This is a genomic window from Kitasatospora sp. NPDC114501, from assembly GCF_055633695.1.
In genome coordinates, this window is the sequence record NZ_JBVKDS010000007.1 from 1 (window position 1) to 56,172 (window position 56,172).

Genomic DNA, 56,172 nt, shown 5'->3' on the forward strand with positions numbered 1-56,172 from the left:
GTTGCCTACGCGTCACAGACACAGTCGTACCGGGTTTCACCCTCGGACGAAGGCAGAACCCGAAGACTGATCACAACCTCACACAGGCCCTAGCGCCAACCCAAGCACTCGTCCTCAAGTCGCAGATCTTCGTAACGAGTTAATGTCTTCCGTACTGTCGTCCGTGAGTAACGAAGCAGCGGATGCCGCGCTTCACACGCGATTTCCCCAGCGGGCGGCGATGGCGTCGCGGGCGTTGTGGCCGCGCTTGGTGTCTTCGCCTTCACCACGGATCTTGGCGAGGTGGCCGGCGGCCTGCGTCCGGTTGAGCTGGGCCTGAGCGATACCGGGGTGCAGCACCATCATGTCCTTGCGGTTCCCGCCTTCGATCATCTGACCTTCGCGGCGCACCACGGCGTCGAGCTGGGCGGCGCGGGCGAGCATCGGCGCGGCGATGTCGATCAGCGCGAGGTCGGTCGGTTCAAGGTCGAGTTCGGTCTCGTACAGCTCGATCAGCGCGGCGCGGATCTTCGCCGCGTCCTTCTCGGTCGGGTCGACGTTCAACGGACCTCCCCGGGGTGGCGTCGGCGGCTTCGGGCGGGCTGCCAGCGGTCCGCGGCGGCTCTCCTGCGGGCCCGGCCGGCGTCGGCCGCGTCCTTGCGCAGGACGTGCCAGTCGCACAGGGCGCGGAGATTGGAGGGGGCGTCGGAGCCGCCTTCGGAGGCGGCGACGATGTGGTCGCAGTGGCGCGCCGGCTCAGCGCACGGCTCGCCGGTGTCGTAGCGGACGTGCTAGCACATCCAGCCGTCGCGGTTCATCACCGTGCGGCGAAGGCGGGCCCAGTGCGGGGGAAGCGGGGCAGTACGGCGCGAACTCGGCGACACAGAAGCCTCCTTGAGAGCAGGGACCCGCCAGGTGCTCGACCACGGCCGGGGAGAGAGGGCCGGTCGGGGAGCGTTGCCCTGGCGGGGCTGCGAAGGAGGCCGGCCGGGGTGCCGCAGCAACAGGTGCGCGCACGCGCGCGAAGCCACCTCCACATGTTGCTCACACCTCACCCCCGACATGGCAGAGGCCGTACTGCGGGCCCTCACCGCTTCACTGCCAGCCACCGCCCAGGCCGCGTAGGCACCAGGCCTTCGCCCCCGAGCAACACCAGAGAGCAAGAAGCATGCCGAAGTACATCGTCGCCGTCGACGTCATCACCGTGCACGTGGTGCCCGTCCTCGCCCCCACCCTCGAAGCCGCCCAGGCCGAAGCCGAACGCATCGTCACCAGCGACTGGGAGACCTGGTACGACCACACCGAGCCGCTGTGCGTCGGTGACGCCCTCACCGAAGCCGAGTGGGACGCCGAGCAGGAGTCGCTGGCCCGCATGAGCACCACCGGCCAGCCAGGCCCTCTCTCGGCCAGCCGGCCGAAGCAGGACGCCCCCGCGGCCACGTTCAAGGTGCCCCGAACCGACCACCACGCCGACGGCACCAAGTGCCCGCCCAGCCACAAGCACACCAGCTCGGGCAAGCCGCTAACTGAAGGGTGCTCCGGCCGGGCCTACTCCACCGCCACCTGCACCTGCGGCTGGACCACCCGCAACACCGCCAGGGGCTACACCGAGGAGACCCGCAGGCGACACCTCGCCACCGAACACCGCTGAGCCCCACTGACACCAGGCCCCACCCCCCGGGGCGGGGCCTGGTGTCGAAGTGCCGGGTGCCGGAGCCCGGTTGGCATTGAGTCCCACCGTAAGAGTGCTGTTTATGGATCTTTTTAAGAGTGTCAAAAAAATGACACTAACGACATGGCCCTTACGCCGTACTACGCCCTCCACCGCCCAGCGTGACCACAGGCCCCACCCCCTTGGAGACCCCAGTGACCACCCCCGCCCGCGCCCCCTGGATACCCGGAGGCGGCACCGCCCTGGAGTGGGGCCTGCGCAACCCCTGCCTCGTCGGCGTTGGCCCCGGCGGCTACCGGGGCGAGGGCGGGAGGGTGTGGTGCCTGGACTGCGGTGACCGGTACACCGGGCGCCCCGCCCAGGTCGGCGACGACCACCTTCACCGCGTCGATGCCCACCACGCCGCCCGCCTCCACGCCGACGACCACGAAGCCGACTTCCACCGGTTCATCGCCGCCCGGCGAACCGAGGAGGCCCGCGAGAAGTCCGGGTGGACGACCCAGGTGTACGCCCTCGTCGCGGCAGCCACCGGCGAAGACCCCGACGGGGGTGTGGTGGGACGGCACCGGCTACCGGCTCGTTCCGGCCGGGGCCCGCCTCGGAGCCAAGGGTCGCCGGGTGCGCCGGAAGGTGGTCGAGCTGGTCATCGCCGCCGGGTTCCTCCAGCTGGACGAGTGCGGCGACGTGGTGGCCACCGCCGACGGCCGCGCCATGCTCCGCATCTGGCAGCACCACCGCGCCGACCTCGCCGAGCCGTGGCCGGCCCGCCACGAACCCCAGGCCCTACCCCCGCTACCTAGCGGCCAGGAAGCTGCCCGCCGCCGGGAGGTGGCCCGCCAGCAGGCCGATCGCCAGCGTGCCGAGCGGGCCCCCACCGGGGCCGACATCAACCTTGCGTGGTCCGCGGTGGGTACCGGCCGCTGGACCGTCACCGGCTCAGGCCACGACCGCCGCCTGGACGTCACCCTCAATACCACCGCCTTCGCCCACGACTCCTACGAGGCGCGGGAGAACGGCCACTTCCACTCCCGCCACCGCTACCAGCACCAGGCTGAGGCCGCTGTCCAACAACTGCTCGCCAACGGGGTCGAGATCGGGCAACGGACACCAGGCCCCACCCCCGCGGCCTCCGCCCCGTCGTGCTCCGGCAGTCCGTCCGGGCGAAAGGGCGGAGTCAGCCAACTCACGAGATCACGCGCTCGATCGCCTCGAAAATGTCCGCATCGGTCTCCTGCTGCCAGGTGGGCAGGTCGTTCCAATCAGCCACGTAGCCCGGCTTCGGGTTCTCGATGTGCTTGTGGATCTGAGCGATCCAGCACGTTGCGACGAAGCGCCCCTTCTGCTCCCGCGTGAGCTTCGACGTGTTGCCACCACTCACCCTGATGAAGTCGTGGACTTGGCCGTACACGGCGGCGGCGCACGCTCGCTCCCAATCCGGTGTCTCATCCCATGGGGCGACGTAGCCGGCCTTCGGTTCGCCCGGGTAGTGCTTGGACACGCCCGCGATCCACGCTTCGCGGAAGATCCGCCCGTCAGACGACATATGTCATTCCTTCGTCAGGCAGCGCTGTCGAGCGCTGAGATCTGCTGGTGCAATGCTGAAGCCCGGCCATCGGTCATCAGCGGGACGAGGCGACGCTTGACGCCCTCCAGCTTCCTCCCGATATAACCCGAGCCGGTCTGGCTCGCCAGCTCCAGAGCGGCGTGAGTGTAGTGACTCGCTTGGTCGAGATCACGTCGGTCGGCACCGAGTGCCGCCAACTCTGCGAGCACCGCACCCCGACGACGCAGTGACAGTTGCTGCGAGAGTGCGGCTGTCAGCGCCTCCTCGGCCAAATCCGGGCGGCCGAGCGCGAGGTAGCAGGTGCCTCGCTCCTCGGCAAGCCGTGAACCGTCGAACCGAAGCCAGCCTCCGTTGTTCAACGGTCCGGCCAACGTGTGCACCTTCTCCGCGTCATCGAGTGCGCGCCTGGTCGCATCAAGGTCGCCGAGGCCGGCATGAACCTCCGCCTGGACCGCGGCCACCCAGTACCGGGTCGAGAGCTGGCTGTCTCCGCGTTCTGCCACCTGGGACGCCGCTGACAGAATGGGAGCCGCGACGGCAAAGCGACGCTCGTAGAGTTCGACGAAGGCGTGCCTCGTCAACGCACAAGCCCACAGATCGAATGCCCGCGCTTCCTTGCTGGCGGTGGCAGCAAGTGTGTAGCAGTGTGCGGCATCGGTATACCTGTTGGCGTCGAAGAAGATCTCACCAGCGAGCTGGTAGAGGTCTCCTACCAGCGCACAGAGCTGCTGGCGCGAACTCTCCCGTTGGCTCTCCCCGAGTCCCTTGGCCAGGAGAGCCAATTGGTGCCGAACCATCGGGTACACGGCCTGTTTCGAGTCGGAAAGGCCGAAGACCTTCCAGAGATGGGCGTTCAACTCGGGGCCGGTTTCAGCCAAGGACGCAGCCACTCCGGGACGAGTCGGAGCATTTTCGGAGCCCGGCAGGGCAATGAGAGCCCCGGTCACGGCGAGCACGCTCAATACATCGCGGCGCTTCATGTCGTCAGTATCACCAGTAGGAGCAGCGGTGTAGACCACCGATCGGTCAGGGACTGTCACCTCTGGTGCGAGGAGGTCCGCCAGCCCTTCACGGGTGACCTTGAGGACCTTTGCCATCTTGGGGTGTACGTACCCCTGAGGATCAGTCGCGCCGGCTTCCCAACGGGTGACCGTGGATACCGCGACCCCCAACTCGTTGGCGAACGCCTCCTGACTGTAGCCCAGTGCCTTGCGACGCTGGGCTAGATGCTTCCTTCTCGGAGCCACAGGAGCCTCCGCTCAGATCGAGAAGCCCGAGGTCAGGCCGGACAGTGCGTTGATTATGCCTGATAGGTGCTCACCTTCTGCTCTGGTTCTCGGCAACTCCTCGGTCGTTCACTGAATGCAGCTTGCTTCGAGCGGCAGAGGAGGACAGATCGATGGCAAGACGCACCACCCCAGGCGTGTACCGCGAGGTCGTTACCGGCCTCTCGAAGCACGAACTCGCCCAGCTCGCCGCCAGCTGGAACCCGCTGGACGACTACCGGGCCGCCCGGGCGGCTGACCGCGCCCCCTCCGTGGGAACGCTGATCCAGATCGCCGCCGTGCGGTCCACCTGCGCCTGTCGGGACTGCACGGCTCGGCGTACCAGTCAGCCGGCCCAGTCGGTCTCACGGGCACCGGCTCAACCACCCCCGCACCCGCGACCCGATGGAGAAGCGCAACTTGAACAGTGTGATCCAGGGAGACCCGGTCCGGCATCGCACGGACGGCGGGACGGGCACCGAGGCCGAGACGCCGAGCAGGCTCGCCAACCACGCCTGGGTGAACCGGGACAGCTCCGGCGACCCCTACCCGGAGATGGTGCTGCTGACCGACTTGGAGTCCGCGGATTGAGTACCCCGCCGCCGCTGCCCGTCCGGCTCACGGATGAGGGGTTCGTCGTGGACCGGCCCGACGGCTACCGCGAGGGGACCTGCTGGGTATGCCGCCGCGAGACGCTGGTCTGCGCGGGCACCACACTTCAGGCCCCCGGCGAGGCCGAGGGTACCTGTCACCCGATCTGCGAGGACTGCATCGACCGCGCCCGTCGGCCCCAGCGCCGCGCCGCGATGCGAGCCGCGCTCGACAAGCGCCCGGCGTAGGCTGCCGTGGACGACGGCCAGGAGGAGTACCGCGAGGCCGCCGACCGGACCTCGCGCGGAATCCCGACGCCACTTCCGGTCGCCATCGCACAGACGGTCGCCATGGTCCTGCTGGTGCTCGTGGCCACCGCGCTCATCGCGTCCGGCCGCTTCTGACCGTCACGCCACGCCCCCCAGGGCGCCCCATGAACTCCCGGCTCGTCGGAACGTTGACGACGGGCCGGGGTACCCCGCACGACTGCCCGTCCACCCCGGCCGGCAGAGCCAACCCGATTGGAGATGCACATGAGCACCGCCACCACCCCCAACCCCACCGTGGAGCTGGACGAGCTGGGCAAGTTCTTCAGCATCACCGCGCGGCGGACCGACGCGGGCGACCCCGCCCCGCAGATGTTCTCCGGCGCGATCGACGCGGCGTGGCACACCCTCGTCGCGGACCCGGCCGCGCACGACGCGTTCACCCTCCGGCACGCCGGCCGCACGCTGACCCACGTCGAGAGCACGGGCAACGGCTACATCTCGTGGGTGGCCGCGTACGAGGAGGCGTACGGCCCCCTGCCCGAGGTCTGGTTCACCAGCGCCGACGGCACGCTCGACACCGAAGCCCTGGCCCGCTACCGGGACACCGGCGAGGTCTGGGCGGAGTGGGACTGCTCGCCCGCCGGTGGCGACGGCGACGACGTGGCCCCGGCGGCGTCCTACCTGTGATCACCGCACCATCCGACGGGGTGCCCCGGCCGACCGCCGGGGCGCTCCGCCTCACCGAGGCCCGGACGGAGACCCCGGCCAGCATCGACGTGGACGTGCACGGCTACCTCGCCGGGCTGACCGAGCACTGCCTGTTCCTCGGGCCGTCCATCCGACGCGGCATGACCGGGTGGACCGTCTACGAGATCACACCGGGCAGCCACCGGTACGCCGTGGAAGCGGAGTTGTTCTACGCCGGGGTCCAGGCCGCGGAATGGGTCCGCCCACTGATGCCCCGCCCGTACGGCGTTCTCGCCTGCGAGAACATCGTGTTGACAGGGCATTGCATGGGGGCCGATCACCGTGAGCTGATGGCCTGGCCGCACTGGGCGCTGAAGCACCTGTACGCCCCGGTCGGAGTCATGTTCGGCAAGTTCCCCCAGGGCACTGCCGAGCGCGGCCGGCGCGGGCAGGACATCCCGTCACCGCCGTTCTCGTTCCTTCCGGTCCGGGCGGGCGTACGGCCGCTGGACCCGAAGTTCCTCACGGGGACGCCCGACCTTGCCGCCGCGCTCGCCGTCGCGGCGGACGACGGCCGGGACGTCTTCGAGCACATCCCTTGTGAATGGAAGGCAGTCAGACAATGGGCGAGTTCCTTGCCGAGGCCGCAGAAGCACTGAAGGCCGCGGAAGCCCTCTGCGGGCCGCTGGAGCTGACGGAGATCAGCAACCGGCGCGGCTCGGCGGTGTGGAAGGCCACTGGCCCGCACGGCGCGGCGAGCATCAAGCTCGGCACCGGCGAGGCCGCCGAGGTCACCACCCGCGAAGCCTCCGTCCTCGACCAACTCCCCGGCTACACCGTGACCGCCGGCCGCTTCGTCGACGGCATCTGGTATGTCACGCCGTGGCTGGACGGACCCTCCACCTGGCAGGTCTTCCGTCCCGTGCGCAAGGACGAAGGCGGGAGAGAGGAAGCCCTCGCCGCCGCCGTGGCCCTGTGCCGCGCCGTGGCCGACCTCCACGCCGATGGGTGGGTGCACGGCAACCTCCAGCCCGCACACGGCATGCACGGCGAGGACGGAGCGGTCCGCCTGCTCGACTTCGCCTGGACACGGCGGATCGGCAGCACCCCGTGGACCGTGTTCGAAGGCACGATGATGCACCTCACCGCCCCCGAACTGGCCGCCCGGATCATCAACGGTCCTCAACCCGTCGAGACGACCCGTGCCGCCGACGTCTACGCCCTCGCCGGCACCCTGTGGACCTGCGTCACCGGCAAGTGGCCCCTGGATTACGCGACCGCCGGCCTCGAAACGGGCACGCCGGTGGAGGAGATCCGCAAGGCCATCGCCCACCGGGCCGTCCCGATGTCCACCGCGATGCTTTGGCCCGCCCTCCAGGCCCGGCTGCGCTACGTTCTGCTGGCTTCCCCGGACGACCGGCCCGCCGCCGCCGAACTGGCAAAGCTGATCGAAGCGGTGGACGGGTGATCGAACTTCGGGAACTGGAGCCTGGCGATGCCGGAGCCCTGGTGAGAATCTACAGCGCTGAGTCGACCAAGTACCTGGGCCGGAAGCCGATGGACGCCGACGAGGCTCGCCATTGCCTCCGCGCCATCGTCGCGGCTGCGGAACTGGTGCCGCGCACGCTGTACGTGCTCGGCCTCGTCGTGGACGGTGACCTCCTCGGGGTCGTCAAGCTACACCCGGACCGACCCGTCGCCGCCGTCAGCTACATCCTGCGCGCGGATGCCTGGGGCCGGGGCTACGCCACCGACGGAGTCCGCAAGATCCTCGACCTTGCCTTCGGCCCCCTCGCCCTCCCGAAGGTCCGTGCCAAGCACCACACGGACAACCCCGCCTCCGGCCGCGTCCTCCTCAAGGCCGGGTTCGTCCCGACCGGTGAGCACAACGGGTTCAGCACCTACGCCGTCCGTGCCCCCAACATGACGGCGGGCCCGTAGACCACCGCCTGCATGAACTCCGGCCGAAGAGAGCAGCCAGCCCTCTGATCTCCCGGGGCGTCAACACGCTCGACACCACGGGCTCACCCGCCGGTCCCACCTGGCGGAAGGGTGCGCGAGGGGCGCGCGCACCGGTCGCTCCGGCCCGGCTCCCCGATTCAGGGCCGGGGCGACCACCCACAACTCCCCGCCTGGCCAGTGGCCAAGACCCAACTGCCAGGGCGGGGCACCACGCCCGGCCACGCTGCCGGGGCGCGCACCGCGGACCGTGCTCCCCGCATCGCGCGCGCCGGTCCCCCAGGATGTTCTGACAAACACGGGGGACCGGCCCAAATCCCTGTGCCCCTTGATTGGACCGCCCTCCATGTACGCCAACAACCGGCGTGACCGCCAAGCCGTGATCCATCGCCTCGTCACGGCCGCGATTCCGGCAGTGGCAAGGCGATACCGCGCGGGGCTGGGGGTCCAAGTCCTCGGCGAGATGTACGGATGTGACCCGAGGTGGCTGAGCAAGCAGCTCATCGACTCGGGGGAATCCCCACACCGCGACGGCCACCCCGGCCCGCCACTGCCGTGGGAGCCGATCCCGCTGCCGAGCCACACGAGGATGCCCTGATCTTGCAAGAATCCACTGTTCGGGAATAGTCCGGTAGACGAACTGCTTCTTGTGTTCGCCCAGGTCAGGGCAAAGGTGTAAGGGTGTACTCTGTCCCTTCAGCCAGTAGAACTCGTCCAGCACGGACGCGCCGTCGACCTCCAGCGAGGGCACCGAGCGGAAGAGGTCCCACAGGCACTCCATGTGGTCCTCCAGCTCACGCCCGCCGCGGACCACGAAGCCCTTCTCGGGCACCTCGATCCCGTCCAGCGCGCCGCCGGCCAGCTTCAGCCGCTCCAGGACCGTGATCCGCTCGCCGGGCACCTGGCCGTCCCGGACCAGGAAGGCCGCCCCGGCCAAGGCCGCGAGCCCCGACCCCACGAACCACGCCCGCTTGCGGTCCGCCCCCTCCGGCTTCCTCGGCCGGGCGAACGCCTCGTAGTTGCCGCTGCTGTAGTACAAGCCCGTGCTCCCTAGAAAGTTCGACATCGAACCGCCCGTCGGGCATGCCGCACCCCGGCGGGCCGTCTCCATCCACCCATCCGTGGGTGATCTTCGCCTGCTGAGTAGGCCGAACGGGGGACACGCGGGGGGTGCGGACGCCCGGCGGGCCGCGTACGGAGGGCGTTGGGAACACCGCCCGGAACGTCAGGAAGCCGTCAAGGAACGCAGGTCAGCGCCACTGGGGCGGTTGGCTGGGGAGCGACGGGGAACACGACCACACGAGGACGGATCATGCACGGCAACGGGCGGCGCACGGACGAGCACGCGGACGGGCGGCACGGAGACGGGCGGCACGGTGACGGCGCGGCGCCCCGGGTGGTGGTCGGGGTCAGCGGGTCGCCGGGGAACCTGGCGGCCCTGCACCGCGGCCTCGCCGAGGCCAGCGACCGCGGCGCCGAGCTGGTGCCGGTGCTCGCCTGGGAGCCGCCCGGTGGCGAACACGGCTACCGGCGCTCGCCATGCCCGCCGCTGCTCGCCGCCGTCCGGGAGGCCGCCGAACAGCGCCTGCGGGACGCCCTCGACGCGGCCTTCGGCGGCGCCGACCCCGGCGTCCCGCTGCGCCCGGTGGTGATCCGCGGCGAGGCCGGCCCGGCCCTGCTGCACGTCGCCGACCGGCCGGACGACCTGCTGGTCCTCGGCCGCAGCGGCGGCCCGCTGCACCGCGGGCTGCGGCGCGCGGTCCCCGGCTACTGCGCCCGACGGGCGGGCTGCCTGGTGCTGATCGTGCCGGTGCCCGAACTGCTGCACGACCTGCATCGGTGGGAGTCGGCGCAGCGGCGGGCCCGCCGGCACCTGCCGGTCGGCCCGCTGACCGGACTCCTCACGGTGAAGCGGTGGTCCGCGGGCTGAGGCGCCGCCCGTGGACGGTCCGCCCGTACGGACGGACCTCGCCGAGGACCCCGGGCTCCGGCCGGTGTCCGGAGCCCCCGGCGAACCGGTGGAGACAGGTGGCCGGGCGCGCGGGGTGGTCGCCGGTTCGGACAGCGGGCCCGCCCGTACGGACGGGCCCGCCGCGACCACCCCGCGTGCGCCGGTCCCGTCGACCGGGGCGCGCGGGTCGAGCGGGTTACAGCGTGAGCATGGTGCGGTGGGCCAGGGTGGTGTCCCGCAGCGGTTTGAGGGCCAGCCGGACCAGGGCCAGGGCGTTGTCGTCCCCGGCGATCCGGTTGGCGCTCAACTCACCGCAGGACAGGCACTGGTGGATGATCATCCACTCGCCGTCGGCACGGACCGACAGGCTCAGCACCGCCATCCGGCCGCCGCAGCCGGCCGCCCGGTCGCCGGGGATCCGGCCGTCGACATGACGGCTGGCCAGGCAGTTCGGGCAGTGGTTGCGATGGGCCGTACCGGGGGCGTCCAGGGGGACGTCCAGTCGGCACTCCACGCAGCGGAAGGCGTTCCCCCGGTGGCCGCCCTGCTCGTGCAGGACGTCCTTGTGCCGCTGCGGGCGGTGCTCCCGCCGGCCCCGGCCGTCGGTGTTCTTGCGTCGTGGCACGGTTCGCCGCTCCCTCCTCTCCGTGCGCGGTTCAGAGCGAGCCGAACGCTTCGAGCGGGAACGGCGGTTGGGCGAGCGGCCGGACGGCCATCCGCATCAGGATGAGCTGGTTGTCGTCCGTGCAGACCGGAGTGGACGTCAGCTCGTCGCACCGCACGCACCGGTGGACGACCGTCCAGTCGCCGGTGCGCAGCACGGCGATGGCGATCGGCGACATCCGGCCGTGGCAGTCGCTCGGACCGCCCTCGACCTGGTCGACGACGTGCCGGGAGTGCAGGCAGGACGGGCAGTGGTTGCGCCGCGTGCCGTCGGCGGCGTAGGTGGAGACGGTCAGACCGCACCAGGTGCAGGCGAAGGTGGAGGTCTTCAGGACGGGGGGAGTGCTGGAGGTGCTGGACACCCGGGGTGCTCCTTGCTGAGGGGTTCGTGCGATGGCAGCAAGAGCAGGCCGAGTGGCCTCGACGGTTCGTCAGGCAGTGGCCGTCAGGCGGCGTGGCGAGGCGCACTCGGCGCAAGGCGGGACATCAAGACACCCTCTCGGCGGGCACACGGCCCAGGTCGTCGATCGGTACGGAACGGCGTCAGGGTAACCACGTCGATCGCGCGGGCGCCAACGATTATTCGTCGCCCGGTCGCCCGGCCCGGTCGGTGCACCGCGCTCGTCAACCGGCCCTCGCCGCCGGGCCGGAGATAAAGGGCGCGCAGGATGTCCGTATGCAGATGACCAACGTGCCGCAGACCGCCACGCTCGATGACGCACCGTCAGTCAGCCGATCCCTGGCCCTCGCCTTCGCCGACGACCCGGCGATGTGCTGGCTCTTCCCCGACCCGGCCACCCGGCAGGAGGGGATGGGCGGTTACTTCACCACGCTGTTCACCCGGCAGTACGTCCGGCACGGGGTGTGCGAGCGGACCGCGAACGCCGCCGCCTTATGGATGCCGCCGCAGGCGCAGGACAAGGCCGTCCCGGACGCGGACACGCTCCGGGAGCTGGCCGAGCCCCTCGGTGACCGGGCCGAGCCGTTCCGGCGCTCCATCGAGGCGGCCGCCGCCAACGTGCCGCAGGAGCCGCACTGGTACCTGGCGGTCATCGGCGCCGACCCGGTCGCCCAGGGTCGGGGGCAGGGCGCCGCACTGCTGCGCTCCGGGCTGGCCAAGGCCGACGCGGACGGGCTGCCGGTCTACCTGGAGTCCTCCAAGGAGGCGAACCTGGCGGTCTACCGGCACTTCGGCTTCGAGGTGCTGGAGGAGGTCCGGCTGCCGGAGGACGGGCCGGCGCTCTGGGTGATGCGGCGCGGGGCGCGCGGCTAGGACGCGCCCCGGCGCGGTCCTGATGTGCGGAAAACTCCAAAGAGAAGGAAAAGCGGGCTTATAGTCCGAGTAAAGCCGCAGTCGTGGGAGGGGCCGATGGAAACGACCATGCTGGAGCCGGACTGGCACGCGCTCGGCGCGCCGGGGGGCGGGCGGCTCGGGACGGAACACCTCCTGCTCACCGTGGCCGGGGACGCGGGCCCCGCCGGCGCCGCCCTGGCCGCCGCCGGGGCGGGCGCGGACACCCTGCGCGCCCTGCTCCGGGAGCGCGAGGGACGCTGGACGGCCGACGACGGGCCCGCCGCCGTCCCCGCCCGGGAGGTGCTCGGCACCGCCGGCGAGGACGGGCGGCTGCTGAGCGCGGCCGCCGCCCGGGCGCTCACCGCCGCGACCGGGCACGCCCGGCGAGACGGCCGACCGGCCTGCACCGCCGCCCATCTGCTGCGCGCCCTGCTCGCCGACGACGGCGACCAGCCGACCCGTGCCGCCGAACTGCTGCGCGCGGCCGGCGTCGCCCCGCAGGCCGTCCTGGACCGGCTCGACGGTGCCGGGCAGCCGGGCGGCGGGCAGCCGGGTGCCAGGCGGCCGGGTGGCGGGCTCGACCCGCTGCTGCTCCCCACCCGGGAGGCACTGCTGGCCCGCCGCGCCCGGCGGGCCCCGCGCTGGAAGCGCCTGCTGCGGTCGGGCCCGTCCGGTCCGGCGGCCTGGATCCGGCTGGAGGCCGACGCCCAGGCGGAGCGCCTCGGGCGCCGTACGCCCGGCACCGAGCACGTCCTGCTCGCCCTGCTGGCGGTGCGCGAAGTCGGCTGCCACGAGCCGCGGTTGGCGGAGGAGGACATCGCCGGCGAACTGCTCGCCGGGCTCGGCCTCGACTACGCCCGGGCGCACGCCGCGCTCGATTCCGGCGAGGTGACGCTGCCCGCCGACCCGCGCGCGGTCGAGGCCTACCTGGCCGAGGTCGCGGGTCGGGACTGTGACCGGTTGGTCCGGGCGCTGCTGGAGGAGGACACCCGGGCCCGGCGCCTGGTCGAAGCCCTGCGCGACTGAGGCGCCGCAGGCGTGGCGACCGTCGCGGACCGTGGCGCGGGGGACCGTGGGGCCGGGGGGGGGTACCTGATGCACGTCACTGCCCCGCCGGCGGTCCGTTTCGCCGTCCTGACCGCCGCGGTCGCTCAGAGCACCGCGGCGCCGAGGGTGATCGCGCCGAGGACCGCCAGCAGCCCGAGCGCGAGGAACCCGTACTCCAGCCCCGCGCGCTCCCGCCCGTCCACCAGCACCTGTCGAGGGTCCGCCGGGTCGTAGTGGACCGGGACGAAGCCGCCGTCCGGCAGTGGGTGGCGGGCGGTGGAGGGGACGGGGGAGAAGACCTCGACCACCCGGCCGTCCTCGGTCTCGAACTGGAGCAGTGGCCGGGGCGGCAGGGCGCGGTCCTCCGGCGCCAGGGCACGCTCGCGCACCAGCGCCCGCACCGGGACGCCGACCCGGCGCAGCCGCCGCAGGTCGCGCAGGCCGACCACCCAGGCGAGGTAGGCGACCACGCCGCCCAGCGCACCGAACACCACCACGGCGAACCCGGCCGTACCGCCCATCGCCGCCTCCCTGTCCGCGACCCGTCCCGGGCCTGCCCTCGAACTCGCGTCTGCGGGGCGGCGACAGGCCCACGGCTCCAGTATCACGCGGGCAAGGCGCTCTTGACGCCCCGGAATGGTCCAGTCCACCCTGGGCGACGGCATGTTCCTGTCACCACCGGCCCCCGTCGCCCCGGCCGGCCCCGACCACCGCAAGGAGCACCGTCCGTGACCAAGCGCCCCGCCGCCCCCGCCGTCCTCGCCGCGCTCTCCGTCCTAGCCCTCGGCGGTGCCGCCCCCGCGGCCGTGGCCGCCGACTCCGCCAGGCCGGCGGCGGTCGTCAAGGTCAGCACGGCCAAACAGCTCCAGAGCGCCCTCGCCGCCGCCGTGCCCGGCCAGACCATCCAACTCGCCGACGGCACCTACTCCGGCAACTTCAAGGCCACCGCCGCCGGCACCGCCAGCGCCCGGATCACCCTCGTAGGCTCCGCGAAGGCCGTCCTCACCACCCCCACCGGCGGCGGCTACGGCCTGCACCTCGACGGCGCGAGCTACTGGACCGTCCAGGGGCTGACCGTCACCGGCGCCCAGAAGGGCATCATGGCCGACGCCGCGAACCACGTGGTGCTGGCCGACGTGACGGTCCACCACACCACCATGGAGGGCGTGCACTTCCGCAACTCAAGCGCCTACGGCACGCTGCGCGACTCGCGCGTCCACGACACCGGCCTGAGCCGGGACGGCAAGGGCGAGGGCGTCTACGTCGGCACCGCCAACACCCTCTCCGACCACAGCGACCACGTGCTGATCACCGGCAACACCTTCGGCCCGAACATCGGCGGAGAGAACGTCGACCTCAAGGAGGGCACCACCGGCGGCCTGGTCTCCGGCAACACCTTCGACGGCGACGGCCTCACCGGGCGCAACTACGACGACTCCTGGGTCGACGTGAAGGGCAACGACTACGTCATCGAGAACAACACCGGCCGCCGCACCACCGACGACGGCTTCCAGACCCACAGCGTCCAGCCCGGCTGGGGCTGCGGCACCGTCTTCCGGGGCAACCGCTCCGACCTCACCGGCGCCACCGGCCCGGACCGGTACGCGATCGACGTGACCGACTACGACGCGGCGAAGTGCAAGGTCACGATCGGCGCGGGCAACACCGTCACCGGGGGCCGGGGCCTGGTGAACCCCGGCGTCCCGGTGGGCTGAGCCCGCCGCGGCGCGCCGGCACGCTGCGCCGACCGCGGCCCGCCGACTACAGCGCGTCGAGCGGCACGTCCGGGTCGGCCAGCGCCCCGGCGTCCACCACCCGGCCCGAGCGCACCAGTTCGCGGATCGGGTCGGTGACGTCCCAGACGTTGACGTTCATCCCCGCGAGCACCCGGCCGCCGGACAGCCAGAACGCGATGAACTCGCGGGTGGCCGGGTCGCCGCGGAACACCACCCGGTCGTAGCCGTCCGGCTCGACGTAGCCGACGTACTCCATCCCGAGGTCGTACTGGTCGGTGAAGAAGTACGGGATCCGGTCGTACACCGCGTCCGGCTGTCCGAGCAGGGCGCGGGCGGCGGTCTGCGGCTGGTTGAGCGCGTTGGCCCAGTGCTCGACCCGGACGTGGGTGCCGAACAGCGGGTGGAAGGCGTTGGCGACGTCGCCGGCCGCGTAGACGTCCGGGTCCGAGGTGCGCAGGTGCTGGTCGGTCCTGACGCCGTTGTCGACCTCCAGCCCGGCTGCCTCGGCGAGGCCGGTGGCCGGGGTGATGCCGATGCCGACCACCACCGCGTCGGCCGCCACTGTCGTGCCGTCGGCCAGCCGCACGCCGCTCACCGTGCCGCCCTCACCGGTCAGTTCGGCCACCTTGACGCCGAGGCGCAGGTCCACGCCGTGGTCCCGGTGCAGGTCGGCGAAGACCTGGGCGACCTCCCGGCCGAGCACCCGCAGCAGTGGCAGTTCGAGCGCTTCCAGCACCGTCACCTCGGCGCCCGCCTCCCGGGCCGCGGCCGCCACCTCCAGCCCGATCCAGCCCGCGCCGATCACCGCGATCCGGGCCCCGGGCCGCAGCGCCGCCCTGATCCGGTCGCTGTCCTCCACCCGGCGCAGGTAGAGCACCCCGTCCTGGTCGGCGCCGGGCACCGGCAGCCGACGCGGCACCGAGCCGGTGGTCAGCAGCAGCTTGGCGTACTCCACCTGACCGTCGTCGGCGAGCGTCACGGTGTGCCCGGCCGGGTCGATCGCGGCCACCGCCGTGCCCAGCCGCAGCGTGACGTCGTGCTCCGCGTACCACTGCGGCGGGTGGACGTAGATCTTCTCCCGGGACGTCTTGCCCTGGAGGTAGCCCTTGGACAGCGGCGGCCGCTCGTACGGGCGCTCGTGCTCCTCGCCGATCAGGACGATGCCGCCCCGGTACCCGGCCTCGCGCAGCGCCTCGGCGGCCTTCGCGCCGCCCAGGGACGCCCCGACGACGACGATCGGGCGCTCCCGCCCGCCGTCCGCCGCGGTGGTCCCGGTGTCCGTGCCCGCCATGCTCGACTCCTCGTTCTCCGGCCGTGGTCGGGGTCAGCCTGCCGCCGTCCGGGTGGTCTGTCGAGGCCGCGCCTGGCGCGCCGCGCCGCGCTCGCCCGTACGAGTGAACGCGGCGCCTTCGCGCACGGCCGCGCAGGTCTGCTGCGCGGTCCTCACGCGGCTCCGCGCGCCGGCCTCGCGGCGGTCTCACGCGGTCATCGCGTCCCTGACCAGCGCGGTGTCGGTGAACTGTTCGAAGCGCACGATGCGGCCGCCGCGCACGGTGAAGCGGTGGGCGACCCGGACCGCGAGCGGCTTCCCGGTGGCCCGGTGCACGGCGGTGTAGCGGCCCAGCACCACCACGGTCTCGCCGTCCACCACGTAGGTGTCGTCGTGCGCGGTCCAGTCGTCCCACTCGGCGGCCAGCCGCTCCATCACGTTGGCGGTGACGCCCTTCGGGGTGCGGTAGGTGCCGGCCAGCGGGAAGCCGGCCATCTCGGTCCACTCCACGTCCTCGGCCAAAGTGGTGCGCAGCGCGGCCAGGTCGCCCCGGGCGGAGGCCAGGTACTGGCGGCGCACCACGTCGGCGGGGGCGGGCGACTCGGCGAAGGACGCGACGTCCCGGGGGATCTCGATCACCGTCCGCTCACCCCCACGCCATCTCGCCCATGGCGACCTTGGTGCCGATGTCCACCGCGATCCGCAGCCCCAGCTCCGGGAAGCGCCGCTCCAGCGCCTCCTTGGCGGCCGCCGCGTCCGGGGCCCGGCCGATCTCGGTCTCGAAGGCGCGCAGGTAGGCACGGGTGTGGTCGACGGCGGTGTGGTCGGTGGGTGCGCCGGCGACCCGGTGGCCGGCCGCCACCCAGGTCGGATGGAGCGCCTCGATGCCGTCCACCAGGTCGATCCAGGCGGCCCGTTGGGCGGAGGTGGGGGTGTCGGCGGTCCACACGTGCAGGCCCTCGAAGAGCAGCACCCCGCCCAGCACCGCGCGGTGGTGGTGCTGCCAGAGGTAGTGCCGGTCCGGCAGGTGGAAGTCGGCGCCGCGCAGCTCGAATCGGTGGCCCTCGAAGACCAGCTCGTCCCCGTGCAGCACCTCGGGCCGCACCAGCCGGGTGGGCAGTTCCGGGCCCAGGTGCGCCCAGGCCCGCAGCTTGGCCTCGTAGGTCTCCTGGATGTGCTCGACGGTCGAGGCGGTGGCCAGGAAGCGGGCCTGCGGGAAGGCGTCCTGGACCTCCTGGGCGCCGAAGTAGAAGTCCGGGTCGCCGTGGCTGATGAAGACGGTGGTCAGCCGCTTGCCGCCGGCCTGGATCCGTTCCACCAGGCGGCGCCCGTCGGAGCGGGTGAACCCGGCGTCCACCAGCAGCGCGTCGTGCGGGCCGGTGACCAGGACCGAGGTCTTGTTGAGCGAGCTGTCCGGGCTGTCGATGATCTCGAAGTCGAGTGCGCTCATGCGCCCGCCTCGCTTCCCTCGGCAGGCGCTTCGCGCAACGCACGCCTGCTGATGGTTCGCTCACTTCGTCCGCTCACGCCTGAGTTCCTTCCTCCTGCCGGGGCACGCCTCGCCGCCAGGATCGGGGGTCCGCGGCCCGTCCGCATCCGGAAGGGCCAGGGCCTGTCTTCGAACTCCCGGCGTCGCCCCGCAGACGCGAGTTCGAAGACAGGCCCGAGAACACGAGCGAGGCGCTAGCCGCGGGTCCAGAGGGTGAGGTCGCTGCTGGTGGCCACCGCGAGGGTGCGGCCGGTCGGGGAGAAGCCGGCCGCGCGGAGGGTGGACCAGTCGGAGTCGAGGACCGGCCACCAGCTCTCACCGGGCTCGCCCTGCCACGGTCCGCGGCCGGTGGCGAGCAGCACCCGGTGGTGCGGCCACTCCGGGGCGACCACCTCGACGTGCCAGCCGCCCTCGGCGGAGGTGTGCAGCCCGCCGCCCCACATCCCCGCCACCGGGATGCGCACGTCCGCGACCTGGCCGAGGCCGGGGCAGGCGAGGTCCGGGCCGTCCGGGTCCTCGGCGGGCTCGTAGTCGCGGGCCAGCTTGAGGCCGGTCACCGCGTCGAACAGGCCGTGGCCGCTGGACGAGACCGTCAGCACCAGGTCGTGGCCGCTCTCCGGGTGGACGGCGAAACCGATGCCGAGCAGCCCGCCGACGGCGATCAGCCCCCGGCCGACCGGCCGCCACGGCTGCGGCGGGGCGGTCACCCCGGCGGCCGTGAGCCGGTCGCGAAGGTGCTGCTGGTACGGGGTCAGGGCCATGGGGACGATCATCCCACCGGCGAGCCTGCCGTGTCGGGCCGCCCGTGCGTCGGCCCGTCAGCAGGCAGGGCGTCAGCGCTGCGCCCCGTCAGCGCTCCGGCCCCAGCCGCAGCACCGCCAGTGCCCCCAGTGCGGTGGCCGCAGCCAGCGGCACCCACAGTGCGCCCGGCCCGGCCGCCAGCAACGCCGTCAGCACGGCCGGCGCGGCCGCCCGGCCCACCCCCGACGACAGTTCCCAGCGCGCCAGCGCCCGTCCCAGCAGGTGCGGCGGGGCGACGGCCGCCACCAGGGCCGTCCCCGAACCGGTGTAGAGGATCTCGCCCAGCGTGTACAGCACCGAGACCGCCGCGATGCCCGCCGCCCCCGGCCCGCCGCCCAGCGAGCCGACCGCCCAGAAGCCCAGGTACGACACCGCCAGCAGCGCCCCCGAGGCGGCCAGCACGGCGCGCCGGGAACGGTCCGCCAGCCGCAGCACCAGCGCCAGTTGCAGGGCGATCACCAGCACCGTGTTGCCGACGAAGACGCCCGAGGACCAGGCCGGGGAGGCGTGCAGGTGCAGCACCAGCAGCGCGGGCAGCGCCACCTCCAGCACGTCGAAGCAGAACGCGTAGGGCACGTTGGCGACGCTCAGCAGGGTGATCCGGCGCAGCGGCTCGGCCCGCTCCCGCGCGACCGTCCGCCGCTCAGCCCGCTCAGCCCGCTCCCGCTGCTCCCGCCGCGGAGCCGGCACCCGCACCCGCAGTGAGCCCACCAGGGCGGCCGCGACCAGCCAGGCCGCGCCCGTCACCCCGGCCAGCAGCCGGATCGTGCCCGCCCCGCCGCTCACCGCCACGGTGGCCAGCAGCGCGCCCGCGCCCAGCCCGGCGTTGCGCAGCGACCGCCCGGCGGCCAGCGCCGCGTCCCGCAGCCGGCCCTCGGTCAGCGTGCTCACCACCGCCGCGTGGGTGGTCGGCCAGGACTGGCTCCCCACCCCGAACAGCACCGCCGCCGCGGTGAACCCCGGCAGGCCGTCCGCGAACAGCAGCGTCAGCGCACCCGCCGCCCGCAGCAGCAGGGCCGTGGCGGCCGGCAGGGTCCGGGCGCCACGGTCGATCCAGTGGCCGGTCAGCGGCACCGCCAGCAGGCCCGCCACCATCCCGGCCGACAGCGCCAGCCCGGCCGCACCCGCGCTCAGCCCCAGCACGCCGACGCCGTACAGCAGCAGGAACGGCCGCAGCATCCCGCCGCCCACCGCGTCCACCGCCAGCGCGACGGCGTACCGGGGCCCGCCCGCGGCGGTCAGCAGGCCCAGCAACGCGGACGGACCTCGGCGGCCCGGGCCGAGGGGCGGGGCGCCCGGCGCAGCGGGTGGGGCGGGCGGCTCGCCGTCGCGGACGGCGGCGCGGTCGTGGACGGGCTTCTCCTGGATCGGGCTCATGGCCGGTACCGTCCGCCCGAGGCGCGCCGCCCGGCACGCGGATTGACGCTTCCCGTCAATCCGAGGGAGGTCCCGCCAGGAGGGGTGACAGGATCACGGACGTGAGCGGGCGGAGCGAGAGAACCACCAGGAACAGCGGGGCGGACGCATGAGCGTGACCATCGACATCACCGGCCTGCCCGACGAGCGACTGCTCTTCACGCCCTCCCCGCTCGCCGAGCTGAACGCCATGCTGCACGTCCTCGCCGAGCCCGCGCACCACCCCGCGCTGCACGGCTGGGCGAGCAGCACCACCGCCGCGATCCCGCCGCAGCTGGCCGAGCGGTTGCTGGAGGCCGACTTCCTCTGGCGCTCCTCGCGCGCCGACTTCCTGGTCCCCGGACTGCCCGGCGCCACCCTCGCCGAGGAACTGGACGCCGTCGACCGGATCGACGACGAGCTGTACGTCGCCGGCGCCCTCGTCACCACCTGCGGCTCCTCCCGGCTCCACCCCCGGACGGCGTCCCCGCTCACCGACCCCGCCGCCAACGAACGTGCCCGCGAACTCGCCCTCGCGCGCGGCCCCCGGCAGGCCGCCTTCGCCGACCGGCTGCTCGCCGACCCGCCCGCCGTACGGGCCCTGGTGCGCCGGATGCTGGAGGAGTGCGAGTCCGCGTTCTTCGCCGACGCCTGGCAGCGCGTCCTGCCCGGCCTGGCCGCCGACGCCCGGCACAAGGCCGACCTGCTCACCCGCCGGGGCCCCGGCGCCGCGCTCGCCGCCGTCTCGCCGTCCGTCACGCTCGACCAGGACACCGGCGGACGGCGGCGGATCGTCATCGACAAGCTCCAGGACAGCACCACCAGCGCCGTCGAGAACGGCGGCGTCACCTTCATCCCCACCGCCTACGGCCGCCCCCACCTGCTGGTGGTGCACGCCCACGGCTGGCGGCCCGTCCTCCAGTACCCGGTCGCCGAGGCCGGCCTGCCCGAGCCCGTCTCGCTCGCCCTCGTCCAGCAGCGTCTGGAGGCGCTCGCCCACCCCGTCCGGCTGCGCCTCGCCCGCACCATGGCCCGCGGCCCGCACACCACCGGCGAACTGGCCTCCGCCTGGCAGCTCAGCGCGCCCGAGGTCTCCCGGCACCTGGCCGTGCTGCGCAGGGCCGGCCTGCTCACGACCCGGCGGCGCGGGCGGTACATGCTCTACGAACTCGACCTGGCGGGCAGCGCCCGGCTCGGCTCGGACCTCCTGGAGGCGGTGCTGCGGTGAGCGGGGAACAGTGATCGCCGCGCGCGCGTTCGTCCGGTCATGACCGATGACGCCGCTCCTGAGATCCTCCGCTACGCCGCCTTCGCCACCGGCCCCGAGGGCGGCAACCCGGCCGGCGTGGTGCTCGACGCCACCGGGCTGACCGACGAGCGGATGCTCGCCGTCGCCGCCGAGGTCGGGTACTCCGAGACCGCCTTCCTCACCGCAGGCCCGGCCGAAGGTGCCTACCGCGTACGGTACTTCAGCCCGCTCGCCGAGGTGCCGTTCTGCGGCCACGCGACGGTCGGCTCCGCCGTCGCCCTGGCCGAGCGCACCGGCCCCGGGCAGTACGTCTTCGCGACCGCGGCCGGGGACGTCCCGGTCGAGGTCGAGCGAGGCGCCGACGGGCTGCTGCGCGCCACCCTCACCAGCGTCGAGCCGAAGGTCGAGGAGGTGCCGGCGGCCGACGTGGCGGAGGCGCTCGCCCTGCTCGGCTGGTCCGCCGCGGACCTCGACCCGGCCCTGCCGCCCCGGCTCGCGTACGCCGGCGCCCGGCACCTCGTCCTGGCGGTCGCCACCCGCGAGCGGCTGGCCCGGCTCGACTACGACTTCGACGGTCTCGCCGACCACATGCGCGCCCGCGACCTGACCACCCTGCAACTCGCCTGGCGGGAGGCCCCCGAGGTCTTCCACGTCCGTGACCCGTTCCCGGTCGGCGGCGTGGTCGAGGACCCGGCCACCGGCGCCGCCGCGGCCGCCTTCGGCGCCTACCTGCGGGACCTCGGCGCGGTGACGGCCCCGGCGGTGCTGACGCTCCACCAGGGCGACGACCTGGGCCGCCCGGGCCTGCTCCGGGTCGAACTGCGGGCCGACGACACCCGGGTACGGGTCTCGGGGACGGCGGTGGCCATCGGCTGACGCCGCCTCCGGGCCTCGGCACGGGGCTGCCGCAGGACCGCTCCCGCCGGCAGCCGTGCCTCGCCACCAGCGCCTTGCGGCCGTCCCGGGCGGCGGGCGCGGAAAATCGTTCGCGCCCGCCCGCCCTGGTGCGTGAAGCTACTCCGATGCAGCGAGCGAGCAACCGGACCGTGACGGTCGATCTCACGTACGGCGAGGAGTACTTCGGGCAGCTGGGCCCCTTCGAGGTGGAACTCGGCTGGTGGTCCTCGGTGGACGAGGTGGTCGCGCGGGCGACGGAAGCGGCCGGGGTTCCGGTGCTGGTGGCGCGGCTGGTCGACGGGCGGAGCGGGGAACCGGGCCACGGTGGGCGGGTCCGGTACCACGCCGAGGCGCTGGGCCGGCCGACCGGGATCGAGCCCGCGGCCTCGGACGAGGGGACGGCCGCGCTGCTCGGCCCCGCGGAGCACCGTGCCGCCTGGGCCACGCCCGACGGTCTGCGGGAGGCGCTGACCTGGGCGGAGGCGGAGCTGGCCGCCGTCGGCCGGCCGGTGGCCGCGCCCGCGCGGCAGATCCGGACCTGGAACCTCTCCGGCCTCTTCCGCCTGCCCACCTCCACCGGGGCCGACGCCTGGCTGAAGACCACGACGCCCGCGTTCAACGCCCACGAGGGCGAGATCATCGCGCTGCTCGGCAGCGTCGACCGCAGGCTCGTCCCGACCGTCCTCGCCGCCGACGCCCCGACGGGGCGGCTGCTGCTCGACCACGTACCCGGCGAGGACTGCTGGAGCCCGTCCGCCGGGACCGTCGCCGAGGTCGTCCCCCGGCTCGTCGCCGCCCAGGCGGCGCTCGCCGACCGCCCGGCCGACCTGGCCGGCCTGCGCGACCGCACGCCCCGTGCCCTGGCGGCCCGGCTGACGGACCGGCTGGACCGGCTCGCCGAGGAGACCGACCTGACGCCGGAGGAGCTGGAGCGCCTGGCCGGACTCGTCGCCGAGCTGCCCGGGCTGCTGGACCAACTCGCCGCCTGCGGCCTGCCGGAGACCCTGCTGCACGGCGACTTCCACCCCGGCAACTGGCGCTCCGACGGGGCGGGCACGGTGGTCGTCGACTACGCCGACTCCTGCCTCGGCCACCCGGCCCTGGACGGGCTGCGCCCCCGCGCCTACCTCGGCGAGGAGGCCTGGCGGCACCACGCCCGGGTCTGGACGGAGGCCTGGCTGCGGCACGCCCCCGGCTCCGACCCGGGGCGCGCCCTCGAACTCGCCGAGCCGTTCTACCACCTGTCCTACGCCCTGCGGTACCAGGAGTTCCTGGACCACATCGAGCCGAGCGAACGCCCGTACCACGAGGGCGACCCGGCCGCCGAGCTGCGCGCCCTGCTGGCCTGCCGGCCCGCGGACCGGCCGGGCGGCCCGGCGTAGACTGCCGGGGTGGAACGACCGACGCCGGCCCCCGGAGCCTCCGGGACTCCCGTCCTGCCCGAGCTGCCGTTGCAGGAGCTGGAGTGCTTCTCGGTCCTCGTCCACCAGTTGCACTTCGGGCGGACGGCGGAGCGCCTCGGGGTCTCGCAGGGGCGGGTGTCCCAGCTGATCAAGCGGCTGGAGAGCCGGGTCGGCGCCCAGGTGTTCCAACGGACCAGCCGCCGGGTCGAGTTGACCGCGCTGGGGCGGGCGCTGGCCGAGCAGGTGGTGCCCGCCTTCGACCGGCTGCGCGAGGGGTACGAGGCCGCCCGGGCCGGAGCCGCCACCGCCCGGCCGCTGCGGCTGGGCTTCCAGTGCGCGGTGTACGAGCCGGTGGCCCGGGTGATCGCGAGCCTGCCGGAGGGGACGGCGCGGCTGGTCGAACTGCCGTGGGCGGACCCGTTCTCGCACCTCGCCCGGGGTGAGGTCGACCTGGCCATCGTGCTCGCCCCGTGCCGGGAGCCGGGGCTGGAGGTGCTGCTGGAGTTCTCCCGGCAGCCGGTGTACGTGGCGTTCTCCGCGGCGCGCCGCCTCGGCGGGCCGGACGGGGTGAGCGCCGAGGAACTGGCCGCGCTGCCGCTGATCGAGCCGCGCGGCCCGGCGCCCGAGTACTGGCGGCGGGTGAACGCGCCCCGGCGGACGCCGGATGGGCGGGAGCTGAGCTACCCGGCGGGTGCGGCCACCGTCCAGGAGGGGTTGTCGATGGCAGCCAGCACCGGCCGGGGGCTGCTGTTGTGCGAGCGCAGCACGACGTACGTGCAGCGGCCGGACATCCGCTTCCTGCCGGTGCCCGAATTGCGGCCGACCACGCTGGAGGTGGTCGGGAACGAGCGGCGGCCGCACCGGCTGGCGGCGGAGTTCGTCGAGCTGCTGGCCCGGCACGTCGACTGAGCCCGGGGCTACACCGGCCGGTCGAGCCGCCGGTCGGGCTGCTGGCCGTGCTCGCCGTGCTGCCGGCCGGACGGCTGGTCGAGCCGCCGGTCGCGCGGCCGGGTGAGCAGGGTGAGCAGCAGCCCGACGGCCGCCAGCCCGGCCGCGGTGAACAGGACCGCGTGGGTCCCGGCCCGGTCGACGACCAGGCCGCCCGCGAAGGAGCCGAGCGCGATGCTCGCGTTGAACACGCCCGCCCAGACCGCCGCCGAGGCCTCGAACCGGGCGGGGTCGGCGGTGCGGACCCACGTCTGGGTGGAGACCGACACCCCGCCGTACGAGGCGCCCCAGACGACCAGGACGAGCAGCACGGCGACGACGCCGGTGGCGTACGCGAGCAGGGCGGCGGCCAGGGCGACGCCGCTGAGGGCGAGGGCGACGGCGGTCTTCGGGCGGCGCCCGGACAGCGGGCCGAGGGTGAAGTTCCCGGCGACGCCCGCGAGTCCGTACGCCAGTAGGCAGGCGGCGATCACACCGCTGCCGAGGCCCGCGCCGGCTTCGAGGACCGGGCGGACGTAGGTGTAGCCGGCGAACTGGCCGAGCACGACGAAGCCGGTGATCACGATCCCGGCGGCGACGCCCCGGTGGCGCAGGGCGTCGGCCAACCCTCCCAGCCGTCCGCGCTCGTGCGCGGGCAGCGCGGGCAGGGTGGCGGCGAGGACGGCGGCGGACCCGGCGCCGAGCAGGGCGAGCGCCCAGAACGCGGCGCGCCAGTCGAGCAGTGCGGCCAGGTAGGTGCCCAGCGGGACGCCGAGGACGGAGGCGATGGAGATGCCGGAGAAGATCAGCGTCATGGCGAGCGCGGTCCGCGGACCGTCGGCGAGGCGCGGGCCGATGCTCGCGGCGAGGCCCCAGACGATGCCCATGGCGACGCCGAGCAGGACGCGTCCGGCGGCCAGCGCGGCGAAGTTCGGCGCCAGCGCGGTCACCGCGTCGGCCAGGGCGAGCAGCAGCATGAAGGCGACCAGGACGGTCCGGCGGTCGCGCGGTCCGACGAGCAGCGGGGCGAAGGGGGAGAGGGCGGCGGCGATCAGGCCGGTGACGGTGAGGGAGAGGCCGGTGACCCCGTCGGTGACCCCGAGGCTGTGGGACATCGGGGTGAGCAGGCCGACCGGCATCATCTCGGAGGACACCACGGTGAAGGTGGCGAGCGCGACGGCGAGGACCGGGGACCAGCGGTGGCCGGCGGGTGAACCGGCGGGTGGGGCAAGGGTTTCGGCGTTCGTCATGCGGCCAGCTCACCAGCCGGCGAAAGGGCCGAACAAGATCGATGGGCTCATCGACCCATGAGCAGGGCTCATCGATCAGCCGACGTGCCGGGAGTTCCCGGTGGCGCCCACCGCCGTTGTCGCCGTCGTCGTCGGAGCGGGCTGGCGGGAGGACGGGAGGGCGGGCGGGCGCCACCGGGACGGACTCACTCCGCGGGGTCGATCCGGTAGCCGCCGCGGGCCGAGTGGAGGCTGAGCGCCTCCACCGGGCAGAAGTCCACCGCCTCGCTCAGCCCGTCCGTCAACTCCGCGCCGCCGTCCGCGTACTCGGCCAGCGGTGCGGCCAGCCCGTCGGCGCCCAGGACCAGCGAGTCGGGGGCGCTGCGGGCGCACATCCCGGAGCCGATGCAGCGGTCCCGGTCGACCCGGACGACCACCGGCTCGGTGTCCGCGCGGCCCGTCACCAGACCACCCGCAGGGCGTTCGGGCTGCGGGTGAGCAGGCCGCGCCGCCAGTCGATCAGCTCGACCGGGTCGGCCAGCCGCAGGGCGGGCAGCCGGCGGGCCAGCCGGTGCAGGGCGAGCTCCAGCTCCATCCGGGCCAGCCAGGCGCCCAGGCAGTGGTGCGGCCCGGCGCCGAAGGTGAGCGTGGGCGCGGCCAGCGGGGAGAACAGCTCGGTGCGCAGGTCCTGGGTGAAGACCGACGGGTCGTGGTTGGCGGCGGCGGCGTCGGCGGCGACCACGCTGCCGGCCGGGATGACCACGCCGCCGATCTCCACGTCCTCGACGGTGCGGCGCATCAGTCCGGGCATGTGCTCCTGGGCGTCGCCGAGCGGGACGGCGCGCAGCAGCTGCTCGGTCGCGGCGGCGGCGCCGGCCTCGTCGGAGGCGAGCCGCTGCCAGGCCTCGCGGCCGTCCTGGAGCAGGTAGACCAGGGCGTTGCCGAGGCTGGTCATGGTGGTCTCGTGGCCGGCCACGACCAGGCCGATGACCAGCAGGACGAGCTGGCCCTCGGTGATCGAGCCGTCCTCGTCGGCCGCCGCGAGCAGGCCGCTGACCAGGTCGTCGCCGGGGGCGGCCCGGCGTTCGGCGATCACCTCGGCGCCGAAGGCGGCGAACTCGGTCATCGCGGCGACGATCGCGTCGGCGCTGTGGGCGGTGGTGGAGAGCGCGTGGTCGCTCCAGTGCGCGAGCCGCTTGCCGTCCAGGTTGTCCAGGCCCATCAGGCGGCTGATCACCGCGACCGGCAGCGGGCGGGTGTAGCCGGCGACGACGTCGGCGGGGGAGCCGTGGTCGATCAGCTCGTCGATCAGCGCCTCGACCACGGAGGCCACCCAGGGCCGCCAGCGTTCGATCGCGCGCGGGGTGAAGGCCCGCTGCACGGTGCGGCGCAGCCGCTGGTGCTCGACGCCGTCGATGTTCAGCATGCTCTGCGGGTCGTCCAGGATGTTGGGCGTGACCGTGATCGGCGGGGCGTCCGGCGCGTAGAGCGGGGCGCGGCCCAGCCGCGGGTCGGTCAGCACCTGGCGCACGTCGGCGTGCCGGCTGACCAGCCAGACCGGCGTGCCGGTGGGCAGCGCGGCCAGGCGGGGCGGGCCGGGTTCGAGCTGGCGCATGCAGTGCAGCGGGGGGAGCGGGGCGGTGCCGGCGCTGGTCGCACTGTTCTCGGTGGACATCCGTACTCCAGACTCCAGGACGGTGGGCCGCGGGGCGCGGCCCGACGGGGGGTGGATCCGGGGATGGTGCGGGGGACGGGTGGTGCGGCCGGCTGGCGGCTCGACACGGGCCGGGGTTCGGTCGGGCTCCTACGGGGGTGTGGCGCGAAATGTGCGGGGGCGCACGGTCGGTACGCATCCGGCGCGGCCGGCGCACGGTCGCGCGCCGACGGGTGGGGCGGGTGTGCTGAGCGTGGTCGCGTGGACCGTCTCAGCTACGACCGTACGTGGGCGGCGGGCCGCCCGTCTGCGGCACTTTGAGCCAACGCCGGTGCTTTCCGGGCACTTCGAGGCGCGCTGACAGGCGCTCAACGCGACCCGCGCGCCCCCGCCCGTACGGCCGCGCCGGACCCTCGGCGGGTACGCCCCGCCGGAGCCCGGCCCGGACGGGCGATACGCTTCGTGGGCAGTACGTCTCGCAGTCTTTTGTCGCAGGTCACGCCGGTGCAGAGCCGCACCGGCCGACGGAGGTGGAATCGGATGCCCCAGCAGGTCAAGGCAGTCATCGCGCGCGCCAAGGGCGCGCCCGTGGAGGTGACCACGATCGTGGTGCCGGACCCTGGCCCGGGCGAGGCGGTGGTCCGGATCCAGGCGTGCGGCGTCTGCCACACCGACCTCCACTACCGGGAGGGCGGCATCAACGACGAGTTCCCGTTCCTGCTCGGCCACGAGGCCGCGGGCATCGTGGAGTCGGTCGGCGAGGGCGTCACCGAGGTCGGGCCCGGTGACTTCGTGGTCCTCAACTGGCGCGCGGTGTGCGGCCAGTGCCGCGCGTGCGAGCGGGGCCGCCCGCAGTACTGCTTCGACACCCACAACGCGAAGCAGCGGATGACGCTGCTGGACGGCACCGAGCTGTCCCCGGCGCTGGGCATCGGCGCGTTCGCCGAGAAGACCCTGGTCGCGGCCGGCCAGTGCACCAAGGTCGACCCGGCCGCCGAGCCGGCCGTCGCCGGCCTGCTCGGCTGCGGCGTGATGGCCGGCCTCGGCGCCGCGATCAACACCGGCAACGTCGGCCGGGGCGACTCGGTCGCGGTGATCGGCTGCGGCGGCGTCGGCGGCGCGGCCGTGATGGGCTCCCGGCTGGCCGGCGCCGCGAAGATCATCGCGGTGGACATCGACGACCGCAAGCTGGAGACCGCCCGCCGGCTTGGCGCCACCCACACCGTCAACTCCCGCACCACCGACCCGGTCGAGGCGATCCGCGAGCTGACCGGCGGCAACGGCGCGGACGTGGTGGTCGAGGCGGTCGGCCGGCCGGAGACCTACAAGCAGGCCTTCTACGCCCGTGACCTGGCCGGCACCGTCGTCCTGGTCGGCGTACCGACCCCGGAGATGACGCTGGAGCTGCCGCTGCTCGACGTCTTCGGGCGCGGCGGCGCGCTGAAGTCCTCCTGGTACGGCGACTGCCTGCCCTCGCGGGACTTCCCGATGCTGATCGACCTCCACCTCCAGGGCCGCCTGGACCTCGGCGCCTTCGTCACCGAGACCATCGAGCTCGACCAGGTGGAGCAGGCCTTCGAGCGGATGCACCAGGGCGACGTGCTGCGTTCGGTGGTGGTCCTGTGAGCGAGGGGACGCGCATCGACCGGCTGGTGACCGCTGGGACCTTCGAACTCGACGGCGGCAGCTGGGAGGTGGAGAACAACGTCTGGATCGTCGGGAACGACGAGGAGGCGGTGGTGATCGACGCCGCGCACGACGCCGAGGCCATCGAGGCCGCGCTCGGCGGGCGCAGGCTGCTGGCGATCGTCTCCACCCACGCGCACAACGACCACATCGACGCGGCCCCGGCGCTCGCCGCCCGCACCGGTGCGCCGATCCTGCTGCACCCGGACGACCTGCCGCTGTGGAAGCTCACCCACCCCGAGCGGCTGCCGGACGGCGAACTGGCCGACGGCCAGCGGATCGAGGTGGCCGGCACCGAGCTGACCGTGCTGCACACCCCGGGCCACGCGCCGGGCGCGGTCTGCCTGTACGCGCCCGCGCTGGGCACCGTCTTCACCGGCGACACCCTCTTCCAGGGCGGCCCGGGCGCCACCGGCCGGTCCTTCTCGCACTTCCCGACGATCGTCGACTCGATCCGCGAGCGGCTGCTGACGCTCCCGGCCGAGACCGTGGTGCGCACCGGCCACGGCGACCCGACGACCATCGGCGCCGAGGCCCCGGCCCTGCCGGAGTGGATCGCGCGCGGGCACTGACGCCGTACCGCCACGGCCCCCGGGGAACGGTGGTTCCCCGGGGGCCGTACCATCCGATCATGGCCCACGACCCGCGCGACCTCGACGAATCGTTCCTCGCCTTCTGGCGGGAGCGGCACATCTCCACGCTGACCACCACCCGCCCGGACGGTACGCCGCACGTGGTGCCGGTCGGTGTGACGTACCAGCCGGAGACGGGGACCGCCCGGGTGATCACCAGCCGCACCAGCCGCAAGGCCCGCAACGTCGCCGAGGCCGGGCCCGCGGGCCTGCGGGTCGCGGTCTGCCAGGTGGACCGGGCCCGCTGGTCGACCCTGGAGGGCGTGGCCGTCGTCCGTGACGAGCCCGAGCAGGTCGCCGAGGCGGAGCGCCGCTACGCCGAGCGCTACCGCGAGCCGCGGGTCAACCCGGACCGGGTGGTCATCGAGATCACCGTCGACCGCGTCCTCGGCCGGGCCTGAGCGTCAGTACCGGGCGTCGGTGGGGTCGATGGTGAGCTCGGTGACCCGGGCGTGCCCGGGCCGGCTCATCGCCCAATCGACGGCGGCCGCCACGTCCTCGGCGAGCAGCGGGTGGTACGGCCAGTCGGTGACCTCGTGGACGCGCGGGGTCGCGGCCCCGGCGAGCACCGAGGCGAACTCGGTGTTGGTGGCGCCGGGGGAGATCAGGCAGATCCGGCAGCCGCCGGCCGGCCGTTCCTCCTCGGCGAGCGAGCGGACGAAGCCGGCCAGTCCGTGCTTGGTCGCGGCATAGGCCGCGTAGCCGGGCGAGGGCCGGGTGCCGAACAGGGAGCCGATCAGGACTAGGTCCCCGCCGGTGGCGTCCAGTTCGGGCAGCAGCCGACGCGTGACGACCATCGGGGCGAGCAGGTTGACCCGCAGCTGGGACTCCCACGGCGCGCAGTCCGCCTCCCGCACCGGGCCGTGGCCGCGGCCGTGCCCGGCCGCCAGGACCGCGCCGGACAGCGGACCCGGCAGGGCCGCGAGGACGTCCGTCAGCGCGTCGGACAGCTCGTCGGTGCGCTCCAGGTCGAGCGGCACCGCCACGGCGGCGGTGCCGTGCCCGGCGGACAGCTCCGCGGCCAGCGCCTTCAGGCGGTCCTCGCGCCGGGCGATCAGCACCAGGTCGTGTCCGCGGGCGGCGAGCCGGCGCGCGGTGGCCGCTCCGATGCCGCTGCTCGCTCCGGTGACGAGCACGGTTCCCGTTGTGCCGGGCATGCGTCCTCCTGCTTCCTCGGTGACGGGCTCGGGGGTCTTCTTCCGCTCGGGCCTCAGGACTTCTTCGCCTCGGCCGCCCGCTCGATCCCGGCGAGCATGTCGCGCGGGAACCAGAGGCTGCTCGCGCCCGCCAGGGCGACGGCCGCGGCCCCGACCAGCACCGGCACGATGCCGACCCGGGAGGCGAGCCAGCCGCCGACGAAGGCGCCGACCGGCAGGGTGGCGGTCAGCACGGCCCCCAGGAAGGCGTTGACCCGGCCCAGCAGGTGGGCGGGGGTGACGAGTTGACGTCCGGTGGTCATGGCGATCGACCAGACGGTGGCCAGCAGCCCGAACAGCAGCTGGTACAGGACCAGCACCGGGAAGGGCAGGCCGAGGGAGGCCGCCGGGATGAGGAACAGGGCGGCCCCGGCGCCGACGGCGCACAGCCGGATGGCCCGGGCCATGCCCAGCGCCCGGGTGACGGAGATCGCGGCCAGCACCCCGGTGCCCATGCCGACGGCGTACGCGGCGTAGACCGTGCCGAGCTGCCACGGGGGCAGTTGCAGCTCCTGGTCGGCGTACAGGACGAACAGCCCGCCGCCGGCCCCGCCGCCGAGGTTGAGCCCGGCCGCGGCCAGCGCCTGGCGGCGCAGCAGGGTCTCGCGCCGGATGACCGCGAGGCCCTCCTTCAGCGCCTCGACGCGGGAGCGCGCACCGCTGCCCGACTCCTGCGAGGACCGGTTCAGCGCGGCGGGCAGCGCGAGGAACAGGGCCCCGCCGACGAGGTAGGCGGCGCACTCGACCAGCAGCGCCGGGGCCGGGTCGATCACGCCGATCAGGACGCCGCCGAGCGCCGGACCGCCGATCAGGCCGATGGTCCGGGCCCCGGTGAGCGAGGAGTTGGCCGGCAGCAGGCGTTCCGTGGGCACCACGCGGGGCAGACAGGACTGCAGCGCGACGCTCTGGGCGGAGCTCAGCGCCCCGGAGGCGGCGGCCGCGGCGAACAGGTGTGGCCAGGTCAGGCCGTCCAGCGCCGCCGCGAGCGGCACGCTGCCGATGGCGGGTACCTGCAACCAAGAGACCGAGACCAGCATCCGCCGCAGCCGGGCCCGGTCGACGGCGACGCCGATCAGCGGGCTGAGCAGGACGCCGGGCAGGTAGGTCATCGCCATCAGCGCCGAGGAGCCCAGCGGGCCGGCGTGCAGGTGGGCGATGGCCAGCAGCGGCAGCGCCAGCGCGGTGACCTGCCGTCCCACCGAGCTGGTCATCTGCTCGGTGACCAGCAGCAGCAACGGCCGGTGCCGGCGCAGCGGTACGGCTTCCGGGGCCGGGGGCGGCGTCGCGGGAGGGCCGGACTCCGCGGGTACGGACGACTCCTCGGCCGTGGAAGATCCCATGTATCAGACTCCTGTGTCGGGCACGGTCCAGTGGCGGATGCGTGGAGGCAGTGTCACCGCCCAGCCCCGGGTGACGAGCACCAGTCCCTCGGACGCCAGGACGGACACCGCCTCACGGCCCGTACCGCTGAGGTCGTCCAGGGCGGTGGGGGTCAGGCAGGTCCGGAAGGTGGCCACCAGGTCGGGGTGGTCCAGGGCGAAGCGGGCCGAGGCGTCCGGGTCCCGGCGGTCCCTGACCTGGAGGAAGCCAGGGCCCTGCCGGTAGTAGAACCGCCCGTACGCGTACGCGGCACGCCAGTCGGCCAGGGCCCGTTCGGCCGCCGCGTTCTCCGAGTCCCCGGACGAGCCCCCGGACGCGCCGGCGGGCGGCGGCAGGTGGTGCAGGTGGTGGAGGGCGAAGTCGGCGGCCGCCGGCTCGTGCAGCACCGGGTCGTCCGGCGCCAGGGACCAGTGCACCGGCAGGACGTGGCTCTGGCACTCGCGCAGCAGCCGGACGGCCTCGGCGGCGGTCCGCCCGCCCGCGCCGAGCGGGACCGGCTCGGTGAGGACGACCAGCCGGCCGTCCAGCCGGTACGGCAGCACGTCCGGCAGCTCCGGCCGGTCCGGCGCGGCCAGGGAGGGCTTGGCGATCGGCATCACGCCACCTCCTCGGGGGTGGGCACGGCGGCGAGGAGCGGGGCGTCCAGGCCGGGGGCGCGGACCGGCACCGCCCGGGTGGGCAGCGCGACCAGGGTGTCGCCGTCCTTGAACACCAGTCCGTGCGCCAGGAGTTCACGTCCCCAGGCGGTGAGTTCGGCCAGAGGGACCTGGTGCCCGGCCTCGGCCAGGCGGCGGTGCAGGGCGGGGATCGTCCGGCCGTGGTCCAGTTCGCGGAACGCGGCGGCCCGCCAGTGGGTCAGCCGGTGGGTGCGCCGCGGCCAGCCCTCGCGTTCGTCGTGGACGAGCAGGTCGCCGTCCTCGCCGCCGTCGCCGTCCGCGGCCGGTTCGAGCAGGAGCCGGGAGGACGGGTAGGCCTCCGTCCAGCGGTCGATCTCCTCCACCAGCCGCCGTTCCAGCTCGCCCTGGATGCCGGTGGCCGGGGCGTCGAACAGGTAGACCAGGTCCTCCAGTTCCTCCCGCGGCAGCTGGTAGACGTGCTGGTAGATGTCGGCGGGGCGGCGCTCGGTGAATCCCAGCGCGGGGTTGGTGAAGTGCGGGCTGAACCGCTCCAGGGCGATGCGGGTGGCACCGCCCGGGGGCTGGAGGTGGCGCAGGGCCGGCATCTGGTCGATGATCTCCGTGTAGTCCTCGTCGTGCTCGCCCGGGAACCCGTAGAGGTAGTTCCAGACGCAGGTGAGCGCGTGGTTCTCGCACTCCCGCATGGTACGGACGTTGCGGGCGCCGGTGACCCCCTTGTCCATCAGGCCGAGCACCCGGCTGTTCAGGCTCTCGATGCCGGGCTGGACGTGGGTGACCCGGGCGCGGCCCAGCAGGGCGATCTGCTCCTGGCTGAGGTTCGACTTCACCTCGTAGTGGATGCGCAGGTCCCACTCGCTCTCGGCGGCCCGTGGCAGGAAGTCACGGAAGTAGTCCATGCTGATGATGTTGTCGACCGTGATGACGTCGAGCAACTTGTGCCGGTGGACGAGCCGTTCGATCTCGGACCAGAGCTGCTCGCCGCTCTTGGAGCGGAACTCCATCAGGCTGCCGTTGAGCCCGCAGAAGGTGCAGTGGTGCTTCTCGCCCCACCAGCAGCCCCGGGCGCCCTCCACCACGAGCTTGGGTTCGACGAACTCGGCCACCGGGGAGGCGTCGAAGGACTCCTGCCAGGCGTCGAAGTCGGGGCTGGGCAGCAGCCCGATCGGCACGGTGCCCTTGGCCTCCCGGTTGGCGCGCGAGGTGTCGCCGTCCCACCAGCAGACCCCGGGGACGTCCGCGGGGGCGGTGCCGCGCTCGAGGTGGGCGAGCAGCGCCGGGAAGGCCCGCTCGGCCTCGCCGCGCACGACGTGGTCCAGGAAGCGGTGGTTGCGGTGCAGGGCGTGGCCCATGACGCTGTCGCAGTTGCTGCCGCCCAGCACGGTGACGACCTCGGGCCGCAGCCGCTTGATCTCCCGGGCGAGGGCCAGCGACGGCACGTTCTGCAGGAAGGTGGTGGTCATGCCGACCACGTCGGGGTTCCCGGCGAGCACCTCGCGGGCGGCCTCGGCGATGAACCCGGCGGCGTGCGGCCGCATCCGCAGCAGGCTGTCGATCGACGACCCGGTGCGCTCCGCGTACGCGGTCAGCTGCTCGGTGCCCCAGTGCTCGTCGTCGTACAGGCAGCCCGAGAAGACCCAGTCGCCGAAGCCGTCGAACACCTGGTCGTCGGCGACGGTCATGTACTCCGTCGGGGTCAGTTCGCCGTCGCTGTGCTCCAGCAGGTACTCGGCCCAGCGCAGCCACCCGTGGTACTCGGTGACCTCGTCGGCCGGCCGTTCCCGGGTGACGAGCGCGTGCAGGAGACCGACCTGGAGCGACGGCATCTCCAGGGCCTGCCACGGCATGGAGACGAGCGCGATACGCATTCCCTGGCCTTTCGGACTCTCTCGGACAGTGGAGAGGCGGCCGTACCACCGGGGGTACGGCCGCCTCGGTACGGAACTCGCGCTTACTTGGCGGCGCGGCGTGTGCTCACGCTGTACTTGTTGGCCGCCTTGGTCTCAGCGCGGACGGCAACCTTCTTGATCTCCATCACACCTCCATGTGTTCTCGCGGGGATTTGCGGCGCCGGGACAGTTCTTGCCGGTCGTCCCGGACGTTCAGGAGCACCCGCATGCGGGTGGCGTGCCGTGCCCGGAGCCAGGCGGCGACACGGGGCGCCGGCGTACCGGGCAGCAGCCGGTGCACCAGCGCGGACAGCTTGTCCACGTCGTTGTGCTTCAGCACCACCTGTTCGGCGGCGAGCAGCGACTCGGCGGGCAGGCGGCGCAGTCGGTCCGCGCCGGGTCCGTGGGTGAGGTAGGCCATGCCGAGCGCGACGTGGCGGGACTCGTCCCGGCGCACCAGCCGGTACACCTCGCCCAGGCCGTCCCCGCGCAGGCCCTCGTCGAACCAGCGGAACTCGTCGGCGGCGAAGCCCTCGGCCAGGGTGTGGGCCAGGAAGCGGGCGGTGTAGTCGTCCAGCGACCACAGGTCGTGCGACAGCTCCTCGACGGCGTCCCCCGGGTCCTTGACCGACCCGGCGACGGCGTGCGCGTAGCGGTGGAAGACGGCCGAGTGCTTGGCCTCGTCGGCCACCGCGGTGGCGAGCACCAGCTTCATGTCGCCCTCGGGGCAGGCGTGCAGCAGACCGGCCGCCACGTCCATGCCGACCTGTTCGGCGTAGGTGCTGCCGCTGGCGATCAGCCAGGAGAGCTCGGAGGGCGGGGCTTGGTCGGTGCGGTCCCGCAGGGCCCGGTGGACCACCTCGGCCGGCTCCCAGTCGTGCGAGCGGGCGTCGCGGATGAAGCGGTGGTGCAGGTCGGGGACGCCGCGGGCGCGGTAGCGGGCGACGCCCGGCGGGCGCGGTCCGCCCGGAGCACCTTCGGTCCCTGCCATCCCTCACCCCGTTGCCGCCGAGCCGACCGCTGTCATGTCCGGGGAAGCAAAACACGGCGGCTCCGATTGTTCGAACGTTTTCGTCGCTCCGTCCCCGCAAACGCGCCAAGATCCCGGGCGCGGACGCTCCTTCCGCGGCGCGCCGGATGATCCACGGATGACCAGCGCGGATCACCGGCGGACGGGCCGACGGAACGGTCGGTCCCGGTGGGTTCAGGTCGGCCCGGAGGATGGCCGAAACCTGACCCGTGATCAGCTGTTCACCAGCACACCGCCGGTGGGCCACCTATCGTGTCTGCGCCATGCATCGGTCAGGGGGGCGCACCGGCTGACGGGGCCCCTCACCCGGCCGTGACACCGTGAGGGAGAGGGGCCGCCACCATGCCGCAGGACATGCCGGAGGACGTCGCACCGCGGACGGCACCGCCCGGGCACTGGCTGAGCCCCGGCGACGCCGGGTACGACGAGGCCCGCACGGTGTGGAACGGCATGCACGACCGCCGCCCCGCCCACATCGCCCGCTGCCGCACCGCGGCGGACGTCGGCGAGGCGCTGCGCCACGCGGCGGCCCACGGCCTCGACGTCACCGTCCGCGGCGGCGGCCACAACGTCGGCGGCAGCGCCGTCGCCGACGGGGCGCTGATGATCGACCTGTCGCCGATGCGCGCCGTCACCGTCGACCCGCAGGCCCGCACCGCCGAGGCCCAGGGCGGCTGCCTGCTGCGCGACCTCGACCGGGCCACGGCGCCGTACGGACTGGCCTGTCCCGCGGGCGTCATCTCCCACACCGGCCTGGGCGGGCTCGCCCTCGGCGGCGGGTACGGCTGGCTCGCCCGCCGCTGGGGCCTGACCTGCGACCACATCCTCGCCGCCGAGGTCGTCCTCGCCGACGGATCGGTCGTCGAGGCCACCGAGGACAGCCACCCCGAACTGCTGTGGGCGCTGCGCGGCGGCGGCGGGAACTTCGGCGTGGTCACCCGCTTCACCCTGCGGCTGCGCCCGGTCGGACCGGCCCTGTTCAGCATGGGTGTCTACGCCCTGGACGACGTCCCGGACGCCCTGGCCGCCTACCGGAAGTACACCGAGCGGCAGCCTGCCGGCCTGCACACCGTCGGCGGGCTGAAGCGCGCGGGCGAGCAGGAGTGGATACCGGAGCACCTGCGGGGGCGGCCCGCGCTGCTGCTCCTGGCGGTGTGGACCGGCGACGAGGAGGAGGGCCGGGCGCAGACCGAGGCCCTCTACCGGGAGGTCGTGCCCGCGGCCCGGATCAGCATCCCGATGTCGTACCCGCAGCTCCAGGCGCTCGGCGACAGCAGCGAGCCCAAGGGCGACCGCTACTTCGTCAAGTCCTGCTACGTCGAGGACCTCTCGCCGGAGGCCGTCGCCCGGCTCGTCGAGGCGACCAGGGCCAACCCGTCCGCGCTCTGCTCGATCGACTTCGAGTTCCTGCGCGGGGCCATCGCCGACGTCCCCGAGGAGGACTCCGCCTTCCCCGGCCGCGCCGCGCCCTTCCAGGTGACGGCGGAGGCGCACTGGACCGACCCGGAGCATGACCCGGAGCACATCGCCTGGTCGCGGGAGACGGTGGAGGCCCTGCGGCCCTTCGGCACCGGCGGCGCGTACGCCAACTACGTCCACGGCGAGGGCGACCGGAGGGCGCGGGAGATCTACGGCCCGGAGCGCTACGCCCGGCTCGCGGCCGTGAAGAAGGCGTACGACCCGGCGAACGTGCTGCGCGGCAACCTGAACATCCGGCCCGAGGGCGCGGCGGAGTAGCCGGACACGTCGGCTCAGTGCGGCGCGCAGCCGCCAGGCCCGGCGACCAGCCAGTGCGCGGGCAGCTCGATCGGGGCGCCGTCGGGCGTGGACTCCGTGGTGGCCAGCGGCAGTTCGCCGGTGGCGAGGATGTCGAGGCCGGCCGCGCGGAACAGCTCGGGGAACACCGCGTCGGCGACCTCGGCGGGGGCGAGCCCGTGGGAGAACACCGGGCGCAGCTTCGGGGGCGGGCCGGCCGGGCCGCGGGCGAGCTCGCCCAGTACGCCCTTGGCCGCCTCGGCGAGCTCGAACACGAAGGCCCGGCCGCGTGCCCCGAGCAGGACGCCGATGGCCTCGACCACCCGCGGTCGGTCGGCCGCCTCGCTCTGGTGGATCACCCCGCGCACGTACACGTTGGCGTCGCCGAGGCGGTGGTGGAGCGCTCGGACGGCGTCGGCGTCGGTGGCGTCCAGCCGGGTGAACTCGGCCCGCCCGGCCGGGTCGCCGCGCCGGGCGCGGTCCAGCGCCGCCTCGGACAGGTCGACGCCGAGGGCGAGCGGGAATCGCTCGGCGAGGAACCGGGTCTGGGTGCCGTTGCCGCAGCCCAGGTCGACGACGGGCAGCAGGGGGTCCGCCAGATGGGGGCGGAACAGCGTGAGGTGGCGTTCGGCGCTGAGGGCCGGTGCGGCGTCCCAGATCACCGAGCCCGGTTCCTCGGGCGCGTCGCGCCAGAAGCCCTCCCAGGCGTCCAGGTACCGACTCGTCACGCTCATGGCGGAGACCTCCGGGGGTCACGCAGGGTGTCTGGCTCGTGTCTATCGGTACCCGGCCCGGGCGGCAACCGCGCCCGGGCGGCCGGTGGCCGGCGCGCGCGGGGCGGCGCACGGCGGGCGCGTACGGCGGCGCGCGGGAGTCAGGCCTGAGGATGCGGCCGGCGCAGCAGGTAGAGGCCGGACGCGGCGGCGAGCGCGGCCATGCAGGCGGCGAAGACCAGGCCCGCGTGGGCCAGGCCGAGCGGCCCGGTGAGCAGGCCCACCCCGATGACCGGGATCGAGATGCCGAAGTAGGCGACCACGAACAGCACCGAGAGCGCGCCGCCGCGGTGCGCGGCGGGAGCGGCGGCGGCCACCTCGCCGACCGCCCCGCGCAGGCCCATGCCCTGCCCGGCGCCGCCCACCAGGGCGCTGAGCACCAGCGGCGGCAGCGTCTCCCAGGCGAGCGAGGCGGCCAGCAGGGCCATCCCGGCGATCAGCACCAGACAGCCCAGCGGGATCGCCCGGGCGGTGCCGAGCCGGGGCACCAGGAGCTGGCCGAGGGTGGAGGCGAGGAAGGCCGTGAAGACCACCAGGCCGACCACCGCGCGGTTGTGGACGCCCAGGTCGGCGCCGAGGAAGGCGGGGCTGACCGAGGTGAACAGGCCCAGCAGGGAGAAGCCGGCGAAGGCGGCGACCCCGGCCGGCACGAACACCCGGCGGACCTCCGGCGGCAGGGCCGGCCGGTCGGGCCGGGCGGTGCGCAGCGGGCGGGCCCCGGCGACCGTCTCCGGCAGCAGCAGGGTGAGCGCGAACGAGGCGGCGAGCAGCCCCAGGTGCACGGCGAACGGCAGCACCAGCGGGTGCGGCGCGTACTGCGAGAGCAGGCCCGACAGCAGCGGTCCGCAGCCGAGCCCGCCCATGTTGGCGGCGGTCGCGACGAAGCCCGCGCGGGCCCGATGTTCCGGCGGGGCGAGCTCCAGCACGTACGCCGTCCCGGTGCCGGTGAACAGGCCCGCGGAGAACCCGGACAGCAGCCGGCCCAGGCAGAGCAGGGCGACGCTGTCCGCGGCCAGGAAGACCACCGCGCTGGCGGCCGAGCAGGCCAGCCCGCAGAGCAGCACGGGCCGGCGCCCGACGGTGTCCGAGACGTTGCCGACCAGCAGCAGGACGCCGATGACGCCGAAGGCGTACACCGCGAACACGACCGTGACCGTCAGCTCGGAGAAGCCGATCTCCTCCTGGTACAGCCCGTAGAGCGGGGTGGGCAGCGTGGTGCCCGCCATGCAGACGGCGAAAGCGGCGGCGGCGACGAGGTGGCCCACCCGGGCGACACCGGGCCGGGCGGTCCGACGATCGGTCATCCGCCCACCATAGGCGGGCCGCCGGAGCCCGGCCCGTGCGGCCGGGGGAGCGCTGCGCCGAACGGGTGTCCGGGCGGTGTCAGCGCTCCGGGTGCCGGGCGGCTTCGGGGGGGCGGTGGTGCCGGCCGGCCGGGGTGCGGCTGCCACCGGGCGCGCGGTCCGGCCGAACCGCTGACGCGGGGGCGGGTGGTCTTCCCGCGCCCGGGGCCTCAGACCCGGTGCGCGGCGACGTAGCGGGCCGGGTCGCGGCGCAGGTCGCCGTGCCAGCGCTCCCGGCACTGCTCGGCGAAGGTCCGGCCGGTGGCGAGGATCTCGTCCAGCGGGTCCAGGTACCCGAGGACGTGCGGCGGTTCGAGGCCCGCCGCGATCCTGGCGGCGAGGCCGGCCCGGGCCAGCCGCAGCAGTTCGGCGGCGAGCGGGCGGACCGGGTCGCCGCCGAGGCGGGTGGCCAGGCCTCGGGCGGGCAGATCGGCGAGTGCGGCCCGGTGGTCGTGCAGGGTGTAGTGGCCGAGCAACTCCCAGGCGGAGGAGAGGGATTCGGGGTGGTAGCTGAGCCCGGCCCAGAGTGCCGGGACGGCCGGGATGTGCGGGTACGGCGGGCCGTCCGAGGCGCGGAGCTCCAGCGTGTTGCGGACCCTGGTGTTGGTCCAGAGCTGGTTGAGGTGGGCGGCCCAGTGCGCCGGGGTCGGCCGCGAGCCGTCCGGGTAGCCGTGCCGGAGCAGGTCGGCGAAGGTGCGGTCGGGGGGCGCCGGGTGGTAGCGGCCGTCCGCGGTGCGGTAGTGGATCAGCGGGATGCCGAGCGCCCAGTCGACGACCTCCTCGACGGTGACGCCGGGGCGCAGCGCGGGCGGCAGCACCCCGCCCCGGCGCGGGTCCATCCGCAGCCAGGCCCAGCACCGGTGGGACAGCAGGCCGCTTGCCGAACTGCCCCCCTGGAGCGGCGAGTTGACGAGCATGGCGGAGACCACCGGGGCGGCGGCCATCTGCATCCGCAGCTTCCGGGTGAAGTCGTCGGGGGAGAGGTAGTCCAAGGTGACCTGGGTGGAGAGCGACAGCGCCATCACGTACCGGGCGCGGCCGCCCGGCTCGCCCAGCCCGGCGAAGTAGTCCCGCATGATGGCGCCCCGGGTCATCGGCACCCACTGCATGTCGGCGAGCCGGTCGAACGGCAGGTAGCTGCCGGGCAGCAGGGCGAGGCCGAAGCGGCCGACCAGCTCGGCGAGTCGCTCCAGTGCGGCGCGCATGTCGTCCACCGCCTTGGCCACGGACGGGACGGGCGTCGAGGAGTACTCCAGCTGGCCGCCGTGCTCCAGGGTGATCTGGCTGCCGTCCGGGAGCAGGATCCCGGTCAGCCGGCCGGCGTCCTCCAGCCGTTCGCCGCCCCACCGGCCCAGCACCGCCTCCAGGACGGCGAGCACGCCGCGCTCGCCGAAGTAGCGGGCGGCCAGCCCGGTGGCGGGGTCGACCAGGCCGCACTCGACCTCGATGCCGACCAGTTCGCTGCGGCCGGGCCGGAACGGGGCCAGCAGCGCGGCCCGGTCGAGGGCCGGGCCGGGGTCGGGCGCCGGGGCCGGGCCGGGGTCGGGGTCGGGCGCCGGGCCGGACGCACGGTGGGGATCGGCGACCGTCACACCGCCCCCACCCGGGTGCTGACCCGGGGGTGCCCGGCCCGGTCGAGCAGCGAGCCCACCGCGCCCAGGGCGGACTGCGCCGCGCCCTGGCACCAGGCGTGGGCGCCGGACAGGTGCTCGCCGGCGAAGAAGACCCGCGGCCGCTCCGCCGGGAACGGGGAGCCGAGCACGGTCAGGTAGCGGGTGTGCTCGCCGGGCGTCAGGTGGGCGAAGGCGCCGCCGCCCATGCCGGTCTGCACGTCCCAGTTGCAGTGCACGATGTCGTCCACGTCCCCGGTGATACCCGGGTGGAGCCGTTCCAGGCACTCCAGCACCAGCGCGTCCCGGTCGGCCTGCTCCAGCGAGGCGAAGCGGCGGGCGTTGGCGCCCCACAGGTAGGCGCCGAGCAGCGCCGTCGGCTCGGCCGAGCGCAGCGGGTCGCGCACCGCCCAGCGCGGGCCCGAGCTGCCGTTGACCCCGTCCTTCGCCCGCACCGCGTTGTCCGAGGGGTACCAGCACTGCTGGATCGGCAGGTCGGTGAAGCTGCCGCCGCCGTGGATGCCGTCCTCCAGCTCCCAGCGGCGGCGGGTGAGGTGCAGGACGGTCTTGATGCTGCTCGCGTAGCTGATGCCGCGGATGGCGTGCCGCTGGGCGTGCGGCAGGCCCGGGGTGACGGTGATCCGGTCGAGCGCGGGCGCCGGGACGCAGCACACCGCGTAGTCGAAGTCCTCGTGCAGCGGGGCGCCGATCCGCCGGCCGCGGAGCCGGACGCCGTCCGTGGTCAGCGCCAGTTCCTCGATCTGGGTGGAGAGCTGGAGCGTGCCGGGGCGCAGCGCGGCGACGAAGGCGTGGATCAGCGCGTCCAGCCCGTCGACCAGCTCGACCTGCCCGCGGTGGAACAGGCCGAAGTAGTCGACCAGCACCTCCAGCAGCGAGGACTGCTCGTAGTGGGCGAGGCCGGTGGCGTGGCCGACCAGGTCCCAGGCGTCCTGCGACAGGTGCTCGTGGACGAACTGCCACAGCGACACCGAGGCGGCCCGCTCCAGCGCCGGGTCGTCCCAGTGGCCCTCCAGGGTGCGGCGCTGCTGCTCCACGGTCAGGGTGCGCCACACCGAGCCGAGCAGGTGGTCCAGCAGCGGGGCCGGGGCCCGCCGCTCCGTCGGGCGCAGGTCGTACGCGGGGAACAGCGTCGCCACGTCCTGCACCCGGACCCGGCGGCCGCGCAGGTGGTAGTAGGCGCGCGGGTTCGAGTTGACGAACGGGCGGGTGGCCAGCCGGAAGCGGGAGACGTAGTGCAGCACGCAGTGGTGGTTGCCGGGGATGCGCATGGCGCCGAGGTCCACGTGGGTGCCGTCCCAGAACCGGTGGGTGCGCACCCGCCCGCCGGGCCGGTTCGCCCGCTCGTACAGGACGACGTCGAACCCGCGGCGCTGCAACTCGTAGGCGCACACCAGGCCGGCGACTCCCGCCCCGACCACCGCCACCCGGCCCCGGGCACCGGCCACCGGCTTCTCCAGCGAACGCGGGAACGCAAAGCTCGTCTCGAACATCGGCACCGTACCCCTCTGAGGCGGGACCCCCGCCCCAGCCTCGGCCAGACACCCCCCGCCTGCCACTTCGCCGCACCGATGCGGGTGACGGGCGCGGTGCCGCAGCCCGCCTCAGCCCGCCGGGGCCTGCCCGGCCTCGCCCTGGTGCATCCAGGCGATGACGTCCAGCACCCGCAGCACGCCGATGTCCTCGCCGATCCCGGCCTCGGTACGGAGCCGCGCCAGCCGGGCGCGGAACGCCCCGCCGTCGGCGCGCAGCGCGGCGGCCAGCGCGGACCAGAAGGCGGTGTCGACCTTCGGCCGCCGGAACAGGGCCTTCACCCGGACGTCGTAGACGGGGACCAGGTGCGGCCGCTTGCGGGCCGGCAGCTTGCCCGCGACCACGGGGCCGGTCCCGTCGGGCTTGCCCGGGTACGTGCCGCTCGGGTTCGCCAGCCGTTCCCACAGCTCGGCGGCCGGCCCGCCGGGGGCGAGCAGCGGGGCGCAGGCCGGGTCCTCCAGCCGGGCGTCGCGGGGGATCGCGGACAGCAGGCGGTGCCAGTGCCCCTCCGGGTCGGTGAGCAGTTCGACGGCTCCGTGCGGCTCGACCGAGACGCTCGGCATGGTGATCGCGAGCAGGTCGTCGGCCGTGAAGCGGTCCGCCGTCTCCGGGCGGTCGCCGCCGCCGGCGAGCCGCTCGAAGTGGGCGCCCGTGTAGTACGAGCCGCCCTTCGCCCGCTGCCGGGTGAAGTACGTGCGCAGCAGCCGCACCGAGGCCGGCCCGTCCCCGTACACCGGCGGAATCCACAGCGCCGTCATGGGAGCCCCCTCGGTCGTGTCCGGGGCCAGTGTGGCAGAGGGGTCCGACGGCCCGGGGCCGCGGGCGGGCCGGGCGGTGAACCGGGCCGGTGGTGGGGGCCGTAGGACCGTAGTGGGCGCGCCGCGGCGCGGCCGCGTGGCAGCGGGTGGGTCCGCGAGGAACCGGGGAGGAACTGGATGCAGTCCCGACGCGACCAGGTGCAGGCGCACCTGTTCGTGATGAGCAGGCTGGCGTCGGGCATGCTGCGGGCGGAGCCCGACGCGCCGGACACCCCGACCGGGCGCACCACCCGGGGCACCATGACGGGCCTCGCGGTGGGGGTGCTGATCGGGCTGGGCGTCACGGTCTACGGGGTGATCCGGCCCGGCGGCGGCGACGGCTGGGCCAAGCCCGGCACGCTGGTGGTGGTCCGGGAGTCCGGCGCCCGCTACCTGTCCGTCGGCGGGCAGCTGCACCCGGTGCTGAACGACACCAGCGCCAGGCTGCTGGCCGGTGAGCAGATGACGGTGCGCCAGGTGAGCCGGGAGTCGATCGCGGACGCGCCGCGCGGCGCCCCGGTCGGGATCGTCGGCGCCCCGGACGGGCTGCCGCCCGCCGCCGACCTGGGCGGCGGCACCTGGCTGGTCTGCGGCACCGTCCAGCCCGGCCCGACCGGCGCTCCCGCACCCCGGCTCGGACTGCTGGTGGACCCGGCGTCCGAGGGCCGGGCGCTGACGCCGACCCAGGGCCTGCTGGTCGCCCTCCCCGACGGCTCGACGCACCTGCTCTGGCAGGGCCAGCGGCTGCGCGTCGACACCGCCAACCAGGCGCTCCAGGCGCTCGGTTACGGCGGTGCGACGCCGTTCCCGGTGCAGGCCGGCGTGCTGAACGCGCTGCCCGCCGGGCCCGACCTCGCCGCGCCCGCCGTCCCCGGGCGCGGCGAGCCGGGCCCGGTGCTGGCCGGGAAGCCGACCAGGATCGGCCAGCTCTTCGAGGCCCCGGGCGGCGCCCACTACCTGCTGACCAGGGCCGGCCTGGTCCCGCTCACCACGACGCTGTACGAGCTGCTGCGCGGTGACCCGCGCACCCAGAAGGAGGCGTACGGCGACGCCGCCCCGACGGCCGCGCTGATCGGCCCGTTGGATCTCGCCGGTCGCACCGCCCCCGGCGGGCCGCCGTCGGCGGGGCTTCCGGAGGCCCCGCCGACGCTGGTCGTCCCGCTGCACGGCGAGGGCGTCTGCGTCGACCTGCACACCGGTGCGGGTGGCCCGACCACCGCCGTCACCGTGTTGCCCGCCGCCCAGGCGGAGGCGGGCCGCCCCCCGACGGCGCCCGCCGGCCCGGCGACCGGCGCACCGGCCGCGGCCTGCGCGGTGGCCGACCGGATCGCCGTCCGGCCGGGCCGTGGCGCCCTGGTGCGGGCGCTGTCCGGCGCCGGCGCGGGCGGCACCGAGTACCTGGTCACCGAGGGCGGGACGCGCTACCCGCTGCCCTCGGCGGCGGCGGCCAAGCAGCTCGGGTACGGCGGGGCGACGCCGGTGGCCGTCCCGGCCGCGGTGGTGGCGCTGCTGCCGTCCGGGCCGAGCCTGGACCCGGCGGCGCTGGCGGACACGGCGGCCGGAACGGCACCCACCGTCGCGGCGGTCACGCCGGGGACGACCGGGATCCCGGCGGTCCCCGCCACCGGGGCGGCGGTGGTGCCCGGCGTGGCCCTCGCGGGTGCTGCCGTGCCCGCCGGAACAACGTCGCCCTGCGGCTGAACCACTGGTCGTGGCAGTCACGTTGAGTCGATCAGAGCCGCGCGCGACCAGCGCGGGGAGAGAGAAGGAGCACCTGGTGAGCACGCCGGCGAACTTGAACAAACAGGACGAGGCGATCCGCAAGGCGCTGTCCGACATCGAGCAGCAGATCGAGGACATGATCACCGCCGGCCGCACGGTCGAGCGGATCAAGGAGGAGCTGGCCGCCGGCTACATCTCCGGTGCCAGCTCGACCTTCCAGGAGAAGGTCAACGACTGGATGACGCGTTACCACACGGTCATCGGGGCCTTCGAGCGCTTCGCTGAGGCGACCAAGGTTGCCGACCAGGTCCTCAGCCACGCCGAGGAAGAGGCCAGGATGCACGCCGCCGACGGCATCGTCACGGCGCTGAACGGCGCCTGACGGCGCATCGCGGACAGGAAGGGAACGAGCACACCATGTCGATGGACAACTTCGGGAGCATCCAGCTCCACCACGAGACCGTCGCCCAGGCCGCGAGCGAGCTGGGACAGGCGGGCAAGCTGATGGACGACGCCCTGTGGGAGGTGGAGCGCAAGCTGAACTCCCTGACCGAGAGCGGCAGTTTCCAGGGCGCTGCCGCCGACGCCTTCACGGAGTTCAAGCAGGCGGTGACGGCGAACGCAGGGCAGATGAACCAGGACATCATCGCCGCCGGCGGCAAGCTCACCAACATGCACCACATCATGACCGACGCCGACCAGAGCGCGCGGAAGCAGTTCGGCTAGTCACGAGGCGGAGACGGTCCCATGGGTGACACCACGATCAAGGTCTCGACCAGCGGGCTCAAGGCGTTCGCCACGAAGCTGGAGACGTTCCGGATCGACCTCGGCACCGAGGCCACCGAGGTGCAGGTCTGCCCGCCCGTGCTGCCGGGCAACAACAGTGTGCCGGAGATCCAGGCGCTGAAGACGGGCGTCGACGGCTTCATGGGCAGCGTCAAGGACGCGCTGACCACGATCCAGACCGACGTCAAGAAGATCAAGCTCGACCTGGAGATGGCCGGCACCAAGTTCCAGGAGGGCGAGGACCACAGCCTGACGGAGGCGGAGACGATCGAGCTCTTCGGCGAGGTCCTGGGCGGCGTCACGAAGCCCACGACCGGCACCGGCTGAGTCCCCCCGGTCGCCGGGCGGAGCACCCGTCCGGCGACCGGGCCGACACCGTTCCATCCGCACGCCTCCAGAAGGAAGCCATGGCAGAGACAGCACCCAGCCCGTATCCGTGGGAACAGGCCCTGGCGGCGTTCGCGTCCTCGACCCAGAGCTCGATCATGAGTCGGGACGCGGTGACCGGCAAGCCGTGGATCACCGGGATCACGGTCAGCAGTACCCTCAAGTCGACGAACGACGCCCTGAAACCGTACAAGAAGGGCGAGCAGGCCGGCTTCGACATGTGGGCCGAGTGGGTCTACGACGCCCCCGGCGAAACCTACGTGTTCAGCACGATCGTCGGCGTCACGTGCGACTGGGACTTCTGGCAGCTCAAGCCGCCGGAGGGCGCGCCCAACAACGACACCCCGCTCGGGAACTTCGGGAAGGCCGCGGACCAGATCCTCGGACCGCTGATCTGGGGCAGTGGCTACAACGACCGCACCAGCGCCCCGAGTTTCGACCACGCCGCGAAAGTCATCACCGACACCAACACCTGGGTCAAGGAGCAGCAGAAGACCGTCCAGAGCTGGGCGGACAGCGTCGAGGGTGCGGGCAGCGAGTTCCAGGGCAGTGCGGCGGGCCGGTTCAAGGAGGTCCTGATCGGGCTGCGGAACCAGCTCATCCAGATGCACGTCGAGCTCGGCGACGACGCCGACACCAAGGCCAAGTGCCTGAAGGACACCGCGGATGCGCTGCGCACCGCCGTGTACGGGCTGTACCAGGGCTACAACGCCTGGCGGGCGGTTCCGGACTCGCGGTTGGAGTCGGGGACGAAGTGGGCCCTGAAGAACGACGACAAGGACAAGGACGGGAAGGGGACGTCCTTCTCCTGGCCCTCCGAGTGCGTCCATTCGGCCTTCGGCGCGGCCACGGCCTTGGTGCAGCCGACGATGACCAAGGAAAGCGACGGAAGGCACACCTTCAAGTTCTCGGCCACCGGAGCCGCCCCCTCGCCGGAGAACAAGGACGCCCTGAAGGCCTGGATCGACGACATCTCCAAGAAGATCTGGACGGCGTGGATCCAGATCGTCCTGGACAAACAGGCGACCGACGTGATGGCCACCTTCAAGGAGAAGTACAACCACGCCACCGCCGTTCTCACGAAGCTCGAAGCGCCGCAGAAGTGGCTGCCGACCGACAAGCCGCCCACCAAGGACGGCCCCAATCCGCCCGGCACCGGTGACGGCGGCACGGGGGGCGGCGGCCCGGGCGGCGGCTCGGGCAAGAACGACCTGAACCCCGAGAACAAGGACAAGACGGGCCCCGGTGGCGGCAGCACGGGCAAGATCCCGCCTCCGCCGCCCACGACGGTGCCCGGCACCCCCGGCGGCACGGGCGGCAGGAACGGCTCCGGGACCGGCGGCCAGTCGACCCTGCTGGACGGCAAGGGGAATCCGCTGCGGGGCAAGGACGGCAAGCCGATCACCGTGCCGCCCGGCAGTACCGTCAACGGCAAGGGCCAGGTGATCGGCCCGGACGGCAAGCCGGTGCTCGACAAGGACGGCAAACCGCTCGTCGTCCCCCCGGGGACGACGGTCGGCCCGCCGAGCACCGTCCCCGGCACCGGCACCGGTACCGGCGGGGGAGCTTTCAAGGTGCCCGTCGGGTCCAAGCGGAACGATGACGGCACCGTCACCGGCCCGGACGGGAAGCTGCTGAAGGACGTCAACGGCAACCTGGTCGTGCTCGGCAAGGACGACACGATCGACAAGGAAGGCACCGTCCTGGGGTCGGACGGCAAGCCGGTGTCGCAGTTCGAGCAGTTGATGAACGACCAGGCGCACGCCCTCCTCGCCGGCCGTCCTCCTACCGGGGCCGAATATCCCGGTAGGGGCTCCATCGGGGGCAACTGGACCGGGCTGCCGTCGCTCGGCGGGATCTCCACCGGTTCCGGGAGCGGCGACTTCACCACCTCGTTCAAGGGCGGCACCGACCTGCTGGGCCGGCCGTTCACCGGTTCCGGTGGGTCCGGTGGCCGCAGCACCGTCGCGGCCGGGCCGCCGACTCTCGGCATCGGCGGCAGGGCGGCCGCGATGAGCGACCCGGTCAGGAGCGCCGAACTCGCCGCGGAGGCCCAGTCCGGCCGTACCGCCGGGGGGCGAGCCGCGGCGGCCGCCGCCGAGGAGTCCCAGCTGATGGGCCGCGGCATCCCGACCACGGGCGGGACCAACGGCATGACCGGCCCGATGATGCCGCCGATGGGCGCCGGGGCGGGCGCCGGTGCGCCCGGCCAGGGCGAGAAGGAGCGTCAGCGCACCACCTGGCTGTCCGAGGACGAGGAGGTCTGGGGCACCGACTCCGGTGCGGTGACGGGCGTCATCGGGCGCTGAGCATCCGCGGCCGTCGTCGAACCCGGTGGGCGGGCGCAGCCGTAGAGAGGACCGTACGACCCCATGGACCGGCGCGTTCCGGGCCCGGCGCCTCCGGGCCCGGGGCGCGCCCTCGGGAAGAGAGGGAGGTGCGGGCGTGGAGTTCCCGTTCACCGCACAGATCGAGCAGGCGATGGCCGCGCTGGAGGAACAGCAGGTCAAGATGGCCGCGGCGGCCAAGGAGCTGGAGCTGGCGACCGCCTCGGTGACGTCCAAGGACCGGTTGCTCACCGCCGTGGTCGGGGCCCAGGGACAGGTGGTGTCGCTGACCTTCCACACCACCGCCTACCGCTCGATGGCCCCGGGCGAGCTGTCCAAGGCGATCATCGACGTCCTGAACACCGCGCGGGCCGACCTCGGGGACCGGGTGGCCGCGACGATGAGCGGGTTCAGCGGCCTCGGCGAGACCCTGGCGGCCTCGATGGTCGGCGGCACCGAACTGGACGACCTGTTCGCGCCGCTGCGGCAGATGCGGCCCGGGTTCGCCGACGCGGCGGCGGCGGAGGAGCGGCGCAAGCGCGACCGGCAGGAGGAGTTCCGTGGCTAAGCAGACCCTGACCGCACTGTCCGACCTCACCGACAAGTTCGCCAAGTACCCCGAGCTGTCCGACCTGTTCAAGGAGATCGAGGGCAGGACCCGGGAGATCAACGAGTACAACAAGAACTCGGCCGGCAACGACGAGATCGGCAAGACGTACCACGAGAACGTCGACGAGCCCACCGCCTCCGTCACGGCGCTGTTCAAGAAGGTGCGGGCCACGGTCGAGAGCGCCGGGCAGGGGGGCAAGAACACCTCCGCGATCCTCAACGACGCCGACGAGGACGCCAGCCGCGTCTGACGCGCCCTCGCCTCCCGCCGTGCCTGGGGGCGGGTGCCGGCGGCCGGCCGGACCCCGCCCCCGGGTGCCTTCCTTCCCTCTTCCCTCCCTCCGTTCGACCACTGCCAGGAGTGCACCACCGTGTCGATCATGCTGCCGCCGGGCCTGGCGAAGTTCTTCAGCATCGTGACCGGCATGAAGTGGCCTGAGGCCGACGAGGACAAGCTCCGTACGGCGGGCGACGACTACCTCGCCATCCACGAGAAGGTCCCCGAGCTGCGCGGCTACCTGGTCGAGCTGGTGAAGCTCTGCAACGAGAGCTTCGAGGGCAAGGCGGCCGACGCCTTCATGGACCAGATGCGCGACCTGATCGGCGAGACCAACGGCACCGACTTCGTGACGGCGGCCGGCCAGATGGCCAAGCAGCTCGGCGACTTCGCGCACAAGGTGGCCAACCAGGTCGAGTACGCGAAGTGGATGATCATCGCCCAGCTCATCCAGCTGGTGGCCCAGATCGCCTGGGCGATCGCCATGTCGCCGATCACCTTCGGCGGCTCGCTCGCGGAGATCTTCGTCGCCTACGAGACCGCGGGGGCGGTGATCAAGGAGGTCTTCATCTGGCTGTTCAAGCAGCTCCTGCTGCACGAGTTCCTCTCCATCACCACCGCCATGGTGATGGACGGGATCATCCAGGGCATCCAGATCGGCAAGGGCCACAAGGACCACTGGGAGAAGGAGTCCTTCATCCAGGCGGTCGAGATGGGCGCGATCAACGGCCTGCTCACCGGTCCGCTGGAGCTGCTCACCTTCGGTCTCGGCAAGGCCTTCGGGCGGGTCTTCGGACGCGGCCTCAGCAAGGAGCTCCAGGCCGACCTCAAGGCGCTGGCCGGCTCCGAGTTCAAGGACCTGCTGAAGAACGAGCTGAAGTCGATGAGCGGTGCGGAGTTGAAGGAGTTCTTCAACATCCTGCGCAGGAGCGAGTCGAAGATCGGCGGCAAGGAGGCCGTGGAGCAGGCCAGGGCGAAGGTCGCGAAGGATCTGGAGAAGCGGCTCACCGGAGCGGAGGCCGGGCGGCACAGCCTCAAGGATCTGACCGGGCAGCTCAAGAAGGAGTACCCCGCCAGCGCGGGGAAGGGCATCGAGAACGTCGCGCGGAAGGGCAAGGACAACGCGCTCTCGGAGCTCGCGAAGCAGGTCGAAAAGGTCGAGAACCCGACCGGGTTCGTCGGCCGGGAGGCCGTCGAGAACGTCGCCGAGCACCTCAGCAAGGTCGAGAGGCTCACCCTGGACATGGGGCGGACCTTCGAGCGGGAGCTCGTGGAGCTCGGCGTCGACAGGGAACTCTCCGGTGCCGCCGGGCGATTGATCGCCGAGCGGCTCGCCGCCGCGGGCGGGCGCTACGCCGTTGACCTCGGGACCGTCAACAAGCTGGTGTCGACGCTGGTTGCGGCCAGCGGGAGGATGGAGTCGGGCACGCTCAGGGCCGAGCTGCAGGGCGTCACCAAGCAGATCAGCCACATGCAGGGCGAGTTGAAGCAGCTCAGCGGCGGCGCGCTGGAGAGCGGCCTGAAGGACCTGAAGTTCCTGCAGGCGGAGCAGCAGCACCTCCGGGAGACCATCAGGGCCACCCAGGACCTCGCGGGGCGCGCGGTGAGCCTGATGGACGGGCTGCACCCGCAGACCGCCGGGCAGTTCCTGTACCGGTTCGGCGAGGGCATCGGCAACTACCTCAAGGGCGGCGTCCAGAACGTCGTCTCCGAGGGCGCCTACAACCTGACCTTCGGCGAGAACCACGAGTTCACCGTCAGCGTCGAGAGCTTCTACGGCGGCGTCGCGATGGGCGCGCTCGGCCACCTCGGGCACATCGCCGGCGGCCCGCTGCGGCTGAAGCTCGCCGACCTGCACCTGCCCAACTACGCGCGCTTCCCGCTCGCCGTGGTGTCCAACCTGATGGGCCACCCGACCTCGCTGTGGACCTCCCACCCGGGGGCGCCGGGGAGCGCGGGCGGGCCGCCGAAGGGGATCTTCGTCGGCGACGAGCCGCACGTGAACGGTCCGCTGGACGGCTCGCGGCCGGAGCACCTGAGGACCGACTCAGACGGCTCCACGCAGCCGTCCAGGGAGAGCGCGGCGAAGCCCCCGGCGACCACCCCGACGAGGACGACCGGCGGGGACGACGCGGCGAAGGCGCCCGCCGGCTCGCCCAAGGCCACCGACACGTCCACGCCGGAGCCGCCGAAGCGCAGCACCACGGTCGGCGGCCCGAAGGAGGAGCCGGGGCGCACGCCGCAGGAGGAGCCCACCGCGACGGTGCCGGCCCCGGCGCACGCCACGACCTCCTCGACGGACGTCCCGTCGCCCGTCCACGTGCCGACCGACACGTCCTCGACCGACGTCCCGTCGCCCGTCCACGTGCCGACCACCGGCAGGCACGAGGAGCAGCCGCAGCAGCACGTCGACGAGGGGGACCGGACCGTCCACGAGCCGCGGAGGCCCGACCCCCGGCCGACCGAGCAGCAGCCGAAGCCGGAGCCGCAGCCGGACCTCCAGCCGGAGCCGAAGCCGACCGGGCACCAGGAGCCGGCCGAGACGGGCGGCACCGAACGCCTGCAGTACCTCGACGTCGGCGACGACTCCCACGTCCCGCCGACCGTCGGCCACTTCCTGCCCCGCACCGGACCGGAGCGGCAGCCCGGATGGGTCGCCGGCGACGCCGAGCCGAGCCCGCACCTGCTGGAGACGCTGGAGAAGCTGCCGGTCGACCCCGCCCGCTACACCGTGGTGATCCACACCGACGGCAGCGGCGAGCCGATGCCGGCCGGCGAACTCGCCTCCGTCATCCGCGGACTGGCCGATCTCGGACACCTGTCGGGCGGCCGCCGCACGATCGAGTTCGTCGCCTGCAACCTCGACGGCGGCCCCAACCCCGGCTACGTCAGGCAGGTGATGGAGCAGGTCTGGTCGAACCCGAAGCTCGCCGACCTGAAGGCGGTCGCGGCCGACGGCCCGGTCTGGGTGGCGCCCGGGTTCCAGGGGAAGACCGCGGTGACGGGCCCCGGCACCGGCCACGTGATCGTCGCGGACAAGGTCGGCTTCAACGCGGACGGCCGCCCGACCGTCGTCGGCGGCGGTGAGTGGCACACGTACTCCAAGGGGCCCGACGGCGGCGAGCCGACCGTGACCAGGACCGCATCGCAGCGGCCCGCGGAGTACGAGCACCAGCCCGCCGGCGACGTGAGCCCGATGGACACCGCCGTGCGCTTCGGCACGGACCCGGAGCCGGCCGCGTACCACTACACCGAAGCCCCCGAGCACATCCGGGCCGAGCCGGACGGGGAGCGGGCCGAACAGTGGCGCCGGACCCAGCGGGACCTCCAGGACCAGTACGAGGCCAAGCTCTCCGAGGCGGCCGAGGAACTGCGAACGGACCCGGACGGCAGCGGCCACCGGCGCGAGGACGAGGCCGAGCGGCTGCTGGAGGAGGCCCTGGACGCCCCGGGCCGGTTCCCGGAGGACGCCCCGGCCGACCTGCGCGGAGCGGTCCACGAGCGGGCCCGGGCGATGATGTACGAGGAGCTGGCCGCCCGGCCGCAGGAGCGGCAGCGGATCCTCGGCGACCTCGACGGCCTGGTGCGGGTCGCCGCCGTCCGGGAGGCCGCCGTCCGGGTGGCGGTGCAGCACCTCGACCGGGCGCTGGCCGCCCGGAACGCCCCGCGGATCACCGACGGCGGGACCGGCGTCGCCCACACCCCCGACCACGCCCCGGCGTCCGTCGTGGAACTCGTCCGGCAGGACTTCAGGGCGCGCGCGGACGCGGAGGCCGCCCGGATCTACGCGGACCCGGACAGCCTCACCACCGAGGCCAACACCCTGGCCGGCCAGGCCCTGCGGCGGCTCACCGAGCACGCGCGCGCCGAACTCCTCCTGGAGACCGACCGGGCGAACGCGCTGGCCGAGGTCGAGGAGCGGGTCGGGCGGGCCGTCGGCGACTGGTACGAGCGACTCTCGCCGACCGACCGGGAGATGCTCGCCGCCGTCGGCGTGACGGAACGCGTCGACCTGTCGCCGAGCAGCGTGCGGGCGATCCGGGAGCGGCTGCACGAACGCGTCGCCGCCGACTTCGAGCAGGCGGCGGGCCCGCGCGACGAGGCGACCGGCCGGCGCCGGGGCCACGACGAGGTCAGGGAGCTGTTCGCCCGGTCACAGGCCGACGCTCCGTACGCCCTGCCGCACGAGTTCGCCGTGCAGGCGGTCCGCGAGGCCGCGATCAACCGGGCCGTCGCGGAGGCGGAGAAGGCGGCCGACAGCTGGGCCGAGGACCTCGCACGCAAGGAGTTCGCCGAGAGGTTCGGCGCCGACGAGTCCGACGTGCTGCGCGCCAAGGACACGGTGCTCCGCGAACTCGCCGGGGAGATGGACCGGGCCGCCACCGAGCGCGTCGGCGAGCCCGCCGCACTCCGCGCCGCCCTCGACCGGCTCACCGACCCCGCCGCCCTGCACGACCGGCTCACCCACCAGGCCGCCCGCCTCGCCGTCCGCCGCCAGGCCACGGCCGAGGCCCAGGCGGCCGCCCGCGAGCACGGCCTGTCCCCGCACGCCGCCGACCGCCTGACGCAGGGCCACGGCGACCGGATCGCGCGCGCCTTCGACGAGTCCTTCCGCTCGCACGAGGACCTGGCCGGCCGCCAGGAGCACTGGCAGAACGCCCGCGACGAACTCGTCCGGGAGCTGCGCGAGCACGCGGCCTTCGAGAAGGAGGCCGCCCCCGCCCTGCGCGAGGCCGCCAGGGGCTTCGACGGGCTCGCGGCGCGCCACACCCTCAACGAGGCCCTGACCGACCACCTCAAGCGCGAGTACGGCGACGACTTCATCGCCCGCTACCGCGAACTGTGGACCCTCGACCACTTCGACGCGGCCGGGTGGAACGCCCACCAGCGCGCCCACGAGGACGCCTTCGGCCGCCGGACGGACACCGCGGAGGATCCGGTCCGGACCACCGGCGGCGACCACGGACCCGCCGACGGGCAGCTGACCGTCCGCGCCAGGGACACCGCCGACCTGCCGGGCGGGGACGACCTGACGGTGGCCGTCGCCTCGGCGCTGGGCGCTCCGGTCGCCCTCCACGAGCACCCGCCGGTCACGACCGAGGTCCGCCCCGGCGTGCACTGGCTGGCCGACCGGGGACCGGATCCGCGCGCCACCGACGAGGCGCTCGCCCACTTCCCCGCCGACCCGTCGCACTTCACCCTGGTCTTCCACGGCAAGGGGCCGGACGGCGCCCCCCACCTCGACGGGAAGCCCGTCCCGCCGCACGAGCTGGCCAGGACCGCGCTCGACCTGTACGACCGGGGCGTGTGGGACGGCCGGCCGCTGCGCCTGGCCGGCTGCGACGCCGGCCGCGGCGGGGCGGACTCGTACGCGGCACGCTTCGTCGCCGCCCTGCGCGAGCTCAGGCCGGGGCTGAAGACCGAGGTGGACGCTCCGGGCGGCACCCTGTGGTCGGTGCGCGACCACGCCGCGGGCGACGGCTCGCGCAGGCTGATCGTCACCCGCGACGTCGGCTTCGACGGCAACGGGCTCCCGCGCGTCGAGGCGGGCGGCCACTGGGTCCGGCTCACGGCCCCGGACGAGCACGCCCCGGTGGTGGCCACCGAGCTGCCGGCGCACCTGGACGGCGGGTCCGCGCCGCTGGCCGCCACGACCGAGCACCCGATCGTGGCGCCGGACCCGCAGGCGCACGAGTTCGGTGCCGGTCGCAGGCACCTGTACAACGCACCGGAGTACGAGACCGTCGCGAAGAACTTCGAGCAGTCCGTCGGCCTGCTCGCCTACCGCCACGAAGGGGCGCTGCGAGCGGCCCGGGAGAGCGCGTACCGGCTGTACGAGGTGCTGAAGGCGGCCCACGGCGACCCGACCGGCGAGCAGGTCTACCGGGTCTTCCTGAGCAAGGACCTGACCTCGGCCGGGCAGGTCGGCGAGCACCTCACCCAGGAGGAGTTCCACGAGCTGCTGGCGACGGGCAACCTCCGTGAGCTGATGACCGCCTTCTTCAACGCCGCGTACGCGCACGACGCCACGCGGACGCCCGGTTCGTACGGCCTCAAGCAGGTGCTGAACGGCCTCGCCGAGCACGGGAACCCGGTCGCCCGGCTGCGTGAACTGGGCCTGGACACCACCCGGGTGTCGCAGCAGCTGGACTACCTCAACAGCACCACCCGGAAGCTCTCGCACAAACTGACCGGCGGGGGCGGCTACTTCGACAAGGACTACTTCGCCACCGGCGCGGTCGCGCACAAGGCCCCGCTGGCGCTCCACCGGGAGTACCGGGCCAGCTCCGACGCCCGCACGGAGCGGACCGAGACGGATCCGCCGAAGCCGGACCGGAAGCTCATCGACTTCCGGATGCCGCTGAGCCCCCGGGAACGGCAGTTCCAGAACACCGACACCTCCCAGCTCCTCCACTGGGAGCCGGGCAACCTCAGGCACCAGGTCAACTCGGCCTCCGGCTGGTACGGCGAGACCCGGAACACCAAGGGGATGCAGCTCAGCACCGGCGTCTCGGCGACGACGGCGAAGATGCTCGGCGCGTTCCGCGCGCTCAAGGTCCCGGGCGTCGACACCCAGGACATGCTGGTCGCGCTGGTCGGCTGGATGCTGCCGCTCGGCGACCACTCGCTCTACGAGATCCTCAAGGGTGCCGAACTCGCCGGCGAGCTCCCGCCGGTGCCCTCGCACCTGCTGACCGAGGCCGCCGCGATGTACCGGCACATCCCGGGCCTGCCCGAGAGCACCCTGCGCCGGGAGCTCGGCATGCTCCCGCACGAGTCGGTGTACCACGCCCTG

The 56,172-nt window shown here is 73.7% G+C and carries 53 protein-coding genes and 1 pseudogene (1 of these 54 only partly in view); 28 read left to right on the forward strand and 26 right to left on the reverse strand.

Annotated elements, in window-relative coordinates:
- Positions 1–192 precede the first annotated feature (192 nt).
- Both ACZ7RU_RS14420 and ACZ7RU_RS14425 read right to left on the reverse strand, forming a co-directional pair.
- Positions 193–543: a hypothetical protein gene (locus tag ACZ7RU_RS14420; RefSeq protein WP_470341248.1), complete on the reverse strand. Its 351-nt coding sequence runs from the start codon at positions 541–543 to the stop codon at positions 193–195.
- Positions 540–722: pseudogene (locus ACZ7RU_RS14425) on the reverse strand (hypothetical protein); the annotation flags it as partial. The gene ACZ7RU_RS14420 and the pseudogene ACZ7RU_RS14425, both read right to left, overlap by 4 nt.
- A gap of 425 nt (positions 723–1,147) precedes the next feature.
- Between ACZ7RU_RS14425 and ACZ7RU_RS14430 the strand changes: the two are divergent.
- On the forward strand, positions 1,148–1,630 hold the full coding sequence (locus tag ACZ7RU_RS14430) for a hypothetical protein (RefSeq protein WP_470341249.1): 483 nt from the start codon (positions 1,148–1,150) through the stop codon (positions 1,628–1,630).
- A gap of 1,204 nt (positions 1,631–2,834) precedes the next feature.
- Here ACZ7RU_RS14430 and ACZ7RU_RS14435 read toward each other — a convergent pair.
- Both ACZ7RU_RS14435 and ACZ7RU_RS14440 read right to left on the reverse strand, forming a co-directional pair.
- Positions 2,835–3,194 carry a hypothetical protein gene (locus ACZ7RU_RS14435; RefSeq protein WP_470341250.1) on the reverse strand — a complete coding sequence of 120 codons (360 nt, stop codon included), beginning with the start codon at positions 3,192–3,194 and terminating at the stop codon, positions 2,835–2,837.
- 14 nt (positions 3,195–3,208) lie between these two features.
- Entirely contained in the window at positions 3,209–4,462 is a 1,254-nt protein-coding gene (locus tag ACZ7RU_RS14440; protein WP_470341251.1) for a helix-turn-helix transcriptional regulator, read from the reverse strand.
- A gap of 438 nt (positions 4,463–4,900) precedes the next feature.
- Between ACZ7RU_RS14440 and ACZ7RU_RS14445 the strand changes: the two genes are divergently transcribed.
- The 7 genes from ACZ7RU_RS14445 to ACZ7RU_RS14475 all read left to right on the forward strand — a co-directional run bounded on the left by ACZ7RU_RS14445 (position 4,901) and on the right by ACZ7RU_RS14475 (position 7,968).
- Positions 4,901–5,071, forward strand: a complete 171-nt coding sequence (locus ACZ7RU_RS14445; protein WP_470341252.1) for a hypothetical protein — start codon at positions 4,901–4,903, stop codon at positions 5,069–5,071.
- Positions 5,068–5,319, forward strand: a complete 252-nt coding sequence (locus ACZ7RU_RS14450) for a hypothetical protein (RefSeq protein ID WP_470341253.1) — start codon at positions 5,068–5,070, stop codon at positions 5,317–5,319. Before ACZ7RU_RS14445 ends, ACZ7RU_RS14450 begins: the two co-directional genes overlap by 4 nt.
- A 6-nt stretch (positions 5,320–5,325) precedes the next feature.
- Positions 5,326–5,475 carry a hypothetical protein gene (locus ACZ7RU_RS14455; RefSeq protein ID WP_470341254.1) on the forward strand — a complete coding sequence of 50 codons (150 nt, stop codon included), beginning with the start codon at positions 5,326–5,328 and terminating at the stop codon, positions 5,473–5,475.
- A gap of 129 nt (positions 5,476–5,604) precedes the next feature.
- On the forward strand, positions 5,605–6,027 hold the full coding sequence (locus tag ACZ7RU_RS14460; RefSeq protein ID WP_470341255.1) for a hypothetical protein: 423 nt from the start codon (positions 5,605–5,607) through the stop codon (positions 6,025–6,027).
- Between the two features lie 89 nt (positions 6,028–6,116).
- Complete coding sequence (locus ACZ7RU_RS14465; protein ID WP_470341256.1) at positions 6,117–6,686, forward strand: hypothetical protein; 570 nt, start codon at positions 6,117–6,119, stop codon at positions 6,684–6,686.
- Positions 6,650–7,495: a protein kinase domain-containing protein gene (locus ACZ7RU_RS14470; protein WP_470341257.1), complete on the forward strand. Its 846-nt coding sequence runs from the start codon at positions 6,650–6,652 to the stop codon at positions 7,493–7,495. The genes ACZ7RU_RS14465 and ACZ7RU_RS14470 overlap by 37 nt, the downstream gene beginning before the upstream one ends.
- Complete coding sequence (locus tag ACZ7RU_RS14475) at positions 7,492–7,968, forward strand: GNAT family N-acetyltransferase (protein ID WP_470341258.1); 477 nt, start codon at positions 7,492–7,494, stop codon at positions 7,966–7,968. The genes ACZ7RU_RS14470 and ACZ7RU_RS14475 overlap by 4 nt, the downstream gene beginning before the upstream one ends.
- On the opposite strand, the gene ACZ7RU_RS14480 is transcribed toward ACZ7RU_RS14475, so the two are convergent.
- Positions 7,922–9,097 (reverse strand): oleate hydratase, encoded by a 1,176-nt coding sequence (locus ACZ7RU_RS14480; RefSeq protein ID WP_470341259.1) that lies wholly within the window; start codon positions 9,095–9,097, stop codon positions 7,922–7,924. The genes ACZ7RU_RS14475 and ACZ7RU_RS14480 overlap by 47 nt on opposite strands.
- Positions 9,098–9,298: 201 nt before the next feature.
- Here ACZ7RU_RS14480 and ACZ7RU_RS14485 point away from each other — a divergent pair, with 201 nt between their 5' ends.
- Positions 9,299–9,916: a universal stress protein gene (locus ACZ7RU_RS14485; protein WP_470341260.1), complete on the forward strand. Its 618-nt coding sequence runs from the start codon at positions 9,299–9,301 to the stop codon at positions 9,914–9,916.
- Positions 9,917–10,133: 217 nt separating this feature from the next.
- Here the strand turns inward: ACZ7RU_RS14485 and ACZ7RU_RS14490 are convergent, their stop codons facing one another.
- On the reverse strand, positions 10,134–10,562 hold the full coding sequence (locus tag ACZ7RU_RS14490; RefSeq protein WP_470341261.1) for an RNHCP domain-containing protein: 429 nt from the start codon (positions 10,560–10,562) through the stop codon (positions 10,134–10,136).
- Positions 10,563–10,593: 31 nt separating this feature from the next.
- The gene (locus ACZ7RU_RS14495; protein ID WP_470341262.1) at positions 10,594–10,962 is read right to left on the reverse strand and encodes an RNHCP domain-containing protein; all 369 of its coding nucleotides are present in this window, start codon (positions 10,960–10,962) and stop codon (positions 10,594–10,596) included.
- Positions 10,963–11,276: 314 nt separating this feature from the next.
- Here ACZ7RU_RS14495 and ACZ7RU_RS14500 point away from each other — a divergent pair, with 314 nt between their 5' ends.
- Both ACZ7RU_RS14500 and ACZ7RU_RS14505 read left to right on the forward strand, forming a co-directional pair.
- Positions 11,277–11,873 carry a GNAT family N-acetyltransferase gene (locus ACZ7RU_RS14500; RefSeq protein WP_470341263.1) on the forward strand — a complete coding sequence of 199 codons (597 nt, stop codon included), beginning with the start codon at positions 11,277–11,279 and terminating at the stop codon, positions 11,871–11,873.
- Between the two features lie 96 nt (positions 11,874–11,969).
- Positions 11,970–12,920, forward strand: coding sequence for a Clp protease N-terminal domain-containing protein (locus ACZ7RU_RS14505; protein WP_470341264.1), 951 nt, complete (start codon positions 11,970–11,972; stop codon positions 12,918–12,920).
- Positions 12,921–13,045: 125 nt separating this feature from the next.
- On the opposite strand, the gene ACZ7RU_RS14510 is transcribed toward ACZ7RU_RS14505, so the two are convergent.
- Positions 13,046–13,462, reverse strand: coding sequence for a hypothetical protein (locus tag ACZ7RU_RS14510; protein ID WP_470341265.1), 417 nt, complete (start codon positions 13,460–13,462; stop codon positions 13,046–13,048).
- Positions 13,463–13,669: 207 nt separating this feature from the next.
- On the opposite strand from ACZ7RU_RS14510, the gene ACZ7RU_RS14515 reads away from it, so the two are divergent.
- Positions 13,670–14,656 (forward strand): right-handed parallel beta-helix repeat-containing protein, encoded by a 987-nt coding sequence (locus ACZ7RU_RS14515; RefSeq protein ID WP_470341266.1) that lies wholly within the window; start codon positions 13,670–13,672, stop codon positions 14,654–14,656.
- Between the two features lie 46 nt (positions 14,657–14,702).
- On the opposite strand, the gene ACZ7RU_RS14520 is transcribed toward ACZ7RU_RS14515, so the two are convergent.
- The 5 genes from ACZ7RU_RS14520 to ACZ7RU_RS14540 form a co-directional block, all read right to left on the reverse strand.
- Positions 14,703–15,968 (reverse strand): NAD(P)/FAD-dependent oxidoreductase, encoded by a 1,266-nt coding sequence (locus tag ACZ7RU_RS14520; RefSeq protein WP_470341267.1) that lies wholly within the window; start codon positions 15,966–15,968, stop codon positions 14,703–14,705.
- Between the two features lie 186 nt (positions 15,969–16,154).
- Positions 16,155–16,586, reverse strand: coding sequence for a nuclear transport factor 2 family protein (locus ACZ7RU_RS14525; RefSeq protein WP_470341268.1), 432 nt, complete (start codon positions 16,584–16,586; stop codon positions 16,155–16,157).
- A 7-nt stretch (positions 16,587–16,593) separates the two neighbouring features.
- The gene (locus tag ACZ7RU_RS14530) at positions 16,594–17,397 is read right to left on the reverse strand and encodes an MBL fold metallo-hydrolase (RefSeq protein WP_470341269.1); all 804 of its coding nucleotides are present in this window, start codon (positions 17,395–17,397) and stop codon (positions 16,594–16,596) included.
- 233 nt (positions 17,398–17,630) lie between these two features.
- The gene (locus ACZ7RU_RS14535) at positions 17,631–18,197 is read right to left on the reverse strand and encodes a hypothetical protein (RefSeq protein ID WP_470341270.1); all 567 of its coding nucleotides are present in this window, start codon (positions 18,195–18,197) and stop codon (positions 17,631–17,633) included.
- Positions 18,198–18,285: 88 nt separating this feature from the next.
- Entirely contained in the window at positions 18,286–19,614 is a 1,329-nt protein-coding gene (locus ACZ7RU_RS14540) for an MFS transporter (protein WP_470341271.1), read from the reverse strand.
- A 148-nt stretch (positions 19,615–19,762) separates the two neighbouring features.
- On the opposite strand from ACZ7RU_RS14540, the gene ACZ7RU_RS14545 reads away from it, so the two are divergent.
- The 4 genes from ACZ7RU_RS14545 to ACZ7RU_RS14560 all read left to right on the forward strand — a co-directional run bounded on the left by ACZ7RU_RS14545 (position 19,763) and on the right by ACZ7RU_RS14560 (position 24,090).
- A complete protein-coding gene (locus ACZ7RU_RS14545; protein WP_470341272.1) occupies positions 19,763–20,860 on the forward strand; it encodes a DUF5937 family protein in 1,098 nt (365 codons plus the stop codon).
- A gap of 39 nt (positions 20,861–20,899) precedes the next feature.
- Complete coding sequence (locus ACZ7RU_RS14550; RefSeq protein ID WP_470341273.1) at positions 20,900–21,757, forward strand: PhzF family phenazine biosynthesis protein; 858 nt, start codon at positions 20,900–20,902, stop codon at positions 21,755–21,757.
- 146 nt (positions 21,758–21,903) lie between these two features.
- Positions 21,904–23,160: a phosphotransferase family protein gene (locus tag ACZ7RU_RS14555; RefSeq protein WP_470341274.1), complete on the forward strand. Its 1,257-nt coding sequence runs from the start codon at positions 21,904–21,906 to the stop codon at positions 23,158–23,160.
- 9 nt (positions 23,161–23,169) lie between these two features.
- Positions 23,170–24,090, forward strand: coding sequence for a LysR family transcriptional regulator (locus ACZ7RU_RS14560; protein WP_470341275.1), 921 nt, complete (start codon positions 23,170–23,172; stop codon positions 24,088–24,090).
- An 8-nt stretch (positions 24,091–24,098) separates the two neighbouring features.
- Here the strand turns inward: ACZ7RU_RS14560 and ACZ7RU_RS14565 are convergent, their stop codons facing one another.
- From ACZ7RU_RS14565 to ACZ7RU_RS14575, 3 genes are all read right to left on the reverse strand, one after another.
- On the reverse strand, positions 24,099–25,358 hold the full coding sequence (locus tag ACZ7RU_RS14565) for an MFS transporter (protein ID WP_470341276.1): 1,260 nt from the start codon (positions 25,356–25,358) through the stop codon (positions 24,099–24,101).
- Between the two features lie 185 nt (positions 25,359–25,543).
- Positions 25,544–25,801, reverse strand: a complete 258-nt coding sequence (locus tag ACZ7RU_RS14570; protein ID WP_470341277.1) for a ferredoxin — start codon at positions 25,799–25,801, stop codon at positions 25,544–25,546.
- Entirely contained in the window at positions 25,798–27,012 is a 1,215-nt protein-coding gene (locus ACZ7RU_RS14575; RefSeq protein ID WP_470341278.1) for a cytochrome P450, read from the reverse strand. The genes ACZ7RU_RS14570 and ACZ7RU_RS14575 overlap by 4 nt, the downstream gene beginning before the upstream one ends.
- 519 nt (positions 27,013–27,531) lie before the next feature.
- Here ACZ7RU_RS14575 and ACZ7RU_RS14580 point away from each other — a divergent pair.
- Genes ACZ7RU_RS14580 through ACZ7RU_RS14590 form a run of 3 tightly spaced genes read left to right on the forward strand, consistent with a single transcriptional unit; the run spans position 27,532 to position 29,710 of the window.
- The gene (locus ACZ7RU_RS14580; RefSeq protein ID WP_470341279.1) at positions 27,532–28,617 is read left to right on the forward strand and encodes an S-(hydroxymethyl)mycothiol dehydrogenase; all 1,086 of its coding nucleotides are present in this window, start codon (positions 27,532–27,534) and stop codon (positions 28,615–28,617) included.
- Positions 28,614–29,249: an MBL fold metallo-hydrolase gene (locus ACZ7RU_RS14585; protein ID WP_470341280.1), complete on the forward strand. Its 636-nt coding sequence runs from the start codon at positions 28,614–28,616 to the stop codon at positions 29,247–29,249. The genes ACZ7RU_RS14580 and ACZ7RU_RS14585 overlap by 4 nt, the downstream gene beginning before the upstream one ends.
- A gap of 59 nt (positions 29,250–29,308) precedes the next feature.
- Positions 29,309–29,710 carry a pyridoxamine 5'-phosphate oxidase family protein gene (locus ACZ7RU_RS14590; RefSeq protein ID WP_470341281.1) on the forward strand — a complete coding sequence of 134 codons (402 nt, stop codon included), beginning with the start codon at positions 29,309–29,311 and terminating at the stop codon, positions 29,708–29,710.
- Between the two features lie 3 nt (positions 29,711–29,713).
- On the opposite strand, the gene ACZ7RU_RS14595 is transcribed toward ACZ7RU_RS14590, so the two are convergent.
- The 5 genes from ACZ7RU_RS14595 to ACZ7RU_RS14615 form a co-directional block, all read right to left on the reverse strand.
- Positions 29,714–30,466, reverse strand: coding sequence for an SDR family oxidoreductase (locus ACZ7RU_RS14595; protein WP_470341282.1), 753 nt, complete (start codon positions 30,464–30,466; stop codon positions 29,714–29,716).
- Positions 30,467–30,519: 53 nt separating this feature from the next.
- Positions 30,520–31,845, reverse strand: coding sequence for an MFS transporter (locus ACZ7RU_RS14600; protein WP_470341283.1), 1,326 nt, complete (start codon positions 31,843–31,845; stop codon positions 30,520–30,522).
- A gap of 3 nt (positions 31,846–31,848) precedes the next feature.
- On the reverse strand, positions 31,849–32,481 hold the full coding sequence (locus ACZ7RU_RS14605; RefSeq protein WP_470341284.1) for a DUF5825 family protein: 633 nt from the start codon (positions 32,479–32,481) through the stop codon (positions 31,849–31,851).
- Positions 32,481–34,388, reverse strand: coding sequence for a RiPP maturation radical SAM C-methyltransferase (locus ACZ7RU_RS14610; protein WP_470341285.1), 1,908 nt, complete (start codon positions 34,386–34,388; stop codon positions 32,481–32,483). Before ACZ7RU_RS14610 ends, ACZ7RU_RS14605 begins: the two co-directional genes overlap by 1 nt.
- A gap of 166 nt (positions 34,389–34,554) precedes the next feature.
- A complete protein-coding gene (locus ACZ7RU_RS14615) occupies positions 34,555–35,400 on the reverse strand; it encodes a hypothetical protein (RefSeq protein WP_470341286.1) in 846 nt (281 codons plus the stop codon).
- A gap of 381 nt (positions 35,401–35,781) precedes the next feature.
- Here ACZ7RU_RS14615 and ACZ7RU_RS14620 point away from each other — a divergent pair, with 381 nt between their 5' ends.
- Positions 35,782–37,176 (forward strand): FAD-binding oxidoreductase, encoded by a 1,395-nt coding sequence (locus ACZ7RU_RS14620; RefSeq protein ID WP_470341287.1) that lies wholly within the window; start codon positions 35,782–35,784, stop codon positions 37,174–37,176.
- Positions 37,177–37,190: 14 nt separating this feature from the next.
- Here ACZ7RU_RS14620 and ACZ7RU_RS14625 read toward each other — a convergent pair whose 3' ends face one another.
- From ACZ7RU_RS14625 to ACZ7RU_RS14645, 5 genes are all read right to left on the reverse strand, one after another.
- Entirely contained in the window at positions 37,191–37,928 is a 738-nt protein-coding gene (locus ACZ7RU_RS14625) for a class I SAM-dependent methyltransferase (protein WP_470341288.1), read from the reverse strand.
- Between the two features lie 140 nt (positions 37,929–38,068).
- Positions 38,069–39,271, reverse strand: a complete 1,203-nt coding sequence (locus tag ACZ7RU_RS14630) for an MFS transporter (protein ID WP_470341289.1) — start codon at positions 39,269–39,271, stop codon at positions 38,069–38,071.
- A gap of 209 nt (positions 39,272–39,480) precedes the next feature.
- Positions 39,481–40,902, reverse strand: coding sequence for a glutamate-cysteine ligase family protein (locus tag ACZ7RU_RS14635; RefSeq protein ID WP_470341290.1), 1,422 nt, complete (start codon positions 40,900–40,902; stop codon positions 39,481–39,483).
- On the reverse strand, positions 40,899–42,431 hold the full coding sequence (locus tag ACZ7RU_RS14640) for a flavin monoamine oxidase family protein (RefSeq protein ID WP_470341291.1): 1,533 nt from the start codon (positions 42,429–42,431) through the stop codon (positions 40,899–40,901). Before ACZ7RU_RS14640 ends, ACZ7RU_RS14635 begins: the two co-directional genes overlap by 4 nt.
- A 111-nt stretch (positions 42,432–42,542) precedes the next feature.
- Positions 42,543–43,229, reverse strand: a complete 687-nt coding sequence (locus ACZ7RU_RS14645; protein ID WP_470341292.1) for a DUF6308 family protein — start codon at positions 43,227–43,229, stop codon at positions 42,543–42,545.
- A gap of 177 nt (positions 43,230–43,406) precedes the next feature.
- On the opposite strand from ACZ7RU_RS14645, the gene eccB reads away from it, so the two are divergent.
- The 8 genes from eccB to ACZ7RU_RS14685 form a co-directional block, all read left to right on the forward strand.
- Complete coding sequence (gene eccB / locus ACZ7RU_RS14650) at positions 43,407–44,969, forward strand: type VII secretion protein EccB (RefSeq protein WP_470341293.1); 1,563 nt, start codon at positions 43,407–43,409, stop codon at positions 44,967–44,969.
- A gap of 76 nt (positions 44,970–45,045) precedes the next feature.
- Complete coding sequence (locus tag ACZ7RU_RS14655; protein ID WP_470341294.1) at positions 45,046–45,372, forward strand: hypothetical protein; 327 nt, start codon at positions 45,046–45,048, stop codon at positions 45,370–45,372.
- A gap of 35 nt (positions 45,373–45,407) precedes the next feature.
- Positions 45,408–45,716 (forward strand): WXG100 family type VII secretion target, encoded by a 309-nt coding sequence (locus tag ACZ7RU_RS14660; RefSeq protein WP_470341295.1) that lies wholly within the window; start codon positions 45,408–45,410, stop codon positions 45,714–45,716.
- Between the two features lie 21 nt (positions 45,717–45,737).
- Positions 45,738–46,103, forward strand: coding sequence for a hypothetical protein (locus ACZ7RU_RS14665; RefSeq protein WP_470341296.1), 366 nt, complete (start codon positions 45,738–45,740; stop codon positions 46,101–46,103).
- Positions 46,104–46,183: 80 nt separating this feature from the next.
- Complete coding sequence (locus tag ACZ7RU_RS14670) at positions 46,184–48,472, forward strand: hypothetical protein (RefSeq protein WP_470341297.1); 2,289 nt, start codon at positions 46,184–46,186, stop codon at positions 48,470–48,472.
- A gap of 136 nt (positions 48,473–48,608) precedes the next feature.
- On the forward strand, positions 48,609–49,058 hold the full coding sequence (locus ACZ7RU_RS14675) for a YbaB/EbfC family nucleoid-associated protein (protein WP_470341298.1): 450 nt from the start codon (positions 48,609–48,611) through the stop codon (positions 49,056–49,058).
- Positions 49,051–49,350 carry a hypothetical protein gene (locus ACZ7RU_RS14680; protein WP_470341299.1) on the forward strand — a complete coding sequence of 100 codons (300 nt, stop codon included), beginning with the start codon at positions 49,051–49,053 and terminating at the stop codon, positions 49,348–49,350. Before ACZ7RU_RS14675 ends, ACZ7RU_RS14680 begins: the two co-directional genes overlap by 8 nt.
- 129 nt (positions 49,351–49,479) lie before the next feature.
- On the forward strand, positions 49,480–56,172 hold the start of the coding sequence (locus ACZ7RU_RS14685) for a scabin-related ADP-ribosyltransferase (RefSeq protein WP_470341561.1). 17,163 nt of this gene lie beyond the right edge of the window; the window shows 6,693 of its 23,856 coding nt (coding positions 1–6,693); it begins with the start codon at positions 49,480–49,482; its stop codon lies off the right edge, out of view.

Coding starts and splice junctions, on each gene's coding strand:
- ACZ7RU_RS14430 (WP_470341249.1), top strand. CDS start 1,148: ATGCCGAAGTACATCGTCGCCGTCGACGTCATCACCGTGCACGTGGTG.
- ACZ7RU_RS14435 (WP_470341250.1), bottom strand. CDS start 3,194: ATGTCGTCTGACGGGCGGATCTTCCGCGAAGCGTGGATCGCGGGCGTG.
- ACZ7RU_RS14460 (WP_470341255.1), top strand. CDS start 5,605: ATGAGCACCGCCACCACCCCCAACCCCACCGTGGAGCTGGACGAGCTG.
- ACZ7RU_RS14470 (WP_470341257.1), top strand. CDS start 6,650: ATGGGCGAGTTCCTTGCCGAGGCCGCAGAAGCACTGAAGGCCGCGGAA.
- ACZ7RU_RS14480 (WP_470341259.1), bottom strand. CDS start 9,097: ATGGAGACGGCCCGCCGGGGTGCGGCATGCCCGACGGGCGGTTCGATG.
- ACZ7RU_RS14485 (WP_470341260.1), top strand. CDS start 9,299: ATGCACGGCAACGGGCGGCGCACGGACGAGCACGCGGACGGGCGGCAC.
- ACZ7RU_RS14500 (WP_470341263.1), top strand. CDS start 11,277: ATGCAGATGACCAACGTGCCGCAGACCGCCACGCTCGATGACGCACCG.
- ACZ7RU_RS14505 (WP_470341264.1), top strand. CDS start 11,970: ATGGAAACGACCATGCTGGAGCCGGACTGGCACGCGCTCGGCGCGCCG.
- ACZ7RU_RS14510 (WP_470341265.1), bottom strand. CDS start 13,462: ATGGGCGGTACGGCCGGGTTCGCCGTGGTGGTGTTCGGTGCGCTGGGC.
- ACZ7RU_RS14520 (WP_470341267.1), bottom strand. CDS start 15,968: ATGGCGGGCACGGACACCGGGACCACCGCGGCGGACGGCGGGCGGGAG.
- ACZ7RU_RS14530 (WP_470341269.1), bottom strand. CDS start 17,397: ATGAGCGCACTCGACTTCGAGATCATCGACAGCCCGGACAGCTCGCTC.
- ACZ7RU_RS14535 (WP_470341270.1), bottom strand. CDS start 18,197: ATGGCCCTGACCCCGTACCAGCAGCACCTTCGCGACCGGCTCACGGCC.
- ACZ7RU_RS14540 (WP_470341271.1), bottom strand. CDS start 19,614: ATGAGCCCGATCCAGGAGAAGCCCGTCCACGACCGCGCCGCCGTCCGC.
- ACZ7RU_RS14545 (WP_470341272.1), top strand. CDS start 19,763: ATGAGCGTGACCATCGACATCACCGGCCTGCCCGACGAGCGACTGCTC.
- ACZ7RU_RS14550 (WP_470341273.1), top strand. CDS start 20,900: ATGACCGATGACGCCGCTCCTGAGATCCTCCGCTACGCCGCCTTCGCC.
- ACZ7RU_RS14555 (WP_470341274.1), top strand. CDS start 21,904: ATGCAGCGAGCGAGCAACCGGACCGTGACGGTCGATCTCACGTACGGC.
- ACZ7RU_RS14565 (WP_470341276.1), bottom strand. CDS start 25,358: ATGACGAACGCCGAAACCCTTGCCCCACCCGCCGGTTCACCCGCCGGC.
- ACZ7RU_RS14575 (WP_470341278.1), bottom strand. CDS start 27,012: ATGTCCACCGAGAACAGTGCGACCAGCGCCGGCACCGCCCCGCTCCCC.
- ACZ7RU_RS14580 (WP_470341279.1), top strand. CDS start 27,532: ATGCCCCAGCAGGTCAAGGCAGTCATCGCGCGCGCCAAGGGCGCGCCC.
- ACZ7RU_RS14590 (WP_470341281.1), top strand. CDS start 29,309: ATGGCCCACGACCCGCGCGACCTCGACGAATCGTTCCTCGCCTTCTGG.
- ACZ7RU_RS14595 (WP_470341282.1), bottom strand. CDS start 30,466: ATGCCCGGCACAACGGGAACCGTGCTCGTCACCGGAGCGAGCAGCGGC.
- ACZ7RU_RS14600 (WP_470341283.1), bottom strand. CDS start 31,845: ATGGGATCTTCCACGGCCGAGGAGTCGTCCGTACCCGCGGAGTCCGGC.
- ACZ7RU_RS14605 (WP_470341284.1), bottom strand. CDS start 32,481: ATGCCGATCGCCAAGCCCTCCCTGGCCGCGCCGGACCGGCCGGAGCTG.
- ACZ7RU_RS14610 (WP_470341285.1), bottom strand. CDS start 34,388: ATGCGTATCGCGCTCGTCTCCATGCCGTGGCAGGCCCTGGAGATGCCG.
- ACZ7RU_RS14615 (WP_470341286.1), bottom strand. CDS start 35,400: ATGGCAGGGACCGAAGGTGCTCCGGGCGGACCGCGCCCGCCGGGCGTC.
- ACZ7RU_RS14620 (WP_470341287.1), top strand. CDS start 35,782: ATGCCGCAGGACATGCCGGAGGACGTCGCACCGCGGACGGCACCGCCC.
- ACZ7RU_RS14625 (WP_470341288.1), bottom strand. CDS start 37,928: ATGAGCGTGACGAGTCGGTACCTGGACGCCTGGGAGGGCTTCTGGCGC.
- ACZ7RU_RS14630 (WP_470341289.1), bottom strand. CDS start 39,271: ATGACCGATCGTCGGACCGCCCGGCCCGGTGTCGCCCGGGTGGGCCAC.
- ACZ7RU_RS14640 (WP_470341291.1), bottom strand. CDS start 42,431: ATGTTCGAGACGAGCTTTGCGTTCCCGCGTTCGCTGGAGAAGCCGGTG.
- ACZ7RU_RS14645 (WP_470341292.1), bottom strand. CDS start 43,229: ATGACGGCGCTGTGGATTCCGCCGGTGTACGGGGACGGGCCGGCCTCG.
- eccB (WP_470341293.1), top strand. CDS start 43,407: ATGCAGTCCCGACGCGACCAGGTGCAGGCGCACCTGTTCGTGATGAGC.
- ACZ7RU_RS14660 (WP_470341295.1), top strand. CDS start 45,408: ATGTCGATGGACAACTTCGGGAGCATCCAGCTCCACCACGAGACCGTC.
- ACZ7RU_RS14665 (WP_470341296.1), top strand. CDS start 45,738: ATGGGTGACACCACGATCAAGGTCTCGACCAGCGGGCTCAAGGCGTTC.
- ACZ7RU_RS14670 (WP_470341297.1), top strand. CDS start 46,184: ATGGCAGAGACAGCACCCAGCCCGTATCCGTGGGAACAGGCCCTGGCG.